This window comes from Streptomyces hamibioticus (genome assembly GCF_047946815.1).
In the GTDB taxonomy this organism is placed as follows: Bacteria; Actinomycetota; Actinomycetes; order Streptomycetales; family Streptomycetaceae; genus Streptomyces.
On the sequence record NZ_JBKKQY010000001.1, the window covers coordinates 5,900,349 to 5,955,559 of the forward strand.

Genomic DNA, 55,211 nt, shown 5'->3' on the forward strand with positions numbered 1-55,211 from the left:
CCTGGCTGTACTCCCGCCGGTTCGCCGACGCCCACCCCCGGCTGGTCGCGCTCCACACCGTGGAGCACGCCCCGCACGCGGCCATGTGGAACGCCGGTCCGGACACCTACGAGGAGTCGCTGCGCCGCTTCCTCACCCCGCTGATGTAGTCCGGTGCGGACCGGCGCCGGACCGGCCGTGGGGCAGGGCCCTCCGGCCGGGACCGGGGCTTCCGGCGGTTCCGGACGCTCGGACAGACCCGCACGGGGCAGCGCGCGGGTCTCTCCAGCTGCCGACACCGCCGTTCCGTTTATCGCCGTACCACTGGCCTGTTCGCGCCCCCCGCCGCTCTCCGGGCCCCTGCGTCGGCCATCCCCGTCGCCCCTCGTGACATTCCGTTTGGGTTTTCGGACCGTCAACCGGAAGACTGCCCCCGTGACGTCCCGTATCCCGCGCGACTCCAGGCTCCGACTCGTCCGCCCGCGACCCCTGGCCGCCGCCCCCAGAGCGATCGACCAGCGGCGCCCACGCCGCCATGCACCGCGCCCCCCGGAGGGCACACCGGCACGGTCGGAGCTGGCCAGAATGGCGCGCTCCGGCCTGGCCGGTGCCGTCCGCGTCGCCCGCTGGGCGGACGCCGTCCTCGGCCCCGGCAGCGAGGCCGGGACCTGTGACGGCAAGGCCACCCTGTCCGACGAAACGGCCGAACGGGCCGGGCGGGAGCTGGGACTGACCGCCGCTCAGGTGCGCGCCGACTGGGACACCGCGCGGCTCGCCGGACTGGTCGAGGTGCACGGCGACAGCGCCCGCCCCGGCTGGCGGCTGCGCGCCTGGGACCGCGACGACAGCGCCGTGCTGCGCGGCTGGGTCGCCCTCTTCGACGCCTGGTCGCTCGCCCACCCCGAGCCCGACGGCCACGAGCCCGCGGCCGTCGCCGAGGTCGTCTCGGCCATGCCCCAGGTGCTCTCCTTCCTCCAGCTCTCCGCCGGACCCGTCCCCGTGGCCCAGCTGCTCGACCTGCTCCAGCAGCGGGTCACCGAACTGCGCACCGAGCGCTGCGAGGTCCCCTACGGCGCCGGCGTCGATCCCCTCCCGGAGGCGCCCCGCGACGACGCGGCCCTCGCCCCGCTGCTCGACTGGGCGCTGCACGCCCTGGCCGCCGTCGGCGCCCTGACCTGCGGCGAGGGCCAGGCCACGCTCACCCCGCTGGGCAGCTGGGCGGTCTGGGTCAAACTGGAGCAGATCTGCGTCGCCGCGCAGAGCCCCGCCGGGAACATCGAGCGGTCGGCCGAGGACATGCTCCGCGGCTGCGCCCAGCTCCGCCCGAACGCGGCCCGCGCCGAATACCGCGCCTGGCTCGCCGCCCGCCCCGTCGGCAGCGCCGTCACCGAACTCCTCGCCGCCGCACGCGGCGAGGACGCCCTGCTGCGCGGCCTGGCCTTCGAGGCGCTGCGCGTCGTCGGCGCCCCCGCCGAGCCCGAGGTCCGGGCCGTGCTCGACGAACCGACGCTCAGGCCGTACGCGCTGCTGTGGCTGGCCGAGCACGACGGGGCCGACCCGGAGGACGCCCACGAGGCCCTCACCCGCCGGGAGGCCACCTGGCTGTGGGTCGACACCGCGGCCGCGGTCGCCGACCACGGTGAGGCCCCCATGCTCGTACGCCATCTGGAGTCCGCCGTGCAGCCGACCGTCCCGGCGCTGCTCGACGAGGTGCGCGCCGTCGGGCACCCGCGCACCGTGCAGGTCCTGGTGGCGCTCGCCGCCGCGCACCCGGACCCGGCCCTGGCCAAGGCCGTGCGCCGGGCCGCCTTCCAGGTGCACACCGGCGGCAGCTGAGCCGCCCGGCCCGGCACACGGGCCGATTCTGTGAACCGCCGGTCCGGCGCCGGACCGCCGGTCCGGCGCCGGACCCGGGCGGGATCGGCTCAGGCGCGGATCCGGCGCGGATCAGGCGCGGATCTCGGGGGCGTAGGTCCCGAAGCTCCAGATGTTCCCCTCCAGGTCCCGGGCCATGTAGTCCCGCGAGCCGTAGTCCTGGTCCGTCGGAGGCATCAGGATCTCCGCGCCGTGCTCCGCGGCCCGCCGGTGATGCGCGTCGACGTCGTCCACCACGACGTACGTCCCCGCCGGACCCGCGCCCTTCATCAGTTCGTCGAAGCGGCTGCCGGTGCCCTTCGAGCCGAGCATCACCGCGCCGTTGCCCAGCGACAGCTCCGCGTGGGCCACCTTGCCGTCCTCCCCCTCGTAGACGGCCAGCTCCGTGAAGCCGAAGGCCTCCGTGAGCTGCCGGATCGCCGCCTTCGCGTCCGTGTACAGCAGTGTCGGGTACATGCTCGGGCGGGTGCCGTCCGTGCCTGCCATGCCGATCACTCCCTCGTGAGTCGGTCCCGGAAAGTCTGGTATCCAGCGTCTCGCCAGTCTTGCACCCGCCACTGACAACGGCCCGCGAGGACGGAACCCGGAAAAAGCGCTTGCACGCCCCCGTTAGACTGGCTCCATGGCCATTCTCCTCGCGCATTAGACGGCGGGTACGCCCGCCCGTCGCCCGCCGCCACCCTTGCGACGGCGCGCTTCGCGCGGCATCTCTCTGACCGCCCATCCCGCCACCCACCCGCCCTGGAGTCTGTCCGTGATCTCCGCCTCCGGCATCGAGCTGCGCGCCGGTGCCCGCGTTCTCATCGAAAGCGCCACCTTCCGCGTCACCAAGGGTGACCGCATCGGCCTGGTCGGCCGCAACGGCGCCGGCAAGACCACCCTCACCAAGTGCCTCGCCGGTGAGGGCATCCCCGCCGCCGGCACCATCACCCGCTCCGGCGAGGTCGGCTACCTCCCGCAGGACCCCCGCACCGGCGACCTGGACATGCTCGCCCGCGACCGCATCCTCTCCGCGCGCGGCCTCGACGTCCTGATCCGCAAGATGCGCGACAACGAACAGCGCATCGCCAACGGCAAGGGCGGCACCCGCGAGAAGGCGCTCAAGCAGTACGAGCGCCAGGAGACGGAGTTCCTCACCAAGGGCGGGTACGCGGCCGAGGCCGAGGCCGCCACGATCGCCGCCGCGCTGAACCTGCCCGACCGGGTGCTCGGCCAGCCCCTGCACACCCTCTCCGGCGGTCAGCGCCGCCGTATCGAACTGGCCCGGATCCTGTTCTCCGACGCCGACACGCTGCTGCTCGACGAGCCGACCAACCACCTCGACGCCGACTCGATCATCTGGCTGCGCGACTACCTCAAGACCTACCGCGGCGGCTTCATCGTGATCTCCCACGACGTCGACCTGGTCGAGACGGTCGTCAACAAGGTGTTCTACCTGGACGCCAACCGCGCCCAGATCGACATCTACAACATGGGCTGGAAGCTCTACCAGCAGCAGCGCGAGGCCGACGAGAAGCGCCGCAAGCGGGAGCGCGCCAACGCCGAGAAGAAGGCCGCCGCGCTCCATTCGCAGGCCGACAAGATGCGTGCCAAGGCCACCAAGACGGTCGCCGCGCAGAACATGGCCCGGCGCGCGGACAAGCTGCTGTCCGGCCTGGAGGCGGTACGCCAGTCCGACAAGGTCGCCAAGCTGCGCTTCCCGGAGCCCGCGCCCTGCGGCAAGACCCCGCTGATGGCCGAGGGCCTGTCGAAGTCGTACGGCTCGCTGGAGATCTTCACCGACGTCGACCTGGCCATCGACAAGGGCTCCCGGGTCGTCATCCTCGGCCTCAACGGCGCGGGCAAGACCACCCTGCTGCGGCTCCTCGCGGGTGTCGAGCAGCCCGACACCGGCGCCGTGGTCCCCGGTCACGGCCTCAAGCTCGGCTACTACGCCCAGGAGCACGAGACCCTCGACCCCGACCGCACGGTGCTGGAGAACATGCGCTCCGCCGCGCCCGACATGGACCTGGTCGAGGTCCGCAAGGTGCTCGGCTCGTTCCTGTTCTCCGGTGACGACGTCGACAAGCCGGCCGGCGTGCTCTCCGGCGGCGAGAAGACCCGTCTGGCGCTGGCCACCCTGGTGGTGTCCGCGGCGAACGTGCTGCTGCTCGACGAGCCCACCAACAACCTCGACCCGGCCAGCCGCGAGGAGATCCTCGGCGCCCTGCGCACCTACAAGGGCGCGGTCGTCCTGGTCACCCACGACGAGGGCGCCGTGGACGCGCTCCAGCCGGAGCGGATCATCCTGCTTCCGGACGGGATCGAGGACCTGTGGGGCTCCGACTACGCGGATCTCGTCGCCCTGGCTTGATCGAATGGATGATCCACTGAGTATGGATCATTCGGCCGAGCCGTGATCCACCATCTGTGTGAGATCTCCTCGTACCGAGGTGTGTCCTACATCCATTTTCGCGGCCGAGCCCTCCCCGCCGGAGGCTCGGCCGCTCCGCCTTTCTGACCTGGAACTTCACGAAAGAACCCGTTCGGCGGTACGCACCCGATCCATCGGAATTCTGGCTTCCGCATGTGGGGACTCGCTCCTGTCGTCACATCCCTGTCTCATCGACCTTGCCGAATGGGTGGCCATGACGGCCCGGAGGGGTGATCATGAGGAGACCAGAGCGCACTTCCCATGAGGAGGCACGGGTGGCCGAGACTCTGAAGAAGGGCAGCCGGGTGACCGGCCCCGCGCGCGAAAAGCTCGCGGAAGACCTGAAGAAGAAGTACGACGCCGGTGCGAGCATCCGGGCGTTGGCCGAGGAGACCGGCCGCTCGTATGGCTTCGTGCACCGCATGCTCACCGAGTCGGGCGTCAATCTCCGCGGACGTGGCGGGGCGACCCGGGGCAAGAAGGCTCCAACGGCCTGATCCCCGGGTGGCCCCTCGGCTCCGATGGGTGGCCACCCGGTCGGCCGACCGGTCGGCCGGGTGGTTACTGTGCAGTCACTTAGGGATGCCGTACGGACGCCCGTACGGCACAGAGGACTGCCGCACCCCATCGGAGGCGCCCCATGGTTACGCCCGCCCAGGACCACGGTCTGGAAGGACCCGAAGGCTCCGTACTCGACAAGGACGGCGTGCGGCTCACCGTCGACGACGCGATCGCCACGGTGACGCTGACCAACCCGGCCAAGCGCAACGCGCAGAGCCCCGCCCTGTGGCGGGCGCTCACCGAGGCCGGGCGGCTGCTGCCGGGCTCCGTCCGGGTCGTCGTGCTGCGGGCCGAGGGGAGGTCCTTCTCGGCCGGGCTCGACCGGCAGGCGTTCACGCCCGAGGGCTTCGACGGCGAGCCGTCGTTCATCGACCTCGCGCGTGGCGGGGACGCCGAGCTGGACGCGACCATCGCCGAATACCAGGAGGCGTTCACCTGGTGGCGGCGCAGCGACATCCTGTCCATCGCCGCCGTGCAGGGGCACGCCATCGGGGCGGGCTTCCAGCTCGCTCTCGCCTGCGACCTGCGTGTCGTCGCCGACGACGCGCAGTTCGCCATGCGCGAGACCGGCCTCGGCCTCGTCCCGGACCTGACGGGCACCCATCCGCTCGTCGGCCTGGTCGGGTACGCCCGCGCGCTGGAGATCTGCGTGACCGGGCGGTTCGTCCAGGCCCAGGAGGCCGTCAGCACGGGCCTGGCCAACCTCGCCGTGTCCGCCGACCAGCTCGACGGCGCGGTACGCGACCTGGCCTCGGCGATCCTGGCGGCGCCGCGCGACGCCGTGATCGAGACCAAGGCACTGCTCCAGGGCGCGCGCGACAGGGACTACGAGTCCCAGCGCACCGCGGAACGCGCCGCCCAGGCCCGCCGCCTGCGCGACCTGGCCGGACTCGGCGAGTAGCACCCGCCCCGAAAGCCGGAGACCCGCCGCCGGCCCCTCCCGCGTCGAGGGAGCCGGCCGCGGGCGCCGCCGTCGTGCGCGGGGCCGCCTTCGCCCCGGTGACGGTGCAGGCGATGGGCCGGCGGGTGGGCGGGCCGCCGGGGCCTGCCGCACCGCCGGCGGGCCGTCCGGCCGGGTCAGTCGACGGCCGTCACCAGCACCGCCACCGACGGGTGGTCCGGAAGGGCGTCCCGCACCGCGGTACGGACCCGGCGGGCCACCTCCACGGCCCGGTGATCCCTGCCCACCGCGCACTCCAGCCGGACGTGCCGGTGCGGCAGGGCCGTGCCGTCGGACCGTTCCTCGATGGTGACCGCGCGGCCCAGCGCGCCCGTCAGCCGGGTCACGCCCGGTACCGCCAGCGCGGCGCCGGCCGCCCGGCCCGCGTCGCCCTCACCGTCGTGCCCCATGTCGTCGTGCCCCGTGTCGCCGTCGTGCCCCGTGCCGCGGTCGCCGCGTTCCGGCGCGTGCCCCGGCTCCGGGCGCCCGGCCGGCGTCGGCTCGGAGTCCAGCAGCGTCGTCACCCGCAGGTCCACGTCCGTGACCGTCAGCCCGAGCCGCGCCGACGCCGCGCCCGCCAGGGCGATGCGCAGGCGAGCGGTCGTGCTCGGCAGTGGCTCGGACATGGTCGCCGCGACCTCGGCCGTCATCCGCAGCGACCCGGGCGCCAGGGCGCTCGGAGGCGGCGGTACGACCGGGTCGTGCGCCTCCCGCGGGTCCGCGAGGGCGATGCGCAGCCCGTCCACCCGTACGCCCGCCACGTCGCGCACCGCGCCGAGCAGCACCTCCCGCGCCGCCCGCTCGGCGATCCACGCTCCGTCCCGCGGGCCGCCCAGCGGCAGGAATCGCCCGAGCCCCAACTGTTCCCGCACCGCTTGTGTCCACCGGTCAGCCGTCGTCATTCCTCCAGCCTGCCGCATCCCCGGCGCGCAACCGCGCAACCGCACTTACCGTGGTCGCAGGACGACGACCGAAAGGGACGTACGGCGATGAGTGAGACAACTGAGCGGGGCCGGTCCGGGCAGGACATGTCGGAGGGCTCGAGCCCTGGCAAGGGGCAGTCCGCCAGGCGCGGGGGAGGCGACCCCGGGACCCGGGGACGGACCACCATCGCGGACGGGGTGGTGGAGAAGATCACCGGAATGGCGGCACGCGATGTCGTCGGTGTGCACGCCATGGGCAGCGGGCTGTCCCGCACCTTCGGCGCGGTGCGCGACCGCGTCCCCGGCGGCACCAAGTCGGTGTCGCGCGGTGTGAAGGCCGAGGTCGGCGAGAAGCAGACCGCCCTCGACCTGGAGATCGTCGTCGAGTACGGCGTGTCGATCTCCGACGTCGCCCGGAACGTGCGGGAGAACGTGATCGCCGCGGTCGAGCGGATGACCGGGCTGGAAGTCGTCGAGGTCAACATCGCGGTGAGCGATGTGAAGCTGCCCGACGAAGAGGACGAGGAGGAACAGGAACCGCGGATCAAATGACCCGACGTAAGGAGAGCCCATCATGAACAAGGCCGTGGTCGGCTTGATCGCCGGAATGGCCCTGGGTTTCGCCGGGTACTTCGGCGGATTCGGCGCCTTCCTGCTGGTGGCGGCGCTGGGCGCCGTCGGTTTCGTCGTCGGCCGGTTCCTCGAGGGGGACCTGGAACTCGGCGACTTCTTCCGTAGTCGCGACAGCCGGCGGTGACCGGGGTGAGCAGCGCGGCCGGTGACCTCCACGCGCCGGCGGGAGTCGTGCCGCCGGGCGAGCGCGGAGCGACACGGATCGCCGACCGGGTCGTCGCGAAGGTGGCGGCCCAGGCGGCGCGCGAGGCGGTGGGCCGGCTCCCGCCGGACGCCGCACGCCCTCACGCGACCGTGGCCGTGCACCACGACACGGCCCGCGTCCATGTCCACCTCGACCTCGACTATCCCTGCGACATCGGCGCCCGCTGCGGCCAGGTGCGTCGCCAAGTCGTCCAGCGGGTACGCGCGTTGGTGGGCATGGCGGTGCCGGAGGTCGCCGTCCAGGTGGAGCGCCTGCACCTGGCGCCGGGGCACGGCGCCGGACAGGGGAGGACCGAATGAGCGAACCCCACGAGGACACCGGCAGCACGCGACGGCTGCCGGTGCTGGAGAAGGAGTCCGGAGCGCAGCCGCCGCCCCCGCCCCTGCTGGAGGGAGACGGCGACCGCGGCGGTGACGGCGGTGGCCACGGCAGCGGTGGCCGCGCCGGTCGCTTCTGGTCGGCCCGCCGGGTCCCCGCCGGCCTGGTCGCACTGCTGCTCCTGGCCGTCACCGGCGTCTTCCTCTACGACGTCGTCGCCGTGCGCGCCGGCCGGAGCGCCTTCGCCTGGCGCAAGGAACTGGCCCGGCAGCTGGCCGAGCGCCCGCTCGACGACACCTGGGTGCTGGTCGGCGCGGGCGTCGCCGCCGCCCTCGGCCTGTGGCTGCTCCTGCTGGCCGTCACACCCGGCCTGCGGGACCTGCTGCCGATGCGGCGCACCCATACGGACGTACGGGCCGGGCTGCACCGCGACGCCGCCGCCATCGTGCTGCGCGACCGGGCGATGGAGGTCGCCGGGGTGCAGTCGGCGCGGGTCCGGGTGCGCCGCAGGAAGGCCCGGGTCCGCGCGGTGTCGCACTTCCGGGAACTGGACGACGTACGCACCGAGCTGGACACCACCCTGGCCGACGCGGTGACGGGGCTGGGCCTGGCCCGGCCGCCCGCTCTGTCGGTACGGGTGACCCGGCCCGGACGGAAGGGATGAGGGCCGTGCTCGGAACCGTCAATCGTGTGCTGCTCGGGCTCGTGGGCCTGGTCCTGCTGGTCCTCGGCGGCTCCGTGCTCGCCGTCGGGCTGGGCGCCCCCGCGCCCTCCTGGTGGATCCACCAGGGACGCGACGACGTGCTGCTCAGCGACGCCGAGCGGACTCGGTGGCGGGACGCCGGCTGGTGGTGGCCGGTGGTGATCGCCGCGCTCGCCGTCCTGCTGCTGCTCGCCCTGTGGTGGCTGGCCGCGGTGCTGCGTCGCCGCCGGCTCGCCGAGGTGCTGGTCGACACCGGCGACGGCGAGAGCGCAGCGCTGCGCGGACGGGCGCTGGAGAGCGCGCTCGCCGAGGAGGCGGGCCGGCTCGACGGCGTCGATCGGGCCCGCGTCCGGCTGACCGGGCGGCGCCTGGCCCCGGAGAGCCGCGTGTGGCTCCGCCTCGAACCGCACGTCGACCCCGGCACCGCCCTGGACGGCCTCGCCACGCACGCCCTCGCCCACGCCCGCGGCGCCACCGGCCTCGCCGCCCTGCCGGCGGAGGTCCGGCTCAGCGGCGTCAGGCATCGGGCGGAGCGGGTCAGCTGAGGGTCCCCGGCCGCCGGGCCGGAAACGGAGCCGATCCCCTGTCCGGGGCCCGGCGCCCGGGGGCCCGGCCCGGTGGGCCTCGGACTCCGGTGACTCCGGGCGGGCCGTGTCCCCGGCCCGGCTCCGTGTCCCCGGCCCGGCTCCGTGTCCCCGGCCCGTGAGACCCATGGCGGGCCCCGGGGATCGAGCGGTCCCCGTACCCGGCCCGGTCTAGAACCCGTGCCGTACGCCGCCGTCCACCGGCAGCATGATGCCCGTCAGGTACGACGCCGCCGGGGACAGCAGGAACGCCGCCGCGCGGCCGAATTCGTCGGGCATCCCGTACCGGCGCAGCGGAATGCGCGACTCGGCCTCCGCCCGGGTCGCCTCCGGATCGGCCGACAGACCGTCCAGCTCCCGCACGCGGTCCGTGTCGATGCGGCCCGGCAGCAGGCCGACGACGCGGACGCCGCGCGGGCCCAGTTCGTCCGCGAGGGACTTGGCGAAGCCGGCCAGCCCGGGCCGCAGCCCGTTGGAGATGGTCAGCCCCGGAATCGGCTCGTACACCGAGCCCGACAGCACGAAACCGATGACGCCTCCCGCGTCCAGTTCGGCCGCCGCCGCCCGGGCGAGCCGCACCGCACCGAGGAAGACCGACTCGAACGCGGCCTGCCACTGCTCGTCGGTGTTGTCGGCGACGAACCCCGGCGGTGGCCCGCCGACGCTGACCAGGACGCCGTCGAAGCGGCCGAACCGCTCCCGCGCGGTGGCGATCAGCCGGTCGGCGGCCCGCGGGTCGGCGTTGTCGGCGGCCACGCCGACCGCGTCCGGGCCCAGCGCGGCGGCCGCGTCGGCGGCGCCCTTCTCGTCCCGGCCGGTCACGACCACCTTCGCGCCGTCGGCGACCAGCTCGCGCGCGGCGGCGTTGCCCAGCCCGCGGGTGGCCCCCGTGACGACGTACACCCGGTCCTTCAGTCCAAGATCCATGGCCCCTATCCTGCCCCCTCGTCCCCGTACAGGGCGAGGGCGGTGTGCACCAGGCCGATGTGGCTGAAGGCCTGCGGGAAGTTGCCCAACTGGCGGCTGGCCACCGGGTCGTACTCCTCGGACAGCAGCCCCACGTCGTTGGCGAGCCCCACCAGCCGCTCGAACAGCTCCCGGGCCTCCTTGGTCCGGCCCGCCATGTGCAGGGCGTCCGCGAGCCAGAAGGAGCACACCAGGAAGGTGCCCTCGTGGCCCGGCAGCCCGTCGACGCCGTCCAGGGTGCTGTAGCGGTGCACCAGGCCCCCGCTGGTCAGTTCCTGGGCGATCGCGTCGATGGTGCCGACCACCCGCGGGTCGTCCGGCGGCAGGAAGCCGACCCGGGGGATGAACAGCAGCGCGGCGTCCAGCTCCCGGGAGCCGTAGTACTGGGTGAAGGTGTTGCGCTCCGGGTCGTAGCCGTTCTCGCACACGTCGCGGTGGATCTCGTCGCGCAGGGCCCGCCAGCCCTCCAGGTCGCCGCCCAGCTCCGGGTGGTCCTCCAGGGTGCGCACGGCCCGGTCGGCGGCCACCCAGCACATCACCTTGGAGTGCACGAACTGGCGCCGCCCGCCGCGCACCTCCCACAGCCCCTCGTCCGGCTCCCGCCACGCGGTGCGCAGGAAGCCCATCAGGGCGCGCTGCAGCTCCCACATCTGCGGCTTGGGCGGCATGCCCGCCCTCCGGGCCAGCGAGACGGTGTCCATCACCTCGCCGTACACGTCCAGCTGGACCTGGTTGACGGCGTCGTTGCCGATCCGTACGGGGCGCGAGCCGGCGAACCCGGCCAGCCACGGCAGCTCGTACTCGGGCAGCCGGCGCTCGCCCGCCACGCCGTACATGATCTGCAGGTCCGCCGGGCTGCCCGCGACCGCGCGCAGCAGCCAGTCGCGCCAGGCCTCCGCCTCCTCCAGGTAGCCGGCCGCCAGCAGAGCGCTCAGGGTGAGCGTGGAGTCGCGCAGCCAGCAGTAGCGGTAGTCCCAGTTGCGCACGCCCCCCAGTTCCTCGGGAAGCGAGGTGGTGGCGGCGGCCACGATGCCGCCGGTCGGCTTGTAGGTGAGCGCCTTCAGGGTGATCAGGGAGCGGACGACGGCGTCCCGGTACGGGCCGTCGTAGCGGCAGTGCGCGGCCCAGGCCCGCCAGTCGGTGACGCTGTGGTCCAGGGCCTCGTACGGGTCGATCGGCGGGGGAGGCGGTTCGTGCGAGGGGTGCCAGGTCAGCACGAACGCGACCTTCTCGCCCGCGGCCACGGTGAACTCCGCGTGCGTTCCGAAGTCCTCGCCCCAGGTGCGTACCTCCGGCGTGCTGTACAGCCACGCCGAGTCCGGTCCGGCGACCGCCACCCGCATGCCGTCGGTCCGGCGCACCCAGGGCACGATCGAGCCGTAGTCGAAGCGCAGCCTGAGCACGCTGTGCACGGTCACCTCACCGCGCAGGCCCTCCACGACGCGGACGACGTCCGGGGCGCGGTCGCGCTGCGGCATGAAGTCGGTGACCCGGACCGCGCCGCCGTCGGTCTCCCACTCGGTGTCCAGGACGAGAGTGTCGCGGCGGTAGGCGCGGCGGGTACAGCGCTCGGCGCCCTTGGGGGCGATGCGCCAGTGGCCGTTGTCCGCGTCGCCCAGCAGCCTGGCGAAGCAGGCGGCGGAGTCGAAACGGGGCAGGCACAGCCAGTCCACGGAGCCGTCCGTGCCGACCAGGGCCGCGGTCTGCTCGTCGCCGATGATTGCGTAGTCCTCGATACGGGGATGCACGGGTTTCCGTCTTCCCGACCAGTGACGGCGCAATCTCCGCGGGGGGCGGTCACCCCGTCTGCTGCCCCGTCCGCACCGTCGTCGCCGTCTCCGCGGCCGAAGCCGGCGCCGCCCGGCTCTCGGTCTCCGTGGCCTCGGTCTCCCCGGCCTCGGTCTCCGTGCCCACGGTTTCCGTGCCCTCGGCCTCCTCCTGGGCCTTCTCCGCCCGCTCCCGGGCCTCGCGGCGGGCCAGGAAGAACCAGCCGACGGGGACGGCCGCCGCGAACAGCCACCACTGGACCGCGTACGCGTAGTTCAGCGCGGCGTCCTCGTCGCCGGGCCTGCCGATCGGCTCGGGGAGGGCGCCCTTCGGCTCGGGCGCCGTCAGCACGATGTAACCGCCGAGCACCTCGGCGTCCAGCCGCGCCGCCTCCTGCTCGCTGTTGATCAGCATGATCTGCCGCTCCGGCAGGCCCTCGAGGTCCTTGATACCGCTCGCGGCGGTCGTCTCGTCGGGCATCAGCCGCCCGGTGACGGTCAGCTCGCCGCCGGGCGGCGCGGGGATCTCGGGGAACGCGGTCTGGCCGGCGTCGCTCGCGGGAACCCAGCCCCGGTTGACCAGCAGGACCCTGCCGTCGTCGAGGACGAACGGGGTCAGGACGTGGTAGCCGACCTTGTCGTCGCCGTTGGTGCGGCGGCGGACGACGACCTCGTCGTCGGTGTCGAAGCGGCCCGTCGCGGTCACGCTGCGGTACCGCTCGTCACTGGTGACGGTGTGGCCGGGCGAGGTCAGCCGCTCCACGGGTACCGCCCGGGCGTCCAGCGCCTCGGCGACCAGCTCGTTCCGGGCGGTCCGCTGCTCGTAGCGGTCCATCTGCCAGAAGCCCAGCCTGATCATCGTGGGGATGAGGAGCAGGGCGACCAGTGTGAGGATCACCCACTGCCGGGACAACAGGAAGCGGTACACCCCACGACGGTACAACTCGGTCGCGGGGTGCTCGCACGGGGGTGCGGTCAGACGCGGTCGACGATTCCCGCCTTTCCCTCGGAGCGGGCGCAGTGGGCGCCGCAGTACCAGTGGCCCTCGACCTCGACGCCCTGCCCGATGATCTGCACCCGGCAGTGCTCGCAGATGGGGGCCATGCGGTGGATCGCGCAGGAGAAGCAGTCGAAGACGTGCACCGCGCCCTGCGCGTGCACCTCGAAGGTCATGCCGTAGCTGTTGCCGCAGACTTCACATGTCGCCATGCGCCACAGGGTGAGCCGTCGCCGCGGCGCGGGCGAGCGGGCGTCGGGCGAGTCGCCCGGTAATCACCCGTCCGTACGGGTTTCACCCCGTTCGGCCTCCCGGCTCACCCGTCCGCCGGCTCGACGTCTCCCAGCAGCTGCCCGAACGCCGCCTCGTCCACCACCGGCGTCCCGTACTGCCGTGCCTTGACCACCTTCGAGGTGCCCGAGTCCGGATCGTTGGTGACCAGCAGGCTGGTCAGCCGGGACAGGCTGGTCGCCACGTGCAGCCCGGCCTCCGTCGCGCGGTCCTCCAGCAGCTCCCGCTCGACCGACGTGTCACCCGAGAAGGCGACCCGCATGCCCTGCTTGAGGCGTTTGCCCTCTTCGTACCGGCCCGGGTTGGGATAGGGGCATGCGGGCCTCTTGCGGGAGGGGCGCCAACCGCCGGGCCGATAGCCGCCGTAGCCCGCCTGCCGGCCGATGAGCGGTGCGGGGCGGTCCGACCACTCGGTCAGCGGACGGCACTCGTGCAGCGGCAGTCTGAGCCCGCCCGCCGCCGCCGCGCGCAGACTCGGCCGGAACGCCTCGGCCAGCACGCGCGCGTCGTCCAGCGCGTGGTGCGCCCGCCGCTGGACGACGCCGAAGTGCGCGGCGAGCGACTCCAGCTTGTGGTTGGGCAGCGGCAGGGCCAGCTCCTTGGCGAGCGCGATGGTGCACAGCCGCTGGCGCACGGGAGCCTCGCGCTCCGCGCGTGCGTACTCGCGGGCGATCATCTGCCAGTCGAAGACGGCGTTGTGCGCGACCAGCACCCGCCCGTCGAGCCGGCCCGCGAACTCCTCGGCGACGTCCCGGAAGAGCGGCGCCCCTTCGAGCACGTCGCTCGTCAGACCGTGTATCCACACCGGGCCCGGGTCCCGCTCCGGATTGACCAGCGTGTACCAGTGGTCCTCGACCTCGCCGCGCGCGTCCAGCCGGTAGACGGCCGCCGAGATGATGCGGTCGTCGCGGGCCAGGCCGGTGGTCTCCACGTCAACGACCGCGTATCCCTGCGGATACGCGGCCGGCCACGCTGTGGGGGAGGACGCTGCGGTCGTCTGGTCTTCGAGCATGGTCACTGAGGATACGGGCCGCGACTGACAACCCCGTTCCGCAGGGGCCACGCCCGCATCGGTTCCGTCGGTCCTTCCGTCAAGTCCGGCCCGGCGCGCGGTCCTTGCCGCGGGCGCTCACGCCGTCACCAGCGGATCGGCAGCGGAAGGGCCGTCAGCAGGCCCGACACGGCGACCACCGCGCCCAGCACGGCCACCTCCGCGCGGGCGGGGGAGCAGGCGGCCAGCGGGTCCGCCCCGCGGCTCAGCCGGAGCCGCGCGCACAGGGCGAGGGCGGCGACGGCCGCCACGAGGAGCACCTTGGCGAGCAGTACGCGGCCGTAGGCGGTGGCCGTCAGCTGGTCCACGATGGTGCCGGGCGGCATCCGGCGCAGCGAACTGCACACGCCCGTCGCGGTGATGGCGGCGAGCAGCACGGCCGCCACGCGCGCGTAGAGCCCCAGCAGGGCCGGTCCCGCCTCGGCGCCGTGCCAGTGCCGCAGCGTCCGCAGTGCGTGGAGCAGACCGCCCACCCACAGCGAGGCACAGGTCAGATGGATGAGCGTCAGCCCGGAGCCGATCAGCGGGCTGTACCCCGTCGGCGGGTGGGCGCGCAGGGCCTCGGCGGCCACGACGGCGGCCAGCGGCCAGACTTGGGTGCCGGGCCGGCGGGAGACCGCGCACAGGCCGGCCACGAGGAACGCGTTGACCTCCAGCAGCGCGAGCTTGCCGTCGCGGGACGCGTACAGGCCACCCGCGTCGATCTCGGCGAGGCTGCCCGGCACCAGGTTGCCCGTCGCCACCACCGAGGCGAGGGCCAGCGCGGCGACGAATCCGGCGACCGCCGCATGCGGGGACCAGCTGCGGGGCCGGTTCCGGGGAGCTCCGGGCAGGGACCGGGCGAGCCGGTCGACGAACAGCTCGCCGGCCGGGACGGCCAGCGCCGCGAACAGCACCGTGCGCAGCAGGGCTATGCCACCGGTGCCGGGAGCGGCGGCCTCCCCGGTGCCGTGCAGCGCGGGGGACGGGCCGAACAGGGGTATGAGCGCCCCCAGTGCCACCAGCACCAGCACGGCCGCGGCCCGGCCGATGCCCGTACCGGAACGCGGCCGCGCGTGCCGGCCGGTGTCGGGCACCCGGGACGTGGGTCTTATCAAGGTCACCTCAAGATCTTCACCAGCTCCACCAGAACGGGGCAAGTTCAGGAAAACAACTGGCGGTACGGCATTCCGCCCATGGGTACGCCTTCGGCCGCCCCGGACCGCGGTACGGCCCTCACAGCCACCGCGCGGCGTCCGACCCCCAGACCCCCGGCGGCCGGGCCCAGTCGGCCGGACCGCCGGTGAAGGACACCGGCGGCAGGGCGTACCGCAACCGTCCGATGCCGGAGTCCCGCTCGGCGAGCCACTCCCCAGGTCCCGGGCGGTCCGTGCCGCCGGCGTCGTCCGGCCGGACCTCACCGGCCGGCCGCGGCGCCGCCAGCCACGCCGCCGTACGGGCCAGCGCCACCCCGACGTACCGGCTGCCGCCCTCGGCCGTCTGGTCGGTCAGCGCCCGCAGTACGCCCGCGGCCAGCAGATAGCCGCTGCCGTGGTCGAGGGCCTGTGCGGGCAGCGCCCCCGGCCGCTGCGGCGTCCCCTCGGCGACGGCGATCCCGGTGGCCGTCTGCACCAGGCTGTCGAACCCGCGCCGGCCCGCCCACGGCCCGGACGTCCCCCACGCCGACAGCTGCGCCACGACCAGGCCGGGCCGCCGCTCGGCCAGCGCCTCGGGAGACAGGCCGAACCGGTCGAGCGCGCCCGGCCGGTATCCGGTGACGACGACGTCCGCCGCCCCGAGCAGCTCCTCGAACACGGCCCGGTCGGCGGCGAGGTCCAGCCGTGCCGACCGCTTCCCGAAGCCGGTGTCGGCGTGCTGGCCGGGCAGTTCCGGCGACTGCGGGGCGTCGATGCGCAGGACGTCCGCGCCTTGCAGGGCGAGGGTTCGGGTGGCGACCGGGCCCGCGATGACCCGGGTCAGGTCCAGGACGCGTACGCCGGCGGCGGGCAGCAGGGGAGCGGTGGGGACCGGCGGGAAGGCACGCGCGCGTGCCGGGCCGAGCCGGCCGCGTTCCACCAGTGGCCGGGCCGCCACCGCCGCACCCTGCTCGTGGGCGGCCCACTCCTCGGGCGTGCGCAGCGCGACGGCCAGGCCCCCGGCCGCGTACACGGCCTCCTCGGTCCGCGTGGCGGACCGTTCGGCGAGGGCCGACTCCACCGCGCAGACGTCCCCTGGCACCCCCAGTGCGGCGAGCAGCCGCTCCCGGTGGTGCGGATAGTTCGCGTGCGTCCGCACCCACCCGTCCGCCGTCCGCCAGAACCGCGACAACGGCGCGAACGTCTCCGCCGCCTGCCCGTCCACCAGCAGATGCCGCTCACTGGTGAACGCCGTCGCGACGGCGGCGTCGTCCACCTGTACGGCGGGTGTGTCCCCGTCCCCGGACCGTCGTGCCGCCAGCTCGGCGCCCGCCAGCGCGCAGGCACCCACCGAGGCCCGCGCCGCCTCGCGCACCGGAAGGCGTGCCGAAAGCGCGTTCTCCCGGGCCACCGTGGTGACCCGGGAGAGCAGGGCGGGGTCGCCGCCCAGAGCGGACCAAGCGGACTCGATGCCAGTCATGACTGCACTATGCAGTATTGACCGAGTCAATGTCCGAGGTGTCCGACCTCAATAGGCGGTGTCCGGCCTCAACAGGCGGTGCCCCGCCTGGTGTCCTGTCTCAACAGGGCAGGACGGACGGTCGGTGCTTATCGCGTGACGGCGTCCAGCGCGTCCGCCATGCCCCAGCCGTAGAAACCGTTGCGGTTCTTCGGGCCCTCGCACACCGCGTCCACCTTGCCGTCGCCGTCGATGTCGTACGGGTCGGTGCACGCCGTGGCGTCGGCCTCGGCGTACAGCAGTGCCTTCACCATGGCCGGCGGAGCGTACGGATGCGTCGACTTGATGAGCGCGGCGACGCCCGCGACATGCGGCGACGCCATCGACGTACCGGCCATGTAGCCCCACCTGCCGCCGGGCAGCGTGCCCAGGATCAGCCCGCTGGTCGCGGGCGGCTCCGGCCTCTGGTACGCCGTCGAGTCGCCGCCGGGGGCCGCGATGTCGACGACGCCCCGGCCGTAGTTGGAGAACGACGACTTCAGGCCCTTGGCGCCGGTCGCCGCGACCGTGACGACACCCGGCAGCTGGGTCGGGATGTCCAGGCACTCGGAGGGGTCGATCACCCGGTCCGAGGGCGTGGAGTCGTTCGGGGAGACCGGGTCGGTGATCTCGTCGGCCGCGAGGTCGTAGTTCTCGTTGCCGGCCGCCGCGACGTTGACCGCGCCCTTCTTCTCCGCGTACCGCGAAGCCCGCGTGACCGCCTCGACCAGGGCCTTCTGGTCGGGGTCGTTCTTGCAGTTGAAGTACCACGGGTCGGTGTAATAGCTGTTGTTGGTCACGTCGACGCCGTGCTCGGCCGCCCACATGAACCCGCACACCACGGCCTCGGTGTAGAAGTAGCCGTCCGGGTTGGACACCTTGATGCCGGAGACCTTCACACCGGGCGCGACACCCGTCATGCCGATGCCGTTCTTCGCGGCGGCGATCTCACCGGCCACGTGCGTGCCGTGCGGGCTCTCCCCGGCCCCGGGCCGCCAGGCGCCGTCGCTGGTGTCCGGCTTGCCCGAGACGCAGTTGACGGAGGCCTCGCGGTCGAAGTTCGGCGCGATGTCCGGGTGGGTGTCGTCGACGCCGGTGTCGATGACCGCGACGGTCACCTCGCTGCTGCCGAGCGACTTCTCGTGAGCCCGGTCCGCCTTGATGGCGGGCAGGCCCCACTGGAGGGGCTGCAGCGGGTCCTGGCCCTCCACGGCCTCGGCGGCGGCGATCTCCTCCGCGCCGAGCACCTTCGGCGTGCCCATGTCCGTCGTGGCGGCCGACGGCAGCGGTGCCGTGCGGGTGGCGCCGGCCGATGCCACGCCCGGCACCTTGCGGACCGTCTTGGCGAAGTCCGGGTTCGGCGAGTGGACGACCACCACGCCGATCCGGTCGTACGACGTCACGATCGTGCCGCCGGCCTCGGCGATCGCCCGCTTCACGCGGTCCGAGGGGCCGTGCCCGGCGCGGACGTTGACGACATGGCTGAACGAGGTGTCCGCCGCCGTGCCGGACGGGGCCGGTGCGGCGGCGGCCGGGGTGCCCGGCAGGAGCGCGAAGGCCGTCACCGCGGCCAGTCCGGCCGGAAGCACCAGGGCGCGGCGGTGCCGCGGGCGGAACGCTGTCACGTGCGAGGTCTCCCGTTCGTCCGAGGTGCGGGGATTGCGGGCCATGGCGGTCACTTCACCGCCTTGAGGGCGTTGACGATGCCGGCGCCGTAGAAGCCGTTGCGGTACTTGCCGCCCTCGCACACCGCGTCCTGGGTGCCGTCGCCGTCCTGGTCGTAGGAGGCCGGGCAGGCCTGCTCGTCCGCCTGCACCTTCAGCAGCGCCTGCAGTGCGGCCGGGCGCAGCCACGGGTACCGGGACTTCAGCAGCGCGGCGACGCCGGCGGCGTGCGGCGAGGCCATCGAGGTGCCCTGGAGGAAGGCGTACTCGTTGTTGGGCATGGTGGACAGGATCCGGCCGTTCTTCGACGGCGTGTCCGGGATCTGGTACTTGCGGTCGCCGCCCGGCGCCGCCACGTCGACGACGCCCCTGCCGTACGTGGAGTAGTACGACTTGATGTTCTGCACGCCGGTCGCGCTGACCGTCACGACGCCGGGCAGCTGGGTCGGCAGGTCGAGGCACTCGCTCGGGTCGATGGTCCGCGTCACCGGCGTGGAGTCGTCCGGGCTGGAGTCGTCGACGATCGCGTCGGAGGCCAGGTCGTGGTTGGAGTTGCCCGCCGAGGCCAGGTGGAGGGTGCCCTTGCGCTGGGCGTACAGCTGGGCACGGTTGACGGCGTCGACGATCGCCCGCTGGTCGGGGTCGTCCATGCAGTTGTACAGCCACGGATCAATGTAGTAGCTGTTGTTCGTGATCTCGACGCCGTGGTCGGCGGCGAACACGAACGCGCAGACGACGTTCTCCGGGTAGAAGAGCCCGTTGTGCGGGTCGCTCACCTTGATGCTGGACACCTTCACGCCCGGCGCGACACCGGCCACGCCGACGCCGTTGCGGGCGGCGGCTATCTCGCCGGCCACATGGGTGCCGTGGTAGTCGTCGTCGGTGTACGGCCGCCAGGCGCCCTCGCTGGTGTCCGCCTTGCCGCCGACGCAGTTCGCCGACTGGGCGGCGGAGAAGTTCGGGGCGAGGTCCGGGTGGGTGTCGTCGACGCCGGTGTCGATCACGGCGACCGTGACCTTGTCGCTGCCGGGGTTGATCTTCGCGGCCTTGTCGGCGCCTATCGCGCGCAGGTCCCACTGGTCCGCCTCGAGCGGCTCCATGTCCGGCGCGGACGCCTCGGCGGCCCGCGCGGCCTGCTCGTCGGTCAGGAACTCCGCCGCGCCCGCGTCCGTCGTCCCGGCGGCGACCAGCGGCGCGGTGCGCGTCGCACCCGCCGACTGCACCCCGCGGACCGCGCGTATCTCCTTGCCGAAGTCCGGGTTGGACGAGTGGACGACGATCACGCCGATCCGGTCGTACGTGATCACGACACTGCCGCCGGCCGCGGCTATCGCCTTCTTCACCGACGCGAGTGTGCGGCGGTCCGTCTTGGTGTTGACGACGTACGCCAGCTCCGGCGCGTCGGAGGCCTCGGCCACCGGCTGGGTGCGCGGCACGGCCGACGCGGACGCCGGCAGGGAGCCGAGTGCGCCGAGCGACACGGTCAGCGACAGCGCGAGCGGCACCGTGAGGGCGAGCCGGCGTCTGGAAGGCAGATGAGCCATGGGGTCTCCACATCATCCGGAAAACGGGACCGGCCCGAGACACAGGTGGTGCTCGGGCAGGTACATGACGGGTGGTGCAGGGTGAAGCTATCCCCCGCGGTCCCTGGCCAGCAATGACTTCCCGAAGGTGACTTGGGAAAGTGGGCCGGATGTTGAACCGGTGCCCGCGGACCGCCGTGTCGTTGGGCAGGGAGCCCGAGCACGACCGGCCCCCTGCGAGAAAGACCGAGGTAACCGCCGTCATGTCCGTCGTACGAGGAGACTCCGTGGCCGCCGACGCACCGCCCCCCTCGAAAGAGCAACACCGGCTCCCCTCCACCGAGGAGTTCACCGAGGTGCAGCAGAGCGCTGAGTTCGGTGAACTGCGCCGCTCCTTCCGCTCCTTCGCCTTCCCCCTGACGATCGCCTTCGTCGCCTGGTACCTGCTCTACGTCCTGCTGTCCAACTACGCGGGCGGCTTCATGGGCACGAAGCTGTTCGGCAACATCAACGTCGCCTTCGTCTTCGGCATCGCCCAGTTCGTCACCACGTTCCTCATCGCCTGGTGGTACTCGCGGCACGCCGCCGCGAAGCTCGACCCCAAGGCCGAGGCCATCAAGTCCCGGATGGAGGGCGGCGCATGAGCCCCGCACAGCACACCGTTCTCGCCGTCGACCTCGCCGCCAACGAGGCCAGCGAGCACCGGCCGCTCATCATCACCCTGTTCGCGCTGTTCGTCGTCGCGACCCTCTTCATCACCGTCTGGGCCGGCCGCCAGACCAAGGACGCCGCCGACTTCTACGCGGGCGGCCGGCAGTTCAGCGCGTTCCAGAACGGGCTCGCGGTCTCCGGCGACTACATGTCGGCGGCGTCCTTCCTGGGCATCGCCGGCGCCATCGCCCTCTTCGGCTACGACGGCTTCCTCTACTCCATCGGCTTCCTGGTCGCCTGGCTGGTCGCGCTGCTCCTGGTCGCCGAGCCGCTGCGCAACTCCGGCCGCTACACCATGGGCGACGTCCTCGCCTACCGGATGCGCCAGCGCCCGGTCCGCACCGCCGCCGGCACCTCCACGATCGTCGTCTCGATCTTCTACCTGCTGGCCCAGATGGCGGGCGCCGGTGTCCTGGTCTCGCTGCTGCTCGGCATCACCTCGGACGCCGGCAAGATCCTCATCGTCGCCCTGGTCGGCCTCCTGATGGTCGTCTACGTCTCCATCGGCGGCATGAAGGGCACCACCTGGGTGCAGATGGTCAAGGCCGTACTGCTCATCGGCGGCACCATCCTGATCACCTTCCTGGTGCTGCTGAAGTTCAACTTCAACATCTCCGACCTGCTGGGCACCGCCGCCGAGAACAGCGGCAAGGGCGCCGCCTTCCTGGAACCCGGCCTCCAGTACGGCGGCAGCGGCACCTCCAAGCTGGACTTCATCTCCCTCGGCATCGCCCTGGTGCTCGGCACCGCGGGCCTGCCGCACATCCTGATCCGCTTCTACACCGTGCCCAACGCCAAGGCCGCCCGTAAGTCCGTGAACTGGGCGATCGGCATCATCGGCGCCTTCTACCTGATGACCATCGCGCTCGGCTTCGGCGCCGCGGCGCTCATCTCGCAGGACGAGATCATCGCGTCCAACCCGTCCGGCAACACGGCCGCGCCGCTGCTCGCCCTGCATCTGGGCGGTGTCGACTCGGCCTGGGGCGCGATCCTGCTCGCCACGATCTCGGCGGTGGCCTTCGCGACCATCCTCGCCGTGGTCGCCGGCCTCACCCTGGCCTCGTCGTCCTCCTTCGCGCACGACATCTACGCCAACGTCATCCGCAAGGGCAAGGCCACCGGCGCCGAGGAGGTCCGCGCCGCACGCTGGGCGACCGTCTTCATCGGCGTCGTCTCCATCGCCCTGGGCGCCCTCGCCCGCGACCTCAACGTGGCCGGCCTGGTCGCCCTGGCCTTCGCGGTCGCCGCCTCGGCCAACCTGCCGACCATCCTCTACAGCCTGTTCTGGAAGCGGTTCACCACCCAGGGCGCGCTGTGGTCGATCTACGGCGGCCTGATCGTGGCGGTCGGCCTGGTGCTGTTCTCGCCCGTGGTCTCCGGCGACCCGAAGGCGATGTTCCCCGACGTCGACTTCGCCTGGTTCCCGCTGAAGAACCCCGGCATCATCTCCATCCCGTTCGGCTTCCTCATGGGCTGGCTCGGCACGGTCCTGTCCAAGGAGAAGCCCGACACCGGCAAGTACGCCGAGCTGGAGGTCCGCTCCCTGACCGGCACCGGCGCGCACTGAGCCGTCCGGAAAAGCGGCCTCGTCGTAGCTCCCCGGCGTAGCTCGGTGTAGTGGTTCCGTGTCGTAGTTCCCTACGAAGCGGCCCCGTCGTAGGTCCCTACGACCGGGCCGCTTCGTACGTCGTGGGATCGGGCCGCTGTCGATGTCGGTGGGGTCGCGTAGGCTCGCAGGTGTCGGGGGACAGAAACGCTCCGCCGATCCGCGTCGAGGGAGGGGGCCCAGTGCTCATCGACACCTACGGCCGCGTGGCGACCGACCTGAGGGTCTCGCTGACCGACCGCTGCAATCTGCGCTGCACCTACTGCATGCCCGAGGAAGGCCTGCAGTGGCTGGCCAAGCCTGATCTCCTGACCGACGACGAGATCGTCCGCCTCATCGACATCGCGGTCACCTCGCTCGGTATCGAGGAGGTCCGCTTCACCGGCGGTGAGCCCCTGCTGCGGCCCGGCCTGGTCGGCATCGTCGAGCGTGTCGCCGCCCTGGAGCCGCGTCCCCAGATGTCCCTCACCACCAACGGCATCGGCCTGAAGCGCACGGCGACCGCCCTGAAGCAGGCCGGTCTGGACCGGGTCAACGTCTCGCTGGACACGCTCCGCCCGGACGTCTTCAAGACCCTCACCCGCCGTGACCGCCACAAGGACGTCCTGGAGGGCCTGCACGCCGCCCGGGAGGCCGGACTGACCCCGGTCAAGGTCAACTCCGTCCTGATGCCGGGGCTCAACGACGACGAGGCCCCCGACCTGCTGGCCTGGGCGGTCGAGCACGACTACGAGCTGCGCTTCATCGAGCAGATGCCCCTGGACGCCCAGCATGGCTGGAAGCGCGAGGGCATGATCACCGCCGGTGACATCCTGACCTCGCTGCGCACCCGCTTCGACCTGACCGCCGAAGGCTCGGAAAAGCGCGGCTCCGCCCCGGCGGAGCGCTGGCTGGTCGACGGCGGCCCGCACGTGGTCGGCGTCATCGCCTCCGTCACCCGCCCCTTCTGCTCGGCCTGCGACCGCACCCGTCTGACGGCCGACGGCCAGGTACGCACCTGCCTGTTCGCCACCGAGGAGACCGACCTGCGCGCCGCCCTGCGCTCCGGCGCCCCGGACGAGGAGGTCGCCCGCATCTGGAAGCTGGCCATGTGGGGCAAGAAGGCGGGCGCGGGCCTCGACGACCCGGCGTTCGTGCAGCCGGACCGGCCGATGTCCGCCATCGGGGGCTGACGACGACGGTCAGGGGTGCGAGACCGCACGGACGCGGCCCTCAGCCCTGCCGCTCCGGCCAGTCCTCGAACTTCACGACGTCCTTCAAGAACCCCCGCACCCCCAGGAACTGCGACAGGTGCTCCCGATGCTCCTCGCAGGCGAGCCACGTCTTGCGCCGCTCGGGAGTGTGCAGCTTCGGGTTGTTCCACGCCAGCACCCACACGGCGGCCTCACGGCAGCCCTTGGCGGAACAGATCGGCGTATCGGGATCAGGGACCATCACAGGGCGACCCTAACCCGTTCGGCCCACCAAAAGGGCGACGCCGAGCAGCCACGGGGGGAGCTGCCCGGCGTCGGTCCGTCGCTCCGACGGGGGATGCGGAGCGCGTACGAAGTATGTCACGGGTAACCGCTCGCCCGGCACCGGAACTACATGATTGATCTGAGCTTTTCCTGAGCTTGGCGCGTACGTGACCTTCGTCCGGCCAGTGCCGCCCCGCTCAGGGCCCCTCGCGCGGCTCGCCGCCCGTAGCCGCGCCTGGCCGGGACGCGGCGTCCTCCGGCGCGGGGTCCGTGAAGCCGTCCCGCGGCTGCGACGCCCCCAGCATCGGAGGGGGCGGCGCGGTCACGAACGTGTTCGGCAGCGACGGCGCGTTCTCCCGCCCGGCGTTGGCGATCACCACCGCGATGTAGGGGAGTACCGCGCCGAGCACCAGTGCCACGATCGCGACGTGCCGTTCCACGTTCCACAGCGAGGCCGCGAGGATCACCGACACCGTACGGACCGACATCGAGATCACATAGCGGCGCTGCCGTCCGCGCACGTCCTCCTGGAGGCCCGCCCGGGCTCCGGTGATCCGGAACACCTGGGCGTTGCCGCCGCCGCTCTGCTTCCGCATCACATCTCACCATCCGCCCGCATCGGACCTTCCCCGCCCCGTCCTTCGTCCGCGGCCGCTCGGGGACGGCGGTCCGGGACCCCTCCCACGTTACGCCGCGTCCGCGCCCGCCACGAGACCGGGTCGGGCCCCGCCCGCACGGGTCCCGTGCGCCGGACCGAGCGGCGCGGTCCCCCGGCCGGGCGTACCCGGCATGCGCCATTCGCGGTACGGCCCGAGACTGGCGGAAATGCTCACGTAGACCCGTACGAGGAGGCAGCCATGGGCTGGTTGTGGGCGATCATCGTCGGATTCGTACTCGGTCTGATCGCCAAGGCGATCATTCCGGGAAAGCAGCACAGTCCGCTGTGGCTGACCACCATCTTCGGCATGCTCGGAGCGATCGCGGGCAACGCGATCGCCCGTGCGGCCGGCGTCGGGGCGACCTCCGGCATCGACTGGTGGCGCCACATCTTCCAGCTCGCCGCCGCGATCGTCATCGTCGCCATCGGTGACGTGCTCTACATGAAGGTTCGCGGCGACAGGCGCAGAGCCTGATCCCGGCCTGGACGGCCGGACCGGCGCACGAGCCGGGGGCGGTCCCGTGACCGGGTACCGCCCCCTGGCGCGTCCGCTCAGCCGGTGACCTCGACCGCGGCCAGGTTCTTCTTGCCCCGGCGCAGCACCAGCCAGCGCCCGTGCAGCAGGTCCTCCTTGGCGGGGACCGCGTCCTCGCCGGCGACCTTGACGTTGTTCACGTAGGCGCCGCCCTCCTTCACCGTGCGGCGGGCGGCCGACTTGCTGGCGACCAGACCGACCTCGGCGAACAAGTCCACGACCGGTCCCGGCTCGGCGACCCGGATGTGCGGCACCTCGGAGAGCGCCGCGGCGAGCGTCCGCTCGTCCAGCTCCGCCAGGTCGCCCTGGCCGAACAGGGCCCTGGACGCGGCCATCACGGCGGCCGTCTGGTCGGCGCCGTGCACCAGCGTCGTCAGCTCCTCGGCCAGCGCCCGCTGCGCGGCCCGGGCCTGCGGGCGCTCCTCGGTCTGCTTCTCCAGCTCCTCCAGCTCCTCGCGGGACCTGAAGGACAGGATGCGCAGGTACGTCGAGATGTCCCGGTCGTCCACGTTCAGCCAGAACTGGTAGAACGCGTACGGCGTGGTCATCTCCGGGTCGAGCCAGACGGCGCCGCCCTCGGTCTTGCCGAACTTGGTGCCGTCCGCCTTGGTCATCAGCGGCGTCGCGAAGGCGTGGACGGCGGCCTCCGGCTCCAGCCGGTGGATCAGGTCCAGTCCGGCCGTGAGGTTGCCCCACTGGTCGCTGCCGCCCTGCTGCAGCACGCAGCCGTAGCGGCGGTAGAGCTGGAGGAAGTCCATGGCCTGCAGCAGCTGGTAGCTGAACTCCGTGTAACTGATGCCCTCGGAGGACTCCAGGCGCCGGGCGACGGAGTCCTTGGTCAGCATCTTGTTGACGCGGAAGTGCTTGCCGATGTCCCGCAGGAACTCGATCGCCGACAGGCCCTGCGTCCAGTCGAGGTTGTTGACCATCAAGGCCGCGTTCTCGCCCTCGAAGGACAGGAAGGGCTCGATCTGGCCGCGCAGCTTATCGACCCAGCCCGCGACGGTCTCCGGCGAGTTCAGCGTGCGCTCCGCGGTCGGGCGCGGGTCGCCGATCAGGCCCGTGGCCCCGCCGACCAGCGCCAGCGGCCGGTGGCCGGCCTGCTGGAGCCGGCGCACGGTGAGCACCTGCACCAGGTGCCCCACGTGCAACGACGGGGCGGTCGGGTCGAAGCCGCAATAGAACGTGACGGGACCGTCCGCGAGCGCCTTGCGCAAAGCGTCCTCGTCAGTGGACTGGGCGAACAGCCCACGCCACTTCAGCTCGTCGACGATGTCCGTCACGGTTCTCGTGTCTCCTAGATGAGCTACAGCGGAAGATGTTCGATGGACTCGAAACGATCTTCGGGCAGTCGGGTGACAGCCGACTACGAGGTTATACGCCCCGGCTGACAGAGCTCATGTGGAAATCCGGGATGCGCAGCGCCGGCATCGCGGCCCTGGTGAACCAGTCGCTCCACTCCCGGGGCAGCGTCCGCTCCGTCCGGCCCGCCTCGGCCGCCCGGCCCAGCAGGGACACCGGCGACTCGTTGAACCGGAAGTTGTTCACCTCACCCGTCACCTCGCCGTTCTCCACGAGGTACACGCCGTCCCGGGTCAGGCCGGTGAGCAGCAGCGTCGCCGGGTCGACCTCGCGGATGTACCACAGGCAGGTCAGCAGCAGCCCGCGCTCGGTGGCGGCGACCATCTCCTCCAGGGAACGGCCGTCGCCGCCGTCCAGGATCAGGTTGCCGATCGCCGGGGCCACCGGCAGCCCGGTCAGCGCCGCGCTGTGCCGGGTGGTGGTCAGGTGCGCCAGCTCGCCCGACCGGATCCAGTCGGTGGCCCGCACCGGCAGCCCGTTGTCGAAGACCGACTCGTCGTCCCCCGACGAGTGCGCCACCACGAAGGGCGCCGTCTCCAGGCCCGGCTCGTCCGGGTCGCTGCGCAGGCTCAGCGGCAGCTCGCTCAGCCGCTCGCCCACGCGGGTGCCGCCGCCCGGCCTGGAGAACACCGTCCGCCCCTCGGCGGCGTCCCGGCCCGAGGACGACCACAGCTGGTAGATCAGCAGGTCCGCGACCGCGGTCGGCGGCAGCAGCGTCTCGTACCGGCCGGCGGGCAGCTCCACCCGCCGCTCGGCCCAGCCCAGGCGTACGGCCAGCTCCGCGTCGAGCGCCGCCGGGTCGACGTCCTCGAAGTCCCGTGTGGAGCGTCCGGCCCAGGCCGACCGGGTGCGGTCCGGTGACTTGGCGTTCAGCTCCAGCGTCCCGGTGGGCAGGTCGCAGCGCAGCCGCAGCCCCGCCGACGTGCCCAGGTAGGTCGACACCATCTCGTGGTTGGCGAAGCCGTACAGCTCACGGCCGCCCGCACGCGCGCGTGCGAAGGCCTCGCCGAGCGCCGGCGCGAAGTCGGCGAACACGGCGGACGACGTCTCGGCCGGCGCGTCGGTGAAGTCGGGGGACTCGGGCACCCCCGTGACCAGCGGCTGGGCGTCCTCGGCGGGCCCGGAGCCGTGTGCCGCGGCCTCGGCGGCCCGCACCAGCGGCTCCAGCTCGTCCACGGTCACGGCGGACCGCGACACCACCCCCGAGGCCGTGCCCTCCTTGCCGTCCACGGTGGCGACGACGGTGAGCGTGCGCCCGCGCGTGACGCCGTTGGTGGTCAGCGCGTTGCCCGCCCAGCGCAGGTTGGCGGTGGAGTGCTCGTCGGCGATCACGACGCAGCCGTCCGCCCGGGACAGCTCCAGCGCCCGCTCGACGATCTCGTGCGGCTTGTGCGCCTTGTGTGCCTTGTCGGGGTGGGCGCTCATCGACCGGCCTCCTGGGTGGTGTTGAGGATGTTGACTCCCTTGAACAGGGCGGACGGGCAGCCGTGCGAGACGGCCGCGACCTGGCCGGGCTGGGCCTTGCCGCAGTTGAAGGCACCGCCCAGGACATACGTCTGCGGGCCGCCGACGGCCGCCATGGACCCCCAGAAGTCGGTGGTCGTCGCCTGGTAGGCGACGTCGCGCAGCTGGCCGGCGAGCCGTCCGTTCTCGATCCGGAAGAACCGCTGCCCGGTGAACTGGAAGTTGTACCGCTGCATGTCGATCGACCAGGACCGGTCGCCGACGACGTAGATCCCGCGGTCCACGCCCCCGATCAGGTCCTCGGTCGACAACCCGCCCGGGTCGGGCCGCAGCGACACGTTGGCCATGCGCTGCACCGGTACGTGGGCGGGGGAGTCGGCGTACGCGCACCCGTTGGACCGCTCGAAGCCGGTCAGCCGGGCGATGCGCCGGTCGAGCTGGTAGCCGACCAGCGTGCCGTCCTTCACCAGGTCCCAGGACTGCCCCGCGACGCCCTCGTCGTCGTACCCGATGGTGGCCAGCCCGTGCTCGGCGGTGCGGTCGCCGGTGACGTTCATCAGCTCCGAGCCGTAACGCAGCTTGCCGAGCTGGTCGAAGGTGGCGAAGGAGGTGCCGGCGTAGGCGGCCTCGTAGCCGAGTGCCCGGTCCAGCTCGGTGGCGTGCCCGATGGACTCGTGGATGGTCAGCCACAGGTTGGACGGGTCGACGACCAGGTCGTACAGCCCCGGCTCGACGCTCGGCGCCCGCATCTTCTCGGCGAGCAGCCCGGGGAGCTCGGCCAGCTCGCGGTCCCAGTCCCAGCCGGTGCCGGTCAGGTACTCCCAGCCGCGGCCGACGGGCGGCGCCAGCGTCCGCATGGAGTCGAACTCGCCGCTGGAGTCGTCCACCGAGACGGCGGTCAGCACCGGATGCAGCCGCACCCGCTGCTGCGTGGTCACGGTCCCGGCGGTGTCCGCGTAGAACTTGTTCTCGTGCACGGTGAGCAGCGACGCGTCGACGTGGTCGACCCCATCGGCCGCGAGCAGCCGCGCGCTCCACTCGGCCAGCAGCGCCGACTTCTCCTCGTCGGGCACCGTGAACGGATCGGTCTCGTACGACGAGATCCACGTCCTGTCGGCGTGCACGGGCTCGTCGGCGAGTTCGACACGCTCCTTCGATCCGGCCGCCCTGATCACCTGCGCGGACAGCTTCGCCATCGCCACCGCCTGCCCGGCGACCCTGGCGGCGGCGTCCAGGGTGAGGTCCACGCCGGAGGCGAAGCCCCACGTACCGCCGTGCACGACGCGCACCGCGTACCCGAGGTCGGTGGTGTCGGAGGACCCGGCGGGCCTGGCGTCCCGCAGCCGCCAGGAGGCGTTGCGCACCCGCTCCAGCCGGAAGTCCGCATGCTCGGCCCCGAGCGCACGCGCGCGTGCGAGGGCGGCGTCGGCGAGGGCGCGTAGAGGCAGGGCGGTGAAGGTTTCGTCGATGCTATGAGACACCGGCATCTCTTTCTGTCGACGGGGACGGGGTGTGGCCCGTGGTCGCTCCGATCATGGCGCCCATCCCGCTCGCGGACCACAGGTTTCCGTCCGGGGGCGCGCTTCCTTCTGTAGGGACCCGACAGTCAGCCCCGTAAGCCACTGTGGGTGCCCGAATGTCCCCGGCCGGTCCGCGACCGATAGGTTTTCGGGGAAGCCGCCTGCTCTCCACGGGTCCGGGCGGGTGTGTCAGACCCCTATCGAAAGGGTGATCCGTTGAGCCGCTCGGTTCTCGTCACCGGAGGCAACCGGGGCATCGGCCTCGCCGTCGCCCGCGCCTTCGCCGACGCCGGCGACAAGGTTGCGATCACGTACCGCTCGGGTGAGCCGCCGGCTGGCTTCCTCGCCGTCAAGTGCGACATCACCGACGCCGAGCAGGTGGAGCAGGCCTACAAGGAGATCGAGGAGGCGCACGGTCCCGTCGAGGTCCTCGTCGCCAACGCCGGCGTGACCAAGGACCAGCTCCTGATGCGGATGTCCGAGGAGGACTTCACCTCCGTCGTCGACACCAACCTCACCGGCACCTTCCGGGTCGTCAAGCGCGCCAACCGGGGCATGCTGCGGGCCAAGAAGGGCCGCGTCGTGCTCATCTCGTCCGTCGTGGGACTGCTCGGCAGCGCGGGGCAGGCGAACTACGCCGCCTCCAAGGCCGGCCTGGTCGGCTTCGCGCGCTCCCTCGCCCGTGAGCTGGGCTCGCGCAACATCACCTTCAACGTCGTCGCGCCCGGCTTCGTCGACACCGACATGACCAAGGCGCTCACCGACGAGCAGCGGTCGAACATCGTGTCGCAGGTGCCGCTGGGCCGGTACGCGCAGCCGGAGGAGATCGCCGCGACGGTGCGGTTCCTCGCCTCGGACGACGCCTCGTACATCACTGGAGCCGTCATCCCCGTTGACGGCGGACTGGGAATGGGTCACTGATCACCATGAGCGGAATTCTCGAGGGCAAGCGCGTCCTGATCACGGGCGTGCTGACGGAGGCCTCCATCGCCTTCCACGCCGCCAAGCTGGCCCAGGAGCAGGGCGCCGAGGTCATCCTCACCGCGTTCCCGCGGCCCACGCTGACCGAGCGCATCGCCAAGAAGCTGCCCAAGCCCACCAAGGTCATCGAGCTGGACGTCACCAACGACGAGCACCTCGGGCGGCTGGCCGACGTCGTCGGCGAGGAGCTGGGCGGCCTCGACGGTGTCGTGCACTCCATCGGCTTCGCCCCGCAGGACGCGCTCGGCGGCAACTTCCTGAACACGCCGTTCGAGTCCGTCGCCACGGCCATGCACGTCTCGGCGTTCTCCCTGAAGTCGCTCACCATGGCCTGCCTGCCGCTGATGCAGAACGGCGGCTCGGTCGTCGGCCTCACCTTCGACGCCCAGTTCGCCTGGCCGCAGTACGACTGGATGGGCCCCGCCAAGGCCGCCCTGGAGGCCACCAACCGGTACATGGCCCGCGACCTGGGCAAGCAGAACATCCGCTGCAACCTGATCTCGGCGGGCCCGCTCGGTTCCATGGCCGCCAAGTCCATCCCGGGCTTCGGCGAGCTGGCCTCCGTGTGGGACACCCGCTCCCCGCTGGAGTGGGACCTGAAGGACCCGGAGCCGGCCGGTCGCGGCATCGTCGCCCTGCTGAGCGACTGGTTCCCGAAGACCACGGGCGAGATCGTCCACGTCGACGGCGGGCTGCACGCCATCGGCGCCTGACCCGGACCTCCCAGGGGCCCGCGTCCTCCTGGGCGCGGGCCCGCTCCATGTCACCCGTTCGGCGCAACCGGCCGGGCGGGCGGGGCGCCAACGCCGCACTGTGGAGTACGGGTTCCCCACGCGCTTCCCTCCCCAGCCGGCCGAGGAGGTCCCCTTGTGCGCTCCCACCGCCGCCTGGCCTCCGCGACCGTCGCCGTCGTCTGCGTGCTCGCCCTGCCCTACCAGGCGATGTCCCAGGCGCGCGTGCCTGCCGAGGGTCCCGCGCGCGTGCCTGCCGGGGAACCCTCGCCCACGCCGTCGTACGTGGCCGAATGCCGCGTTCGCGTCGAGGGCTCGCGCGTGACCGCGTACTGCCACAACCCCTATCCCGCGACCGACCGCGTGAGCCTGCACGTCGAGTGCGCCCGATGGTGGGACGTGGACAGCGACAGCGCCCCGGTGGCGGCGGCCCCCGCGCTCACGGTGCGGCTGGACGGACGCTGCTGGAAAGAGGTGGACCGGGCGTGGGTCAGCCACCGGCCGGAGAGCTGAACCGCCCCGGCCGGCACAGGAAGGGGTAGCTCGCCGCCTCCGTCTGCGCCGTCGCGGCGTCGCCCGCGCGGATCGCGTCGACCAGCCGGGTGTGGTCCATGCGCGTCTCCGGCTTCAGCTCCTCGCCGACGTCCTCGCGCAGCCAGTCCCGCATCACCTCGCCCAGGTCCGCGTAGAGCGCGGTCAGCACGTCGTTGTGGGAGGCGGCCACCACCGCCAGGTGGAAGGTCGCGTCCGCCGCCACGAACGCCTCCGCGTCACCGGACTCCCAGGCCTCCTCGCGGCGCACCAGCAGCGCGTCGAGCTGCTTGAGGTCCTTCTCGGTGCGCCGCTCCGCCGCCAGCCGGGCGGCGGCCGACTCCAGCGTGGAGCGCAGCTCGGCGATGTGCCGGGGGTCGGCGTCGGCGAAACGGCGGTGCATCACGCCGGCCAGTTCACTGGTCGCCACGACGTAGGTGCCGGAGCCCTGGCGGATGTCCAGCAGGCCGTTGTGGGCCAGGGCGCGGACCGCCTCGCGGACCGTGTTGCGGGCGACGCCGAGCTGCTCGACCAGTTCCGGCTCGGTCGGGATCCGGGAGCCGACCGGCCACTCGCCCGAGGCGATCTGCTGGCGCAGGGCGGCGATGACCTGCTCGGACAGTGCCGAGCGGCGGGGATGGCTCAGGGGCATGGCTCACCTTCGACCAACTGGACCAACTGGACAACCAATCATCCCATGATTCTATGATGGTTCCCATGGCTAGTGACGAGACCCGGACGGAGAAGCCCACGACCGTCAGCGGTTCGGCCGCGCCCGAGGCCCGGGAAGGGGCGGGCGCGGAGGGCTCCGCGGTGTCCGGCGCGTCCGGCACACCGGGGCTGCCCGGCACGCGCGCATGGCCGACGTGGCGGGTGCGGATGCTCGTCCTCGGCATCGTCCTGGCCGCCCTGAACCTCCGCCCCGCCATCACCAGCCTCGGCGCGCTCCTCGAAGAGGTCCGCGACGGGCTCGGTATGAGCGGCAGCGTGGCCGGACTGCTCACCTCGGTGCCCCCGCTCTGCTTCGCCGTCTTCGGTGTCACCGCCCCCAGGCTCGCCCGGCGCTTCGGGCTCGGCGCGGTGGTGTGCGCGGGCATGGCCGCCATCACGGCCGGCCTGCTGATACGCCCGTACGCCGGGAACACGCCGGTCTTCCTGGCCGCCAGCGCCCTCGCCCTCATGGGCATCGCCGTCAGCAACGTCCTGATGCCGGTCATCGTCAAGCGCTGGTTCCCCGACCGGGTCGGGTCCATGACCGGCCTGTACTCGATGGCCCTCGCCTTCGGCACCTCGACCGCCGCAGCGGCGACCGTGCCCGTGACCAACGCGCTGGGCGGCGACTGGCAGCCCGGCCTCGCCGTGTGGGCCGCGCTGGCGGCGGCGGCCGTCCTGCCGTGGCTGCCCTTCGTACGGGAACGGAGGCCGGCTTCGGCCCGGGAGGAGGACCCGGCGTCCACGCGGGACGGCCGGGGTGCGGCGTCCGGCGGCGGCGACCGGGGCACCGCGGCCGACGGTCCGGACGCGGCGGCCGACGGGGACGACCGGGGCGCGGTGTCCGAGCGGGACGCTGCCGCGCCCGACGCCGGGCCGGGGGAGGGGCCGTCCACGGAGCAGCCCGTGCTGCGGATCACCCGCAGCCCCATCGCCTGGGCGCTCGCCGTCTTCTTCGGTCTCCAGGCCACCGCGGCCTACATCACGATGGGCTGGATGGCGCAGATCTTCCGTGACGCGGGCGTGCCCGCCGGCACCGCCGGACTGCTGCTGGCCGTCACCATGGTGATGGGCGTGCCGCTGGCTTTCGTCATCCCGCGCGTGGCCACGCGGCTGCCCCACCAGGGCCCCATCGTCCTCGTCCTCGGCGCCTGCGGCCTCGCCGGGTACGCCGGCCTGTACTTCGCGCCGGCTGGCGGCGCCTGGGCCTGGGCCCTGCTGCTGGGCGTCTCCAACTGCGCCTTCCCGCTCGCGCTCACCATGGTCGGGATGCGGGCCCGGACCGGCGCCGGCGTCGCACAGCTGTCCGCCTTCGCACAGAGTACCGGCTACCTGATCTCCATCCCCGGCCCGCTCCTGGTGGGCGTGCTCTATGAGCACAGTGGCGGCTGGGGCCTGCCGATCGCCCTGATGAGCGCCCTGATGGTGCCGCAGATGCTCGTCGGTCTCCTCGCCGGACGCGACCGCACGGTGGAGGACGAGGCGGTCCGCTGAGCCGCGGGCGGGCACCCTGCTCCCCGCCGCCCCGGCGCGGGGTGCGAGACTTGCGGTATGCCAGTTCTCGACCCGAACCCTCAGCACGGCCAGAAGAAGATGCTGCTCGTCTTCGGCTCCTTCCTGGCGATCTTCGTGATCATCGGCATCGTCGCCACCCTCGTCTCGCCCTGACCACGCGTCTCCCGCGGCGCCCCGAGCGACGGGGGAGGGTGGGGCTGTCCCCCCGTCCCCTAGGGGGTGAGGGTCAGGGTGGAGTGGGTGGATCTCCGGATGGGCTGGCGCCCCAAGATTCCGTAGCTTCGAGATGTGGCCGCCGACGGCGGCCACGGACGCGGATCACGCACCAGGGACGCCCGAAGACCAGCGGAGGCACTCATGTCGGCCCCTACGCACACCCGGCCCCGCCCGGCTGCCCGTGGCGGCGCCGGCACCCGGCTCCCCTGGTGGGCCCTCGCGCTGCCGGCACTCGCCTTCGCCGCGCTGCTGGTCCTGATACTGAACCCGTCGGAGGCTCACGCGGCCGGCGACGACCCGGCGGTCGCCCAGCTCCTGGAGCGGCTGTGGCAGCTGATCACCCGCTGATCCACTCGCTCGGTGACCCGCTGAAGCGCGCGTCCGTGCCGGCTGGCGCCTCCCCGCCTCCCCGGGGCGCACGGCCGCGACGGACGCCCCGGCCGTGCCTCACGGCGGAGAATCCGCATGTCAACTCCCTGCGCCCCGTGGCCTGTTTCATGCGAAGCTGGAGTGCATGAGCGTCGCAGAACCCCGCAGGATTGTCCTCTTCCGGCATGCGAAAGCCGACTGGCCACAGGTGACCGATCACGAGCGCCCGCTCGCTGAGCGGGGCCGCAAGGACGCCGCAGAGGCCGGACGCCGGCTGGCCGACACCGGCATCCCCTTCGATCAGGCCCTGTGCTCCACCGCGACCCGGACCCGGGAGACCTGGAAGCTCGCCGTCCATGAGTTCCCGGAGCGGCCGAAAACGGTCTACGAGGAGCGGATCTACGAGGCATCGCCCGGCGAGCTGATCGCCCTGCTCAACGAAGTCCCCGACGACCTGCACAACGTTCTGCTGATCGGCCACAACCCCGGAGTGCACGGACTCGCCGAGATCCTGTCCGGCTCGGCCGAGGGCGACGCGCGCGAACGGATGGAGCGCCGTGGCTTCCCGGCCGCCGCCTTCGCCGTCCTGTCCTTCACCGGCTCCTGGAAGACCGTGGAGCCGGGTGTCGCCACCCTGTCCGACTACTGGGCGCCGACCGACTGAGCGCGACCGACTAGCGCGACTGGTTGAGCACGCCCGGGCGGGCCCCGCCCGGCCCCGCCCCGGCGGGCGCCGGGCGGGGCCAGGCCGGGGGCGGACCGCTCAGACGCCTTCGGCGAGCTGATGGTCGAGCGTGTCCGCCGCCTCGACCTCTTCGCGGGTGACGCCCAGCAGATACAGCACCGTGTCCAGGAACGGTACGTTCACCGCGGTGTGCGCCGCCTGGCGGACCACCGGCTTGGCGTTGAAGGCGACCCCGAGGCCGGCCGAGTTGAGCATGTCCAGATCGTTCGCGCCGTCCCCGATCGCCACGGTCTGCGACAGCGGCACGCCCGCCTCGGCGGCGAACCGGCGCAGCAGCCGCGCCTTGCCCGCCCGGTCCACGATCTCGCCGGTGACCCGGCCGGTCAGCCTCCCGTCGATGATCTCCAACGTGTTGGCCTGGGCGAAGTCCAGCCCCAGCCGCTCCTTCAGATCGTCGGTGACCTGTGTGAATCCGCCGGAGACGACGCCCACCTGGTAGCCGAGCCGCTTCAGCGTACGGATCAGGGTGCGCGCGCCCGGTGTCAGCCGCACCTCGCTGCGCACCTTGTCCACCACGGAGACGTCCAGCCCCTTGAGCAGCGCGACGCGCGCGTGCAGCGACTGCTCGAAGTCCAGTTCCCCGCGCATCGCCGCCGCCGTCACCTCGGCGACCTTGTCCTCGCAGCCCGCGTGCGCGGCGAAGAGCTCGATCACCTCGTCCTGGATGAGCGTGGAGTCCACGTCCATGACGACCAGGCGCTGAGCCCTGCGGTGCAGTCCGGCGGCCACGACGGCGATGTCGACGCCGAGCGCCGCCGCGTCCGTCACCAGCGCGGTGCGCAGGGGCTCGGTCTCCACGCCGGACACCGCGAACTCGACGGCCGTCACCGGATACTTGGCCAGCCGGAAGATCCGGTCGATGTTGCCGCCGGCCTTGGTGATCCGGGCGGCGATGGCGGCCGTCGCCTCCGAGGTGAGCGGGTGGCCGAGCACGGTGACCAGGGACCGGCCGAGGCCGCGCGGCCGGTTGTCGCCGATGCCGGAGATGATCTCGGCCTGGAGCTTCATCGACTCGGCCCAGCTGTGGACGGTGGAACGCAGAGCGCCCTCCAGTCCCCGGGGCGGCTCGGTCACGAGCGCGCACAGCACGATCCGGCCACGGGTGACGACCTGCTCGATGTCGACCACGTCGACGGAGTAGGCGGCGAGGGTGTCGAAAAGCCCCGCCGTGATACCCGGCCGGTCCTTGCCGAAGATCTTGACGAGCAGGGTGGGGACATCGGTGGGGACGTCAGGGGTCTGCGAAGCGCTCATGGTGTCTCTTACGGTATCCGGCACCCGGTGCCTCGCGCCCCCGAGGTCCGCCTGCCGGACACGGACACACGGCGTCGTGACGCTCGGTGTCGCCCCGGTGGCGCGGGACGTACGCGCCCTTGGCCGCGGCCTGTTGCGTCGCGGAGGCCGCACGGCCCGGGGCGGATACAGGGTGCGGATCAGTGCCCGCCCAGCAGCCTCGCCCGTCAGCCCGCCGCCCGTCAGTGCCCGCCCCGGGCCCGCCTCGCGGGCGCGGATCACCGCCCGCCCTTCGGCCGCCGCGGCGGCACCGGGGGCGGTGGCGGAGGAGGCGGTGGTCCCTCGCCCCACCGGACCGGCCCCCGCCTCCCGGAATCGGTGCCGGGACCGTCGCCGGAGCCGGGAGGCCGGGGCCCGCGCGGCGGCGCTCCGCCGGAACCGGAAGGCCACCCGGGCCCGCGGGGCGGCACCAGCGGCCCGGCGACCGTGGGGGCGCCGTACACGTCACCGCCGGGCGGGCCCTGCGGCCCCCGCACCTCCTCCGGCACCCGCAGGTAGGGATTGGTGCCGGGGTTGGGCGGCCGGTACGGCGTGCCCGGCGTGTACGGGCCTGAGGAACCGGCGTACGACATGCCTCCCGCGCCCGCGTCCCCGGCGGGCGTCCCCGACGCCCCGGCACCCCGTGCCAGCGGCGCCGCCCACCGTCCCGCAGCCCCGGCCGCCCGGGCGAACAGCGCACCGGCGGCACCCGCCCCGGCCCCCCATGCGGCGCCCAGCACCAGCGCCGTGCCGAGATCCCCGTGCAGGTCGATCCCGGCCCCGAACGCGTCGAACCCGAGAACGGACAGCGAGGCGCCCACGGACACCTGCGTCAGCCAGGCCAACAGGGGCAGGGCCAGCGCGGTCACGACTCCGAGCCGCACGGCACAGCGCCCCGCGAAGCCGAGAAGACCCACCTCGACGGCCGGCCCCACAGAACCGGCCGCCCCGGTCGTCCCGCCGCCGACTGCCCCGCCCGGCCCGGCCGCCCCGTCACCGGCCGCTCCGACCACTCCGCCGCCGGCCGTCCCGCCGGCCGTCCCGCCCGCCCCGCCACCGACCGTCCCGACCACTCCGCCGCCGGCCGCCCCGTGCGCGCCGTCCCGGATCGCAGCCGTTCCCGCCTCCCACCCCTGCCCACCGGGCGCCCCCGACACCGGCCGCCGGGAAACCCGTACACCGGGCGCCCCGGGCACTTGCTCCCCACCCGGCGGACCGGGCGTTCCGCTCCCACTGCGCGCCCCAGGCCCGCCAGCGTCTGAGTCGTATGCCCCAGACACCCCAGAAACCTCAGACATCCCAGAACCCTCAAGTACCCCGGACACCTCAGGCGTCCCAGGCACTCCGGTCGCCCCCGGCATGCCGAAGCCGCCACCCGACCGACGCGCCCCCGGCGTCCGTACCGCCGTCAGAACGCCGGCCAGCAGCATCGTCAGTGCCGCCGCCGCGCCGAGCAGCCACAGCCGGCCGTCCAGCTCCGCCAGTCGCGCCAGCGTGACCGGTTCGTCCGGCCGCACGCTCAGCAGCTCGTCCAGCGGATCGGGCAGGAGCCTGGCCGGCTCGCCGGTCGCCCGTCCCTCCCACGGCACGGACAGACCGACCGGTACGCCGAGCCACACCCCGTTCGGCGCACCCAGCAGTGCCGCGCCCGCGATACGGCGGGGACGGTCGTCGCCGATCGCCGCGCAGGCAGCCGCCGCGAGCCCGGCCGCCACCGCCACCATCAGCACCGTCACCACGGCGGACACGGCCGGCCGCACCACCCGGTGCACCGCGTCCCAGCCGCGCGGCAGGGGAGTGCGGCGCGAGGCCAGCAGGGCGATCAGCAGCACGCCCGCCGACCAGCCGAGCCCGCCGAGCAGCGTCGGACCGGTGTCCACCGTGAAACCCACCGCCGCCTCGGCCTCGACGAGGTCACCGAGCCGGTCGGGCAGCAGCCCGCCGATGTCCCCGACGTCCCCGAGCCCCGGAATCTCGACGCCGCCGCCCCCGCCCGGCAGCTCCTCCAGCCCCAGCGAGCCGCCGTCGATCGCGATGACGTCGTGACCCACCCGGGCCAGCCCGCCCAGCATCGCCACGAACAGCGCGACCACCGCACCCGCGCGCGCGAGGAGTTCGGCGAGGGAGACCACGACTCCCGCCGCGCGCAACGACCGCAGGAAGAAGAAGGACAGCAGCAGCGCCCCGGCCAGGCTGACGCCCAGTGGCGTGATCTCGATGGCGGTGTGCGCCTCCGCACCGTCGAACCCGAGCGCGGACACATCGCCGGACGGCGTGACCGAACCACCCGCCCCGAGCGCCACCACCGCCGCGGTCATCGGCCCCAACGAGCCCGCCACGTCCGCCCGGAGCAGATGCAGACCGAGCGCCGCCGTCCCCGCCATCCCGATCAACGCCCAGCTCACGGCGGCCACCGCGGACAGCAGCACGTCCGCCCACGGCACCTTCCCGCCGTACCGCGCGGTCTCGACGCTCCTGGACGCGTTCCCGGGCACGCTCATGGCAGACCCCCCGATCCGCTGTGCGGCGGGACCGCCGCACTTGTCCCCCTCGCGTGGAATACCACTCTCCGGCCAGGTTTCAACCCCGTCAACGGAAGCCGGCGAGGAGCCCGTTGCAGTCTTCACAAGGCCCGACTTTCGGTCAGGGGGCCGAGCCTGAAATAGTTCCCCCCGATGTTCGACATCCCTAGACTCCCCGCGACGGGGGTAATTCGGGGGACAACTCAGTGGGGCATGGAGTGCCGGAACTCGTACTGGAATCGAATGGGCGGACCTGGACGCTGGATCCGTCCAGGTCTTACACCCTTGGACGCGATCCGCAGGGGGACATCGTGTTCGACGACGCCAGGGTTTCCTGGCGTCACGCCACGGTCAGTCACAACGGCCGCAGTTGGGTCATCGAGGACCACGGCAGCACCAACGGCACGTTCGTGCAGGGCCAGCGGATTCATCAGGTGGAACTCGGTGCCGGCTCGGCCGTGCACCTGGGCAACGCGACCGACGGGCCGCGCCTGAACCTGTCCGGCGCCGCGGCCGCCGTCGGCACGCCGCAGGCACAGCCCCAGCAGCAGCCGTACGCAGGGCAGAACGCGAGCGCGGGCTGGGCTCAGCAGGCCCCGCACCAGCAGGCCCCGCAGGCCGGCTGGCAGCAGCCGCAGCAGGGCATGCCGCAGCAGGGGGTGCCGCAGCAGGGGATGCCGCAGCAGGGCGCCCCGCACATCCCGCACCAGCAGGGCCCCGGTGGCGCGGCGGGGGCGCCGCCGGTGTACGGCGACCGCAGCCCGACCACGTTCCACCAGTTCTCGCTGGGCCGCGTGATGCGCATCGGTCGTGCCCTGGAGAACGACCTGGTCGTCTCCGATCTCCAGGTCTCCCGCAACCACGCGGAATTCCACGCGACGCCCGACGGCCGCATGGAGATCCGCGACCTCGGCTCGCACAACGGCACTTACGTCAACGGCCAGCCGATCCCCAAGGGCGGCGCGCAACTGCTCGGCCCGACCGACATCGTCGGCGTCGGCCACTCGACGTTCCGGATCGTCGGCGACCGGCTGGAGGAGTTCGTCGACACCGGTGAGGTGTCCTTCTCCGCCCGCCACCTCACCGTCACGGTCGACGGCGGCAAGCAGATCCTCAAGGACGTCTCCTTCGGCGTCCCGGAGAAGTCGCTGATCGCGGTCATCGGTCCGTCCGGTTCCGGCAAGTCGACCCTCCTGAAGGCGCTGACCGGCTACCGGCCCGCCAACCAGGGCGAGGTCCTGTACGACAACCGCGACCTGTACAAGCAGTTCGCCGAGCTGCGCCAGCGCATCGGTCTGGTCCCGCAGGACGACATCCTGCACAAGGAGCTGACCGTCAAGAAGGCCCTCACGTACGCGGCCAAGCTGCGCTTCCCCGCCGACACCACGGCCGCAGAGCGCGAGTCCCGCATCGACGAGGTGCTGCGCGAGCTGAAGCTCGACATCCACAAGGACAAGAAGGTCACCTCCCTGTCCGGCGGCCAGCGCAAGCGCGTGTCCGTCGCCCTGGAGCTGCTGACCAAGCCGTCGCTGATCTTCCTGGACGAGCCGACCTCCGGTCTCGACCCGGGCATGGACCGCGACGTCATGCAGCTGCTGCGCGGCCTGGCCGACGACGGCCGCACGGTCCTCGTCGTCACCCACTCGGTGGCCGAGCTGGCCCTGTGCGACAAGCTCCTGGTGATGGCGCCGGGCGGTTCGGTCGCCTACTTCGGCCCGCCCGAGGAGGCGCTGAACTTCTTCGGCTACGACACCTGGGCCGATGTCTTCTCCGCCTTCGAGAACTACCGCGACTACGACTGGGCGGGCCGCTGGAAGGGCTCGCAGCACTACCAGATGTACGCCGCGGACATCGACGCCGTGGCCCCCCAGGCCGTACAGACGCCGATGCAGGCGATGCGGCCGCCGAAGCCCCAGGGCTGGATGTCGCAGTGGGTCACCCTGGTGCGCCGCTACATCTCCGTGATCGCCTCGGACAAGGGCTTCCTCGCCCTGATGGTGATCCTGCCGGCCGTTCTCGGCGCGGTGAGCCTGCTCATCGACCCGGACCGGGGCCTGCTGCCGAACCAGGCCCACCCGCAGACCGGCCGGATCATCCCGAACGGCACGGCCACCACGGTCCTGCTGATCCTCGCGGTGGGTGCCTGCTTCGCCGGCGCCGCCAACTCCGTCCGCGAGCTGATCAAGGAACGGGTGATCTACGAGCGGGAGCGCGCGACCGGCCTGTCGCGCTCGGCGTACCTGATGTCCAAGGTGTTCGTGCTCGGCATGATCACCGTGCTGCAGGGCCTGCTGGTCGGCGTCATCGGTTTCTCCAGCCGGGAGCTCCCCGAGGAGGGCCTGATCCTCGGCGGCATGACGCTCCTGGAGCTGTCGTTGCCGATCATGGCGCTGGGCTTCACCTCGATGATGTTCGGCCTGATCATCTCGTCGCTGGTGAAGACCGCCGAGAAGACCATGCCGCTGCTGGTGATGTTCGCGATCATCCAGGTCGTCTTCACCGGCTGCCTCTTCGCCCTGAACGGCACGGTCGGCGTCAACCAGTTCTCGTACCTGATGCCGTCCCGCTGGGCGGTCGCCGCGGCCGGCGCCACGCTGGACTTCAACAGGATCAGCCCGCCGGAGGAGGGCGCCGAGGCCGACCCGCTGTGGGAGCACACGGTCGGCGCCTGGGGCATGGACATGGCCGCCCTGATCGCGCTCGGCGTGGTCTGCGGCTTCTTCGTGGCCCGCTTCCTGCGCCGCCACGAGCCCGAGGTCATGCGCAAGTGATCGCGGGCCCGCGATCGCGGACCCGTGAACGCCCCGAAGGGCGGCACCCCGTCAGGAGGGTGCCGCCCTTCGGCGTCCGTGCGGCTTCGCGTCGCGCGAGAAGAGGTCCGCGCCGACCTCAGTACGCGCTGTCGACGTTGTCCATCGAGCCGTAGCGGTCCGCCGCGTAGTTGCAGGCGGCGGTGATGTTGGCGACCGGGTCCCAGATGTTCTTCGGGGTGCCCGGGACGTGGTAGGCCTCGAACGTCGGCGGGATCACCTGCAGCAGGCCCTTGGACGGGATGCCGTTCCGGGCGTTGATGTCCCACAGGTTGATGGCCTTCGGGTTGCCCGAGGACTCACGCATGATGTTGCGGTGGATGCCCTCGTAGGAGCCCGGGATGCCGTGCTTCTTCATGATGGCGAGGGACTCGCGGATCCAGCCGTCGAGGTTGTCGGGGTAGGTCTTGGCGGCGGCCTTCTTCACCGAGGTGCGGTCGGCGGCGCGGCTCGCGCTCTCCTTGGCCGCCCGCTCCTGCGCGGCCTTCTTGGCGGCGGCCTTCTTCGCGGCGGCCTTCTTGGCCGCGGCCTGCTTCTTGGCCTCGGCGGCGGCCTTCGCCTCCGCGGCGGCCTGCTTCTTCGCCTCGATGGCCTTGACCTTCTCGCTGGCACCGGCGAGCTGGTCGGTGACGCTGGCGTGCACGTCCTTGATCTGCTTCTCGCTGTACGCCACCTTCGCCGCGGGAGCCGCCTCGGCCGTCGTGGTCGTCTGGGCACCGGCGGGGATCGCGGAGAGCGCGACGGCGGCCGCACCGAGCGTGCCGACACCGGCGATGGCCATCTTGTGGGTGCGGTTCAGGGGGCGACTATGGCGACGGGTGAAGATGTTCTTGGGCATGCGAAAGGGACCTCTTCGAATAGCGCGGAGGTCGCTCACGTCCGGTGGGGGACAGGGATGCTTCCGGCAAAACGCCGCGGGGGGAAACCCGCGGCGCCGAGCGACGAGAGCAATTCTTAGCGGCCGCAAAATCGCGTGGCAAAGGTGTGACGTACGATCCCGGGTAGTGGATCAGGAACTGACAAAACGGGGCAGACAGGACTGTATGCCCCGCTCAAAAGGGGCGAGTCGTTCTCCTACTCCCCTTCGTACGTGATCTGTGCCCTATGCGCGGGCTCACACGGCCCGCCGGTCGGTCTCACCCGCAGTTGCCGGAGCAATGCGTGCGGTGAGGGGTCTCCGCCGGGAGGATGAGGTGCACGTCCCCGAACTCGTGCCACAGGTAGGAACCGCGCAGCGCCGCCTCGTACCCCCGGTCGACCGCCGCGCGCCCCGCGACGGCCTCCAGCATCAGCAGATGCGAGGCCTCCGGCTCGTGCAGCCCCGTGAGCAGCCCGTCCACCACGCGCACCCCGAACTCCGGGGTGACCACCAGATCCGTCCAGCCCTCCCGGGCCCGTACGACACCGTCGGCGCCGGCCGCCGACTCCACCGCCCGCACGGACGTCGTCCCCACGGCGATCACCCGCCCGTCGCCCGCTCCGACCGCGTTGATCAGCCGAGCCGACATCTCCGGCACGCGGAACCGCTCCGGGTACGGCGGCTCGTGCGCCTCCGCCGACGCCACCCCGGTGTGCAGCGCGACCGGCGCGAACTGCACCCCCCGGCTCACCAGCTCCGCCACCGTCCGCGCCGTGAAGGGCCGCGCCGCACTCGGCATCTCCGCGCTGCCGGACCCGTCGGCGCGGGGCAGCGCGAACACCGTCTGGTAGGCGGACAGCGGCTGGTCCCGCTCCGTGTACGCGTACCGGATCGGCCGCCCGTGCGCCCGCAGCAGCCCGGGCACGTCCGCCCCCGCCACCCGTGCCCACCACAACCGCTCACCCCGCGCGCTCAGCGGCTCCTGAAGCACCAGCCGCCCGCCCCCGGGCAGCCGCACCTCTGTGTCCGCGCGCCCCGCACGCGCGCGCGTAGTGCCCCGCCCGTCCGGGTCCCTCAACTCCACCGCCCACCGCCCGTCGTCCCCGCGCGTGGAGAAGTGCACCACCACGCGCGCGTGCCCGATCCGTCCGTCGACGGCGGCGGCCAGCGTCGGCGAGGTGTTGACCACGAGCAGGTCCCCGGCCCGCAGCAGCCGCGGCAGCTCCGCGAACGTGTGATGGGCCACCTCCTCGCCACGCGACACCAGCAGCCGTACGGCGTCCCGGTCCAGCCCGGGCGCCCGCTGCTCGACCGGCACCCGCGCCGACAGCTCCTCCGGTACCGCACCCCACGCCCGGACGGGCTCGCGCGGCGGAACCCCCGTCGTGACCGTCATCGCCGCCCCTCCAGCAGGGCCGGAGCCCCGTAGCGCCCGCTGGCCGGCCGCTCGTCCAGCAGCCGCAGGAACGCCGGGACGACGCCGTCCGGGTCCGGCCGGGGATCGTCGTCGTCCGGCACGGCCGCCGCGTACAGGTCCGTGGCCATGTCCCCGGGGTCGACCGCCCAGACCCGCAGCCCCGGCTCCTCCACCGCCAGCACCGCCGCCAGACGGCCCAGGGCCGCCTTCGAGGCTCCGTAACCGCCCCACGTCTCGTACGCCTCGGCCGCCGCGTCCGAACTCACCACGACCACCGCCCCGGACCCGGCCTGGCGCAGCAGCGGCAGCGCCTCCTGCACCAGGCCCAGCGCCGCCACCGTGTTCACCTCCAGCGCTCGCCGCAGCCCGTCCAGGGACAGCTCCTCCAGCCGCACCAGCGGCTCGGCGCCGAGCGCGCTCGCATTGCTCACCAGCAGATCGACGCCGCCCAGCCGCCACGCCGCCGCCACCAGCTCCGACCGGTGCCGGGCGTCCGTGACGTCCCCCGGCAGCGCCGTCACGCGCGTGCCGTGGGCCTCCAGCGCCGCGGCCGTCTCCTTCAGCACCTCCGGCGTCCTGGCGTCGAGCACCAGGTCCCAGCCGCGTCCGGCCAGTGCCTCGGCCAGCGCCCGGCCCAGCCCCTTCGAAGCCCCCGTGATGATCGCTACCGGCATGGCCATCTCCTCGTCGTGAGCGCCGCGTGATCGGCGTGTCCTCACCGTAGGAACGGGGCCTTCCCGGCAGCCTCGGGCACGGGCAGCAATCCGGCGGGCCCTTCGGCCTAGGCCCAGCGGCCCAGGCGACGGCCGCCACCGGGCCGATCCGCGCTGTCACACCCCGCCGGTACCGTGAGGACATGAGTCACGGCCCCCGGTCCGGCATCGCAGCGGTGAGTTCCGCGCTGCTGGCCATGAGCAGGCATCTGGAGGTGCGCGACGTCCTCAAGACGATCGTCGCCTCCGCCCGCGAGCTGCTCGACGCGCAGTACGCCGCGCTCGGCGTCCCCGACGACCACGGCGGCTTCGCCCAGTTCGTCGTCGACGGCGTCAGCGAGGAGCAGTGGAAGGCCATCGGCCCGCTGCCGCGCCAGCACGGCATCCTCGCCTCGATGCTGCACGAGGCCAAGGCGGAGCGGCTGGCCGACGTCCGCATGGACCCCCGGTTCGGGGGCTGGCCGTCCGCCCACCCGGACCTCGCCGATTTCCTGGGCCTGCCCATCCGGGACGGCGACGAGGTCATCGGCGCCCTCTTCCTGGCGAACAAGCTGCGCCCTGCGGGGGAACAAGCGTGTCCGGAGCCCGAGGGCGGTTGCGGCTTCACCGAGGACGACGAGGAGCTGCTCGGCATCCTCGCCCAGCACGCCGCGATCGCCCTGACCAACGCCCGCCTGTACGAGCGCAGCCGCGAACTGACCATCGCCGAGGAGCGCTCCCGTCTCGCCCACGAGCTGCACGACGCGGTCAGCCAGAAGCTCTTCTCCCTCCGCCTCACCGCCCAGGCCGCCGCCCGTCTCGTCGACCGCGACCCCTCCCGCGCCAAGGGCGAACTCCAGCAGGTGGCCGCCCTCGCCGCCGAGGCCGCCGACGAACTGCGCGCCGCCGTGGTGGAGCTGCGCCCCGCCGCACTCGACGAGGACGGCCTCGTCGCCACCCTCCGTACCCAGATACAGGTCCTCGACCGCGCCCACTCCGCGCGCGTGACCTTCACCGGCCACGGCGTGCGGGCCCTGCCCGCCGCCCAGGAGGAGGCCGTGCTGCGCGTCGCCCAGGAGGCCCTGCACAACGCGCTGCGCCACTCCGCGGCCGAGCACGTCGAGGTGACCCTGGACCGGCGCGGCTCCGGAGCGGTCCTGCGGGTCACCGACGACGGCAGTGGCTTCGACCCGCGTGCGATCCGGCGGGCCGGACGCCACCTCGGGCTGGTCTCGATGCGGGACCGGGCGAGCGGGGTCGGCGGCAGGCTGACCGTGGAGTCGGCGCCCGGCAAGGGCACCACGATCGAGATGGAGGTCCCCGGTGGGTGACGTAATCAAGGTCCTGCTCGTCGACGACCACCAGGTGGTCCGCCGGGGGCTGCGCACCTTCCTGGAGGTGCAGGACGACATCGAGGTCGTGGGCGAGGCCTCCGACGGCGCCGAGGGAGTGGCCCGCGCGGAGGAGCTGCGGCCCGACGTGATCCTGATGGACGTCAAGATGCCGGGCATGGACGGCGTCGACGCCCTGCGCCGGCTCCGCGAGCTGGACAACCCCGCGCGGGTCCTGGTCGTCACCAGCTTCACCGAACAGCGCACGGTGGTCCCGGCCCTGCGCGCGGGCGCCGCCGGGTACGTGTACAAGGACGTCGACCCCGACGCGCTGGCCGGCGCCATCCGCTCGGTGCACGCCGGGCACATCCTCCTCCAGCCCGAGGTCGCGGGCGCCCTGCTCGCCGAGGAGCAGGGAAACCCCGGCCCCGGCAGAGCCGGTTCGCTCACGGAACGGGAGCGCGAGGTGCTGGGCCTGATCGCGGACGGCCGCTCCAACCGGGAGATCGCCCGTGCCCTGGTGCTGTCCGAGAAGACGGTGAAGACCCACGTCTCCAACATCCTCATGAAGCTCGACCTCGCGGACCGCACCCAGGCCGCCCTGTGGGCCGTACGCCACGGGGTGACCGGCTGACCCCGCCCGGGAGCTAAGCGGAGGCGGCAATTCGGAAGGTTCCCTTCCGGGCTGAGATTCATACCGTCGTGGGAATGTCCCTCACATGGCGTATCCATCCCGGGGCCCGGCCGTTCTCCAGTGCGTGCTGCGGCGACTGCCGCGGCAATCGCAAGGAGGGCTTGTAAGTGAAGAACCTGAAGAAGGCAGCGGCCGTGACGATGATGGCCGGCGGCCTGATCGCCGCCGGTGCCGGGATGGCCTCCGCCACCGACGGCTCCGCCGCGCACGGCGAGGCCGTGGGCTCCCCGGGCGTCGGCTCCGGCAACGTCGTCCAGGCGCCGGTGCACATCCCGGTCAACGCCGTGGGCAACAGCGTGAACGTCATCGGCGTCCTGAACCCGGCCTTCGGCAACCTCGGCCTCAACCGCTGACGCCAGTCCCCGTGCGCATCCCGACGCCGGTCGGTGTCCTCAGCCCGGCCGGCGCCTGAGGACCAGGCCGGTCAGGCCGGTGGGGTCCGGGGCAGAGCCCCCGGACCCCGCGTCGGCGCCGGCCGGCACAGCACGTCACCTCACCGCCGCTCCCGCTCCTCCACAACGGAGTTGTACGCCGCCACCTGCGCCCGCCGGGCCGTCCGCTCCACCGGCCGCAGGGCATGAGAGCGCGCGGCCATCTCGGAGGCGCTCACCGCGCCCCCGTGCCCGTTCTCGTACGCCAGCGAGATCAGCGCACCCACCCGCTGCGCCAGCTCCAGCACCCGTACCGCCCGCGGCGGATACCCCGGGGCCAGCACCTCGCGCCCCGCCTCCGCCCGCGCCCGGTAGGCGTCGATCGCCGCCTGCGCCACTGGTCCCGACGCGGCCACGTCCAGCCGGGTCAGCACCTCCGTGGCCTCCCTCAGCGCCTCCGCCAGCTCCCGCTCGGCCTCACCGAGCGACGGCACGTCCGCGGGCGGCGCCTCCCGCACCGGCAGGCAGTGCCAGACCACCTCGACATGCACATCGCCCTCGGGCCCTGCCTCGTGGACCTCCGGCACCAGCCCGAGCGCAGCGCCGTGACAGACCACAGCCTCCTCGGCCTCCAGCGCACGCTTGTTGAACTCCGGCGGTCCGCTCAGCCCCAGCGGGTGCCCCGGCGCGGGCAGGGCCACCCGCAGCCCGGTCGCCCCGAGCGTCCGCAGCCGCCCCAGCGCCAGCGTGAGACCGACCGGCGACGGCTCGCCCGGCAGCCCCTCCACCCGGTGCACAGCGTCCTCGTCGACGATCGCGAGCGCGGCGTCATCCGGAGCGACAAGTCCGGCAAGAAGGGCATTTCCCCAGGCGGCCATGCGCCCTGCACGTGGTTCCGAGAGCATGCCCCCACCCTAAGGACCGGACCGAGGGAATGGATGAGCCGACCGGTGGCGTAGATTTCTAGAGGGCTGCGCCCACCGGCGCGGCGACCCGAGCCCACAGGCGTACGCGACAGCCGGAACCGGCCACACTGCAAGGGGAGACAACGCGCTCATGAGCGATGTTCTGGAGCTTCAGGACGTATCCGTGGTCCGGGAGGGCCGGGCTCTGGTGGACCAGGTCTCCTGGTCGGTCAAGGAGGGCGAGCGCTGGGTCATCCTCGGCCCCAACGGAGCCGGCAAGACCACCCTCCTCAACATCGCGTCCAGCTACCTCTACCCCACCAAGGGCACCGCCACCATCCTCGGCGAGACCCTCGGCAGGCCCGGCACCGACGTCTTCGAGCTGCGCCCGCGCATCGGCATGGCCGGCATCGCCATGGCCGACAAGCTCCCCAAGCGCCAGACCGTCCTGCAGACCGTGCTCACCGCCGCGTACGGTATGACGGCCGGCTGGCAGGAGGAGTACGAGGACATCGACGAGCAGCGCGCCCGGGCTTTCCTCGACCGCCTCGGCATGTCCGAGTTCCTCGACCGCAGGTTCGGCACCCTCTCCGAGGGCGAGCGCAAGCGCACCCTCATCGCCCGCGCCCTGATGAGCGACCCCGAGCTGCTGCTGCTGGACGAGCCCGCAGCCGGCCTCGACCTCGGCGGCCGTGAGGACCTGGTCCGCCGCCTCGGCCGGCTCGCCCGCGACCCCATCGCCCCCTCCATGATCACGGTCACCCACCATGTCGAGGAGATCGCCCCGGGCTTCACCCACGTCCTGATGATCCGCCAGGGCAAGGTGCTCGCCGCCGGACCGCTGGAGCTCGAACTCACCTCCCGCAACCTCTCCCTCTGCTTCGGCCTCCCGCTCGTCGTCGAGCAGATCGGCGACCGCTGGACCGCCCAGGGACTCCCGCTCTCCTGACCCGCCCCCTTCGCGCCCTGTCCCCGCGACGGCCCGCGGACCTACCATGACCATGTGAACGACATCGACGCATGGGTGTGGTGGCTCGTCGCCGCGGCGGCACTCGGAATCCCGCTCGTCATGACCGCGATGCCGGAGTTCGGCATGTTCGCCGTGGGGGCCGTGGCCGCCGCGGTCGCCTCCGGACTGGGCGCCGGCCTCGTCGTCCAGGTCCTCGTCTTCGTCGTCGTCTCGGTCGCCCTCATCGCCGTCGTACGGCCCATCGCCGCCCGACATCGCAACCAACGGCCCCAACACGCCTCCGGTGTGGACGCGCTGAAGGGCAAACAGGCCGTCGTGCTGGAACGCGTCGACGGCTCCGGCGGCCGGATCAAGCTCGCCGGTGAGATCTGGTCGGCACGCGCCCTCGACGCCGGCCGCGCCTACGACCCGGGTGCGGAGGTCGACGTGGTCGACATCGAGGGAGCCACCGCGATCGTCATGTGACGGCACCTCAACAACCGTAGGATCTCTAGCCATTAGGATCTGCCGAGAGCGCCGACGGCGGAGCAGCGGGAGAAGGGGTACGGGGAAGCGACGATGCAACCTGTCATCATCGTCTTGATCATCCTGGTGGTGTTGGTCTTCATCGCCCTGATCAAGACCATCCAGGTCATCCCGCAGGCCAGCGCCGCCATCGTCGAGCGCTTCGGCCGCTACACGCGGACACTCAACGCGGGCCTGAACATCGTCGTCCCGTTCATCGACACCATCCGCAACCGCATCGACCTGCGCGAACAGGTCGTCCCGTTCCCGCCGCAGCCGGTCATCACCCAGGACAACCTGGTCGTCAACATCGACACCGTCATCTACTACCAGGTGACCGACGCACGGGCCGCGACGTACGAGGTGGCCAGCTACATCCAGGCCATCGAGCAGCTCACCGTCACCACCCTCCGCAACATCATCGGCGGCATGGACCTGGAGCGCACCCTGACCTCCCGCGAGGAGATCAACGCGGCCCTGCGCGGCGTCCTCGACGAGGCCACCGGCAAGTGGGGCATCCGCGTCAACCGCGTCGAGCTGAAGGCCATCGAACCGCCCACCTCCATCCAGGACTCGATGGAGAAGCAGATGCGCGCCGACCGCGACAAGCGCGCCGCCATCCTCCAGGCCGAAGGCGTCCGGCAGTCCGAGATCCTGCGCGCCGAGGGCGAGAAGCAGTCCCAGATCCTGCGCGCCGAGGGTGAGGCCAAGGCCGCGGCCCTGCGCGCCGAGGGCGAGGCCCAGGCCATCCGTACGGTCTTCGAGTCCATCCACGCCGGCGACCCCGACCAGAAGCTGCTCTCCTACCAGTACCTCCAGATGCTCCCGAAGATCGCCGAGGGCGACGCCAACAAGCTCTGGATCGTCCCCAGCGAAATCGGCGACGCCCTCAAGGGCCTCTCCGGAGCCATCGGCAACTTCGGCCCGATGGGCGGCGGTTCGGGCAACGGCGGAGCGACGACGGGCGGCACGGTCCCGGCCCAGGAGCGCCGGGAGAAGCCGTCCATCGACTAGGACGACCCCGGCAGCGGCTCTTCAGAACGCCGGGCGGCCCCACGCCCCAAGGGGCGTGGGGCCGCATCATGTGCGGCTCCGCCGCGCGGTGCGACCAGCCACGACGAAACCGGACCCGGCGATGCACATCAAGCATCAAGCTCTTACCGGGAAACTTTCACGCCGCGTCCAGGGACACCCACTCCGGCAGCGCGGCAAAGTCCTCCCGGCCCAGCGCCAGCAACATCGCGTCGGCCGGCGTGGGCTCGAACGGCTCGCGCAGCAACGGCATCCCCGCCTGCTCCGGCGTCCGATTCGCCTTGCGGTGATTGTCCTCCGCGCACGAGGCCACCGTGTTCAGCCAGCTGTCCTGCCCGCCCTGCGACCGCGGCACCACATGGTCCACGGTCGTCGCCCGCCTGCCGCAGTACGCGCACCGGTGCCGGTCCCGGACCAGCACACCCCGCCGCGACCACGGCGCTTGTCTTCGGAACGGCACCCTTACGTACCTGCACAGCCTGATCACCCGCGGCGCGGGTATGTCCACCTCGGCTCCGCGCATGCGCAGTTCGGGGTGGGCCTGCTCGACGACGGCCTTGTCCTGCAGCACCAGAACGACGGCCCGATTCAGCGTCACCGTCGACAGCGGCTCGAAGCTCGCGTTCAGTACCAGCGTGTCCCGCATCCAGCCCACCTCCCATGCGCACCGGCCCGCCCCCTGGCGGGCTTGGATCAACTCTGGCCGGGCACGCCGGGATGGACAACGCAATAAAAATGCCCGCCCCTGATCACTTCCAAGACCAGGAGCGGGCAAACGTTCCATGAACGCTCGGAGCTACTCCGCATTACTCCGAACTGCGCGGAAGTACTCTCGAACTGCTCGGAACTACTCGAACCACTGGGAACTACTCGGAATCGGCAGGCACCTCGTACTCGCCGATCAGCTGGGCCCGCGCGATGGTGTGGAACCGCAGATTGAAGCCGACGAACGCCGGAGTCGCCTCGGCGTCCGGCCCCAGCTTCTCCTGGTCCACGGCGTACACCGTGAACACGTACCGGTGCGGCCCGTCCCCGGCGGGGGGAGCGGCACCGCCGAAGTCCTTCGAGCCGAAGTCGTTGCGCACCTGGACGGCACCCTCCGGAAGCCCCTCGAACTTGCCGCTGCCCGCACCCGCCGGCAGCTCGGTCACCGAGGCCGGGATGTCGAACACCACCCAGTGCCAGAACCCGCTGCCCGTCGGGGCGTCCGGGTCGAAACAGGTCACGGCGAAGCTCTTGGTCTCGGACGGGAAGCTCTCCCACCGCAGGTGCGGCGAAGTGTTGCCGGCCGCGTAGACCTGAGCGTCCTTGAGCGTCGCCCCCTCCTGGACGTCCTCGCTCGTCACCGTGAACGACGGCACGGGCGGATGGAAGTCGTGGGGGAGCGGCCGCCGCTTGAGCTCGGTCACCTCGGTACCTCCTGATCGGGTTCGTTCAGTCGATCCCGAGCCTAGAGCCCTCAGAACCAGTTGCGCTTGCTGCCGACCTCGGACAGCCACTGGTTGAGGTACGCGGCCCAGTCGGTGCCCTGGTAGTCGTTCAGCCCGATCTTGAAGGAGCGGAAGGTGTCGCTGCCCTCGCTGAACAGGCCCGGCCTCTTGTCCATCTCCAGGACGACGTCCATCTCCCGCTCGTCGGCCACGAAGCTCAGTTCGACCTGGTTCAGCCCGCGGTACTGCTGCGGCGGGAAGAACTCGATCTCCTGGTAGAAGGGCAGCTTCTGCCGCGTACCCCGGATGTGGCCGCGCTCCATGTCCGCGTTCTTGAAGCGGAAGCCGAGCTGGATGAACGCGTCGAGGATCGCCTTCTGAGCCGGCAGCGGGTGCACATTGATCGGGTCCAGGTCACCGGAGTCCACGGCCCGCGCGATCTCCAGCTCCGTGGTGACCCCGATGTGCATCGCGCGCAGCGCCTGCCCGTCGATCATCGTGATCGGCGTCTCCCACGGGATCTCCAGCCCGAACGGCACCGCGTGCACGGCGTTCGCCTTCAGCTCGAAGGCACCGCCCAACCGCGACTTGGTGAACTCGATGTCCTGCTTGTACTCCTGGTCGCCGCTCTCCACCTCGACCTTGGCCTGCAGCCCGACCGACAGCGCCTCGATCTGCTGGTCGACGGACCCGCCCTGGATCCGCACCTCACCCTGGACGACGCCGCCCGGAACGACGTTGACCTCGTTCAGCACCGTGTCGACCGAAGCCCCGCCGGCCCCCAGGCTCGCGAGCAGCTTCTTGAACGCCATGTCTTTTCCTCTCCAGGCTTACGTCTGGTCCCTTGATCCCTACAAACGCATTCCGACCGTGACCGGTTCCGCGTTACGCTCGGACGGCATGATCGCGACTGCCGACCGTACGCCCCTGCCCAGGAAGTTCTTCGACCGGCCCATCCTCGAGGTGGCGCCCGACCTCCTGGGCCGCATCCTCGTCCGCAGCACACCGGACGGTCCGATCGCCCTCCGCCTGACCGAGGTGGAGGCGTACGACGGCCAGAACGACCCGGGCTCCCACGCCTACCGCGGGCGCACGCCCCGCAACGACGTGATGTTCGGTCCTCCCGGACACGTGTACGTCTACTTCACCTACGGCATGTGGTTCTGCATGAACCTGGTGTGCGGTCCCGAGGGCAGGGCGAGCGCCGTACTGCTGCGCGCCGGGGAGATCGTCGAGGGCGCCGAACTGGCCCGCAGCCGTCGACTCTCGGCCCGGAACGACAAGGAACTGGCCAAAGGTCCGGCCCGCCTGGCCACCGCCCTCGGCGTGGACCGGACACTCAACGGCACGGACGCATGCGCCTCCGAGGACACCCCTCTGCGCGTCCTGACGGGCACGGCCGTCCCCCGTGACCAGGTACGCAACGGTCCGCGCACCGGTGTGGCCGGCGAAGGGGGCGTTCACCCCTGGCGGTTCTGGGTCGCCGACGACCCGACCGTGAGCCCGTACCGGGCCCATGTCCCCAGGCGCCGCCAAAGTTGACGCGGCCTTGCGAGGCGCGTAACGTAGCCCGAGCCGCTGAACCGGGTACGGCGATCGCCTGCAGCCGGAGCGGCCAACCCACTACCTACGGTTTCCCCTCAGCGGGGGCGGATTCGGTATGCCTGCATGCCTGAATTCGAGTCCGTGGAGTTCGATTATGAGTCTCCGGGGGGAATCGGCTAACGTAGTGAATGCCGAAAGGCCGCCGGGCGGAAGTCCGAGGCCCAAGGCAATCCCCCCGACTGGGAATCGGATCGGAAAAGGATCTGATAGAGTCGGAAACACCGAAGGGAAGCGCCCGGAGGAAAGCCGCGAGAGAGTCTCTCGGGTGAGTACAAAGGAAGCGTCCGTTTCTTGAGAACTCAACAGCGTGCCAAAAGTCAACGCCAGATATGTTGATACCCCGTCTACCGGACCATTTTGGTCTGGTGGCGAGGTTCCTTTGAAAAAATACAGCGAGGACGCTGTGAACGGCCGGGGATATTCCTCCTGGCTGTTCCGCTCCCGTGAAAAGCATTCACGGAGAGTTTGATCCTGGCTCAGGACGAACGCTGGCGGCGTGCTTAACACATGCAAGTCGAACGATGAACCTCCTTCGGGAGGGGATTAGTGGCGAACGGGTGAGTAACACGTGGGCAATCTGCCCTGCACTCTGGGACAAGCCCTGGAAACGGGGTCTAATACCGGATACAACCACTGGGGGCATCCTCTGGTGGTGGAAAGCTCCGGCGGTGCAGGATGAGCCCGCGGCCTATCAGCTAGTTGGTGAGGTAATGGCTCACCAAGGCGACGACGGGTAGCCGGCCTGAGAGGGCGACCGGCCACACTGGGACTGAGACACGGCCCAGACTCCTACGGGAGGCAGCAGTGGGGAATATTGCACAATGGGCGAAAGCCTGATGCAGCGACGCCGCGTGAGGGATGACGGCCTTCGGGTTGTAAACCTCTTTCAGCAGGGAAGAAGCGAAAGTGACGGTACCTGCAGAAGAAGCGCCGCTAACTACGTGCCAGCAGCCGCGGTAATACGTAGGGCGCAAGCGTTGTCCGGAATTATTGGGCGTAAAGAGCTCGTAGGCGGCTTGTCACGTCGGTTGTGAAAGCCCGGGGCTTAACCCCGGGTCTGCAGTCGATACGGGCAGGCTAGAGTTCGGTAGGGGAGATCGGAATTCCTGGTGTAGCGGTGAAATGCGCAGATATCAGGAGGAACACCGGTGGCGAAGGCGGATCTCTGGGCCGATACTGACGCTGAGGAGCGAAAGCGTGGGGAGCGAACAGGATTAGATACCCTGGTAGTCCACGCCGTAAACGGTGGGCACTAGGTGTGGGCAACATTCCACGTTGTCCGTGCCGCAGCTAACGCATTAAGTGCCCCGCCTGGGGAGTACGGCCGCAAGGCTAAAACTCAAAGGAATTGACGGGGGCCCGCACAAGCGGCGGAGCATGTGGCTTAATTCGACGCAACGCGAAGAACCTTACCAAGGCTTGACATACACCGGAAACATCCAGAGATGGGTGCCCCCTTGTGGTCGGTGTACAGGTGGTGCATGGCTGTCGTCAGCTCGTGTCGTGAGATGTTGGGTTAAGTCCCGCAACGAGCGCAACCCTTGTCCCGTGTTGCCAGCAGGCCCTTGTGGTGCTGGGGACTCACGGGAGACCGCCGGGGTCAACTCGGAGGAAGGTGGGGACGACGTCAAGTCATCATGCCCCTTATGTCTTGGGCTGCACACGTGCTACAATGGCCGG

55 protein-coding genes and 1 rRNA gene (2 of these 56 cut by a window edge) are annotated in these 55,211 nt (G+C 71.9%); 30 read left to right on the forward strand and 26 right to left on the reverse strand.

The genetic code is table 11. From position 1 onward, the window contains the following. Together ACLGIH_RS26740 and ACLGIH_RS26745 are read left to right on the forward strand one after the other, a co-directional pair. Positions 1-149, forward strand: partial view of an alpha/beta hydrolase family protein gene (locus ACLGIH_RS26740; RefSeq protein WP_416527834.1) — the 3' end only. It extends 979 nt beyond the left edge of the window; 149 of the gene's 1,128 nt are visible here — the last part of the coding sequence; the start codon falls outside the window, past its left edge; the stop codon is at positions 147-149. 415 nt (positions 150-564) lie between these two features. Next, the gene (locus ACLGIH_RS26745; RefSeq protein WP_416527835.1) at positions 565-1,815 is read left to right on the forward strand and encodes a hypothetical protein; all 1,251 of its coding nucleotides are present in this window, start codon (positions 565-567) and stop codon (positions 1,813-1,815) included. A gap of 111 nt (positions 1,816-1,926) precedes the next feature. On the opposite strand, the gene ACLGIH_RS26750 is transcribed toward ACLGIH_RS26745, so the two are convergent. Continuing rightward, positions 1,927-2,340, reverse strand: a complete 414-nt coding sequence (locus tag ACLGIH_RS26750) for a VOC family protein (protein WP_416527836.1) — start codon at positions 2,338-2,340, stop codon at positions 1,927-1,929. A gap of 268 nt (positions 2,341-2,608) precedes the next feature. Between ACLGIH_RS26750 and ACLGIH_RS26755 the strand changes: the two genes are divergently transcribed. The 3 genes from ACLGIH_RS26755 to ACLGIH_RS26765 all read left to right on the forward strand — a co-directional run bounded on the left by ACLGIH_RS26755 (position 2,609) and on the right by ACLGIH_RS26765 (position 5,729). Then, positions 2,609-4,207, forward strand: a complete 1,599-nt coding sequence (locus tag ACLGIH_RS26755) for an ABC-F family ATP-binding cassette domain-containing protein (protein ID WP_416527837.1) — start codon at positions 2,609-2,611, stop codon at positions 4,205-4,207. 335 nt (positions 4,208-4,542) lie between these two features. After that, positions 4,543-4,764: a helix-turn-helix domain-containing protein gene (locus ACLGIH_RS26760; RefSeq protein ID WP_416527838.1), complete on the forward strand. Its 222-nt coding sequence runs from the start codon at positions 4,543-4,545 to the stop codon at positions 4,762-4,764. 143 nt (positions 4,765-4,907) lie between these two features. After that, positions 4,908-5,729, forward strand: a complete 822-nt coding sequence (locus tag ACLGIH_RS26765; protein ID WP_416527839.1) for an enoyl-CoA hydratase/isomerase family protein — start codon at positions 4,908-4,910, stop codon at positions 5,727-5,729. Between the two features lie 176 nt (positions 5,730-5,905). Here the strand turns inward: ACLGIH_RS26765 and ACLGIH_RS26770 are convergent, their stop codons facing one another. Next, positions 5,906-6,670 carry a nucleopolyhedrovirus P10 family protein gene (locus ACLGIH_RS26770; RefSeq protein ID WP_416527840.1) on the reverse strand — a complete coding sequence of 255 codons (765 nt, stop codon included), beginning with the start codon at positions 6,668-6,670 and terminating at the stop codon, positions 5,906-5,908. Positions 6,671-6,757: 87 nt separating this feature from the next. Between ACLGIH_RS26770 and ACLGIH_RS26775 the strand changes: the two genes are divergently transcribed. The 5 genes from ACLGIH_RS26775 to amaP are packed head-to-tail and all read left to right on the forward strand — an operon-like array spanning position 6,758 to position 9,095. Continuing rightward, entirely contained in the window at positions 6,758-7,243 is a 486-nt protein-coding gene (locus tag ACLGIH_RS26775; RefSeq protein WP_416527841.1) for an Asp23/Gls24 family envelope stress response protein, read from the forward strand. Positions 7,244-7,265: 22 nt separating this feature from the next. Beyond that, positions 7,266-7,448 (forward strand): hypothetical protein, encoded by a 183-nt coding sequence (locus ACLGIH_RS26780; protein ID WP_416527842.1) that lies wholly within the window; start codon positions 7,266-7,268, stop codon positions 7,446-7,448. Next, a complete protein-coding gene (locus tag ACLGIH_RS26785) occupies positions 7,445-7,828 on the forward strand; it encodes a hypothetical protein (protein WP_416527843.1) in 384 nt (127 codons plus the stop codon). The genes ACLGIH_RS26780 and ACLGIH_RS26785 overlap by 4 nt, the downstream gene beginning before the upstream one ends. Beyond that, positions 7,825-8,511 (forward strand): DUF6286 domain-containing protein, encoded by a 687-nt coding sequence (locus ACLGIH_RS26790; RefSeq protein ID WP_416527844.1) that lies wholly within the window; start codon positions 7,825-7,827, stop codon positions 8,509-8,511. Before ACLGIH_RS26785 ends, ACLGIH_RS26790 begins: the two co-directional genes overlap by 4 nt. Then, the gene (gene amaP, locus ACLGIH_RS26795; protein ID WP_416527845.1) at positions 8,508-9,095 is read left to right on the forward strand and encodes an alkaline shock response membrane anchor protein AmaP; all 588 of its coding nucleotides are present in this window, start codon (positions 8,508-8,510) and stop codon (positions 9,093-9,095) included. The genes ACLGIH_RS26790 and amaP overlap by 4 nt, the downstream gene beginning before the upstream one ends. Before the next feature lie 210 nt (positions 9,096-9,305). On the opposite strand, the gene ACLGIH_RS26800 is transcribed toward amaP, so the two are convergent. The 9 genes from ACLGIH_RS26800 to ACLGIH_RS26840 all read right to left on the reverse strand — a co-directional run bounded on the left by ACLGIH_RS26800 (position 9,306) and on the right by ACLGIH_RS26840 (position 20,026). Further along, the gene (locus ACLGIH_RS26800; RefSeq protein WP_416527846.1) at positions 9,306-10,061 is read right to left on the reverse strand and encodes an SDR family oxidoreductase; all 756 of its coding nucleotides are present in this window, start codon (positions 10,059-10,061) and stop codon (positions 9,306-9,308) included. 5 nt (positions 10,062-10,066) lie between these two features. After that, positions 10,067-11,881: a glycoside hydrolase family 15 protein gene (locus ACLGIH_RS26805; protein ID WP_416527847.1), complete on the reverse strand. Its 1,815-nt coding sequence runs from the start codon at positions 11,879-11,881 to the stop codon at positions 10,067-10,069. 16 nt (positions 11,882-11,897) lie between these two features. Then, complete coding sequence (locus tag ACLGIH_RS26810) at positions 11,898-12,794, reverse strand: SURF1 family cytochrome oxidase biogenesis protein (RefSeq protein ID WP_416527848.1); 897 nt, start codon at positions 12,792-12,794, stop codon at positions 11,898-11,900. A gap of 47 nt (positions 12,795-12,841) precedes the next feature. Next, positions 12,842-13,075, reverse strand: coding sequence for a hypothetical protein (locus tag ACLGIH_RS26815; protein ID WP_416527849.1), 234 nt, complete (start codon positions 13,073-13,075; stop codon positions 12,842-12,844). Positions 13,076-13,179: 104 nt separating this feature from the next. Beyond that, positions 13,180-14,166, reverse strand: coding sequence for a DEDDh family exonuclease (locus ACLGIH_RS26820; RefSeq protein ID WP_416527850.1), 987 nt, complete (start codon positions 14,164-14,166; stop codon positions 13,180-13,182). Positions 14,167-14,291: 125 nt separating this feature from the next. Continuing rightward, the gene (locus ACLGIH_RS26825) at positions 14,292-15,308 is read right to left on the reverse strand and encodes a CopD family protein (protein ID WP_416527851.1); all 1,017 of its coding nucleotides are present in this window, start codon (positions 15,306-15,308) and stop codon (positions 14,292-14,294) included. Positions 15,309-15,420: 112 nt separating this feature from the next. Next, entirely contained in the window at positions 15,421-16,800 is a 1,380-nt protein-coding gene (locus ACLGIH_RS26830) for a CoA transferase (protein ID WP_416527852.1), read from the reverse strand. 128 nt (positions 16,801-16,928) lie between these two features. Then, positions 16,929-18,443: a S8 family serine peptidase gene (locus ACLGIH_RS26835; RefSeq protein WP_416529483.1), complete on the reverse strand. Its 1,515-nt coding sequence runs from the start codon at positions 18,441-18,443 to the stop codon at positions 16,929-16,931. A gap of 50 nt (positions 18,444-18,493) precedes the next feature. Next, positions 18,494-20,026, reverse strand: a complete 1,533-nt coding sequence (locus tag ACLGIH_RS26840; RefSeq protein ID WP_416527853.1) for a S8 family peptidase — start codon at positions 20,024-20,026, stop codon at positions 18,494-18,496. Between the two features lie 266 nt (positions 20,027-20,292). Between ACLGIH_RS26840 and ACLGIH_RS26845 the strand changes: the two genes are divergently transcribed. The 3 genes from ACLGIH_RS26845 to moaA all read left to right on the forward strand — a co-directional run bounded on the left by ACLGIH_RS26845 (position 20,293) and on the right by moaA (position 23,494). Then, the gene (locus ACLGIH_RS26845; protein ID WP_416527854.1) at positions 20,293-20,649 is read left to right on the forward strand and encodes a DUF485 domain-containing protein; all 357 of its coding nucleotides are present in this window, start codon (positions 20,293-20,295) and stop codon (positions 20,647-20,649) included. Next, positions 20,646-22,283 carry a solute symporter family protein gene (locus tag ACLGIH_RS26850; RefSeq protein WP_416527855.1) on the forward strand — a complete coding sequence of 546 codons (1,638 nt, stop codon included), beginning with the start codon at positions 20,646-20,648 and terminating at the stop codon, positions 22,281-22,283. Before ACLGIH_RS26845 ends, ACLGIH_RS26850 begins: the two co-directional genes overlap by 4 nt. A 221-nt stretch (positions 22,284-22,504) precedes the next feature. Continuing rightward, on the forward strand, positions 22,505-23,494 hold the full coding sequence (gene moaA, locus ACLGIH_RS26855) for a GTP 3',8-cyclase MoaA (RefSeq protein ID WP_416527856.1): 990 nt from the start codon (positions 22,505-22,507) through the stop codon (positions 23,492-23,494). Between the two features lie 40 nt (positions 23,495-23,534). Here moaA and ACLGIH_RS26860 read toward each other — a convergent pair whose 3' ends face one another. After that, positions 23,535-23,756, reverse strand: a complete 222-nt coding sequence (locus ACLGIH_RS26860) for a hypothetical protein (RefSeq protein ID WP_416529484.1) — start codon at positions 23,754-23,756, stop codon at positions 23,535-23,537. 220 nt (positions 23,757-23,976) lie between these two features. Continuing rightward, the gene (locus tag ACLGIH_RS26865; protein WP_416527857.1) at positions 23,977-24,375 is read right to left on the reverse strand and encodes a DUF3099 domain-containing protein; all 399 of its coding nucleotides are present in this window, start codon (positions 24,373-24,375) and stop codon (positions 23,977-23,979) included. A 261-nt stretch (positions 24,376-24,636) separates the two neighbouring features. Between ACLGIH_RS26865 and ACLGIH_RS26870 the strand changes: the two genes are divergently transcribed. Next, positions 24,637-24,912 (forward strand): GlsB/YeaQ/YmgE family stress response membrane protein, encoded by a 276-nt coding sequence (locus tag ACLGIH_RS26870; RefSeq protein WP_416527858.1) that lies wholly within the window; start codon positions 24,637-24,639, stop codon positions 24,910-24,912. 77 nt (positions 24,913-24,989) lie between these two features. On the opposite strand, the gene tyrS is transcribed toward ACLGIH_RS26870, so the two are convergent. From tyrS to ACLGIH_RS26885, 3 genes are all read right to left on the reverse strand, one after another. After that, positions 24,990-26,255: a tyrosine--tRNA ligase gene (tyrS, locus tag ACLGIH_RS26875; RefSeq protein ID WP_416527859.1), complete on the reverse strand. Its 1,266-nt coding sequence runs from the start codon at positions 26,253-26,255 to the stop codon at positions 24,990-24,992. Between the two features lie 91 nt (positions 26,256-26,346). Beyond that, positions 26,347-27,759, reverse strand: a complete 1,413-nt coding sequence (locus tag ACLGIH_RS26880; protein ID WP_416527860.1) for a metallopeptidase TldD-related protein — start codon at positions 27,757-27,759, stop codon at positions 26,347-26,349. Then, positions 27,756-29,279, reverse strand: coding sequence for a TldD/PmbA family protein (locus ACLGIH_RS26885; protein WP_416527861.1), 1,524 nt, complete (start codon positions 29,277-29,279; stop codon positions 27,756-27,758). Before ACLGIH_RS26885 ends, ACLGIH_RS26880 begins: the two co-directional genes overlap by 4 nt. Positions 29,280-29,534: 255 nt before the next feature. Between ACLGIH_RS26885 and fabG the strand changes: the two genes are divergently transcribed. From fabG to ACLGIH_RS26900, 3 genes are all read left to right on the forward strand, one after another. Continuing rightward, complete coding sequence (gene fabG / locus ACLGIH_RS26890) at positions 29,535-30,239, forward strand: 3-oxoacyl-[acyl-carrier-protein] reductase (protein ID WP_416527862.1); 705 nt, start codon at positions 29,535-29,537, stop codon at positions 30,237-30,239. Between the two features lie 5 nt (positions 30,240-30,244). Next, positions 30,245-31,012, forward strand: coding sequence for an enoyl-ACP reductase FabI (gene fabI / locus ACLGIH_RS26895; protein WP_416527863.1), 768 nt, complete (start codon positions 30,245-30,247; stop codon positions 31,010-31,012). A 156-nt stretch (positions 31,013-31,168) separates the two neighbouring features. Then, entirely contained in the window at positions 31,169-31,543 is a 375-nt protein-coding gene (locus ACLGIH_RS26900) for a hypothetical protein (protein WP_416527864.1), read from the forward strand. On the opposite strand, the gene ACLGIH_RS26905 is transcribed toward ACLGIH_RS26900, so the two are convergent. Then, positions 31,521-32,213 (reverse strand): FadR/GntR family transcriptional regulator, encoded by a 693-nt coding sequence (locus ACLGIH_RS26905; protein WP_416527865.1) that lies wholly within the window; start codon positions 32,211-32,213, stop codon positions 31,521-31,523. The genes ACLGIH_RS26900 and ACLGIH_RS26905 overlap by 23 nt on opposite strands. 53 nt (positions 32,214-32,266) lie before the next feature. On the opposite strand from ACLGIH_RS26905, the gene ACLGIH_RS26910 reads away from it, so the two are divergent. The 4 genes from ACLGIH_RS26910 (at position 32,267) to ACLGIH_RS26925 (ending at position 35,036) form a co-directional block, all read left to right on the forward strand. Then, complete coding sequence (locus ACLGIH_RS26910; protein ID WP_416527866.1) at positions 32,267-33,766, forward strand: CynX/NimT family MFS transporter; 1,500 nt, start codon at positions 32,267-32,269, stop codon at positions 33,764-33,766. Positions 33,767-33,823: 57 nt separating this feature from the next. Then, positions 33,824-33,940: an SGM_5486 family transporter-associated protein gene (locus tag ACLGIH_RS26915; RefSeq protein ID WP_416527867.1), complete on the forward strand. Its 117-nt coding sequence runs from the start codon at positions 33,824-33,826 to the stop codon at positions 33,938-33,940. A gap of 204 nt (positions 33,941-34,144) precedes the next feature. Then, complete coding sequence (locus tag ACLGIH_RS26920) at positions 34,145-34,351, forward strand: hypothetical protein (RefSeq protein ID WP_416527868.1); 207 nt, start codon at positions 34,145-34,147, stop codon at positions 34,349-34,351. Positions 34,352-34,517: 166 nt separating this feature from the next. Then, positions 34,518-35,036 carry a SixA phosphatase family protein gene (locus ACLGIH_RS26925; RefSeq protein WP_416527869.1) on the forward strand — a complete coding sequence of 173 codons (519 nt, stop codon included), beginning with the start codon at positions 34,518-34,520 and terminating at the stop codon, positions 35,034-35,036. Between the two features lie 99 nt (positions 35,037-35,135). On the opposite strand, the gene serB is transcribed toward ACLGIH_RS26925, so the two are convergent. Further along, positions 35,136-36,371, reverse strand: coding sequence for a phosphoserine phosphatase SerB (gene serB / locus ACLGIH_RS26930; RefSeq protein WP_416527870.1), 1,236 nt, complete (start codon positions 36,369-36,371; stop codon positions 35,136-35,138). A gap of 257 nt (positions 36,372-36,628) precedes the next feature. Then, on the reverse strand, positions 36,629-38,890 hold the full coding sequence (locus ACLGIH_RS26935) for a streptophobe family protein (protein ID WP_416527871.1): 2,262 nt from the start codon (positions 38,888-38,890) through the stop codon (positions 36,629-36,631). Between the two features lie 239 nt (positions 38,891-39,129). On the opposite strand from ACLGIH_RS26935, the gene ACLGIH_RS26940 reads away from it, so the two are divergent. Further along, positions 39,130-41,682: an ABC transporter ATP-binding protein/permease gene (locus ACLGIH_RS26940; RefSeq protein ID WP_416527872.1), complete on the forward strand. Its 2,553-nt coding sequence runs from the start codon at positions 39,130-39,132 to the stop codon at positions 41,680-41,682. 118 nt (positions 41,683-41,800) lie between these two features. Here the strand turns inward: ACLGIH_RS26940 and ACLGIH_RS26945 are convergent, their stop codons facing one another. The 3 genes from ACLGIH_RS26945 to ACLGIH_RS26955 form a co-directional block, all read right to left on the reverse strand. After that, on the reverse strand, positions 41,801-42,559 hold the full coding sequence (locus ACLGIH_RS26945; RefSeq protein WP_416527873.1) for a transglycosylase SLT domain-containing protein: 759 nt from the start codon (positions 42,557-42,559) through the stop codon (positions 41,801-41,803). A gap of 298 nt (positions 42,560-42,857) precedes the next feature. Then, positions 42,858-43,976 carry an S-adenosylmethionine:tRNA ribosyltransferase-isomerase gene (locus tag ACLGIH_RS26950; RefSeq protein ID WP_416527874.1) on the reverse strand — a complete coding sequence of 373 codons (1,119 nt, stop codon included), beginning with the start codon at positions 43,974-43,976 and terminating at the stop codon, positions 42,858-42,860. Beyond that, on the reverse strand, positions 43,973-44,671 hold the full coding sequence (locus ACLGIH_RS26955) for an SDR family NAD(P)-dependent oxidoreductase (RefSeq protein ID WP_416527875.1): 699 nt from the start codon (positions 44,669-44,671) through the stop codon (positions 43,973-43,975). Before ACLGIH_RS26955 ends, ACLGIH_RS26950 begins: the two co-directional genes overlap by 4 nt. Positions 44,672-44,853: 182 nt before the next feature. Here ACLGIH_RS26955 and ACLGIH_RS26960 point away from each other — a divergent pair, with 182 nt between their 5' ends. The 3 genes from ACLGIH_RS26960 (at position 44,854) to chpE (ending at position 47,067) form a co-directional block, all read left to right on the forward strand. Beyond that, positions 44,854-46,020 carry a GAF domain-containing sensor histidine kinase gene (locus ACLGIH_RS26960; protein ID WP_416527876.1) on the forward strand — a complete coding sequence of 389 codons (1,167 nt, stop codon included), beginning with the start codon at positions 44,854-44,856 and terminating at the stop codon, positions 46,018-46,020. Next, the gene (locus tag ACLGIH_RS26965) at positions 46,013-46,654 is read left to right on the forward strand and encodes a response regulator (RefSeq protein WP_416527877.1); all 642 of its coding nucleotides are present in this window, start codon (positions 46,013-46,015) and stop codon (positions 46,652-46,654) included. The genes ACLGIH_RS26960 and ACLGIH_RS26965 overlap by 8 nt, the downstream gene beginning before the upstream one ends. A gap of 167 nt (positions 46,655-46,821) precedes the next feature. Beyond that, positions 46,822-47,067, forward strand: coding sequence for a chaplin ChpE (gene chpE, locus ACLGIH_RS26970; protein ID WP_416527878.1), 246 nt, complete (start codon positions 46,822-46,824; stop codon positions 47,065-47,067). Positions 47,068-47,207: 140 nt separating this feature from the next. Here chpE and ACLGIH_RS26975 read toward each other — a convergent pair whose 3' ends face one another. Then, a complete protein-coding gene (locus ACLGIH_RS26975) occupies positions 47,208-47,990 on the reverse strand; it encodes a hypothetical protein (RefSeq protein WP_416527879.1) in 783 nt (260 codons plus the stop codon). Between the two features lie 151 nt (positions 47,991-48,141). Here ACLGIH_RS26975 and ACLGIH_RS26980 point away from each other — a divergent pair, with 151 nt between their 5' ends. The 3 genes from ACLGIH_RS26980 (at position 48,142) to ACLGIH_RS26990 (ending at position 50,478) form a co-directional block, all read left to right on the forward strand. After that, positions 48,142-48,939: an ABC transporter ATP-binding protein gene (locus ACLGIH_RS26980; RefSeq protein ID WP_416527880.1), complete on the forward strand. Its 798-nt coding sequence runs from the start codon at positions 48,142-48,144 to the stop codon at positions 48,937-48,939. A 54-nt stretch (positions 48,940-48,993) separates the two neighbouring features. Beyond that, complete coding sequence (locus ACLGIH_RS26985; protein WP_416527881.1) at positions 48,994-49,425, forward strand: NfeD family protein; 432 nt, start codon at positions 48,994-48,996, stop codon at positions 49,423-49,425. A 93-nt stretch (positions 49,426-49,518) separates the two neighbouring features. Continuing rightward, on the forward strand, positions 49,519-50,478 hold the full coding sequence (locus ACLGIH_RS26990; protein WP_416527882.1) for an SPFH domain-containing protein: 960 nt from the start codon (positions 49,519-49,521) through the stop codon (positions 50,476-50,478). 157 nt (positions 50,479-50,635) lie between these two features. On the opposite strand, the gene ACLGIH_RS26995 is transcribed toward ACLGIH_RS26990, so the two are convergent. From ACLGIH_RS26995 to ACLGIH_RS27005, 3 genes are all read right to left on the reverse strand, one after another. Next, the gene (locus tag ACLGIH_RS26995; protein WP_416527883.1) at positions 50,636-51,142 is read right to left on the reverse strand and encodes an HNH endonuclease; all 507 of its coding nucleotides are present in this window, start codon (positions 51,140-51,142) and stop codon (positions 50,636-50,638) included. Positions 51,143-51,362: 220 nt separating this feature from the next. Continuing rightward, positions 51,363-51,905, reverse strand: a complete 543-nt coding sequence (locus ACLGIH_RS27000) for a YbhB/YbcL family Raf kinase inhibitor-like protein (protein WP_416527884.1) — start codon at positions 51,903-51,905, stop codon at positions 51,363-51,365. Between the two features lie 50 nt (positions 51,906-51,955). Continuing rightward, entirely contained in the window at positions 51,956-52,738 is a 783-nt protein-coding gene (locus ACLGIH_RS27005) for a sporulation protein (protein WP_416527885.1), read from the reverse strand. Between the two features lie 88 nt (positions 52,739-52,826). Between ACLGIH_RS27005 and ACLGIH_RS27010 the strand changes: the two genes are divergently transcribed. Continuing rightward, a complete protein-coding gene (locus tag ACLGIH_RS27010; RefSeq protein ID WP_416527886.1) occupies positions 52,827-53,468 on the forward strand; it encodes a DNA-3-methyladenine glycosylase in 642 nt (213 codons plus the stop codon). Between the two features lie 516 nt (positions 53,469-53,984). Next, positions 53,985-55,211, forward strand: a 16S ribosomal RNA gene (locus tag ACLGIH_RS27015) (it continues 302 nt past the right edge of the window).

Bases quoted from the DNA above. Each gene is read 5' to 3' on its own strand.
- ACLGIH_RS26745 (WP_416527835.1), top strand. From the start codon at position 565: ATGGCGCGCTCCGGCCTGGCCGGTGCCGTCCGCGTCGCCCGCTGGGCG.
- ACLGIH_RS26750 (WP_416527836.1), bottom strand. From the start codon at position 2,340: ATGGCAGGCACGGACGGCACCCGCCCGAGCATGTACCCGACACTGCTG.
- ACLGIH_RS26765 (WP_416527839.1), top strand. From the start codon at position 4,908: ATGGTTACGCCCGCCCAGGACCACGGTCTGGAAGGACCCGAAGGCTCC.
- ACLGIH_RS26770 (WP_416527840.1), bottom strand. From the start codon at position 6,670: ATGACGACGGCTGACCGGTGGACACAAGCGGTGCGGGAACAGTTGGGG.
- ACLGIH_RS26775 (WP_416527841.1), top strand. From the start codon at position 6,758: ATGAGTGAGACAACTGAGCGGGGCCGGTCCGGGCAGGACATGTCGGAG.
- ACLGIH_RS26780 (WP_416527842.1), top strand. From the start codon at position 7,266: ATGAACAAGGCCGTGGTCGGCTTGATCGCCGGAATGGCCCTGGGTTTC.
- ACLGIH_RS26790 (WP_416527844.1), top strand. From the start codon at position 7,825: ATGAGCGAACCCCACGAGGACACCGGCAGCACGCGACGGCTGCCGGTG.
- amaP (WP_416527845.1), top strand. From the start codon at position 8,508: ATGAGGGCCGTGCTCGGAACCGTCAATCGTGTGCTGCTCGGGCTCGTG.
- ACLGIH_RS26800 (WP_416527846.1), bottom strand. From the start codon at position 10,061: ATGGATCTTGGACTGAAGGACCGGGTGTACGTCGTCACGGGGGCCACC.
- ACLGIH_RS26815 (WP_416527849.1), bottom strand. From the start codon at position 13,075: ATGGCGACATGTGAAGTCTGCGGCAACAGCTACGGCATGACCTTCGAG.
- ACLGIH_RS26820 (WP_416527850.1), bottom strand. From the start codon at position 14,166: ATGCTCGAAGACCAGACGACCGCAGCGTCCTCCCCCACAGCGTGGCCG.
- ACLGIH_RS26830 (WP_416527852.1), bottom strand. From the start codon at position 16,800: ATGACTGGCATCGAGTCCGCTTGGTCCGCTCTGGGCGGCGACCCCGCC.
- ACLGIH_RS26840 (WP_416527853.1), bottom strand. From the start codon at position 20,026: ATGGCTCATCTGCCTTCCAGACGCCGGCTCGCCCTCACGGTGCCGCTC.
- ACLGIH_RS26850 (WP_416527855.1), top strand. From the start codon at position 20,646: ATGAGCCCCGCACAGCACACCGTTCTCGCCGTCGACCTCGCCGCCAAC.
- ACLGIH_RS26860 (WP_416529484.1), bottom strand. From the start codon at position 23,756: ATGGTCCCTGATCCCGATACGCCGATCTGTTCCGCCAAGGGCTGCCGT.
- ACLGIH_RS26865 (WP_416527857.1), bottom strand. From the start codon at position 24,375: ATGCGGAAGCAGAGCGGCGGCGGCAACGCCCAGGTGTTCCGGATCACC.
- ACLGIH_RS26870 (WP_416527858.1), top strand. From the start codon at position 24,637: ATGGGCTGGTTGTGGGCGATCATCGTCGGATTCGTACTCGGTCTGATC.
- ACLGIH_RS26880 (WP_416527860.1), bottom strand. From the start codon at position 27,759: ATGAGCGCCCACCCCGACAAGGCACACAAGGCGCACAAGCCGCACGAG.
- fabI (WP_416527863.1), top strand. From the start codon at position 30,245: ATGAGCGGAATTCTCGAGGGCAAGCGCGTCCTGATCACGGGCGTGCTG.
- ACLGIH_RS26905 (WP_416527865.1), bottom strand. From the start codon at position 32,213: ATGCCCCTGAGCCATCCCCGCCGCTCGGCACTGTCCGAGCAGGTCATC.
- ACLGIH_RS26910 (WP_416527866.1), top strand. From the start codon at position 32,267: ATGATGGTTCCCATGGCTAGTGACGAGACCCGGACGGAGAAGCCCACG.
- ACLGIH_RS26915 (WP_416527867.1), top strand. From the start codon at position 33,824: ATGCCAGTTCTCGACCCGAACCCTCAGCACGGCCAGAAGAAGATGCTG.
- ACLGIH_RS26920 (WP_416527868.1), top strand. From the start codon at position 34,145: ATGTCGGCCCCTACGCACACCCGGCCCCGCCCGGCTGCCCGTGGCGGC.
- ACLGIH_RS26925 (WP_416527869.1), top strand. From the start codon at position 34,518: ATGAGCGTCGCAGAACCCCGCAGGATTGTCCTCTTCCGGCATGCGAAA.
- serB (WP_416527870.1), bottom strand. From the start codon at position 36,371: ATGAGCGCTTCGCAGACCCCTGACGTCCCCACCGATGTCCCCACCCTG.
- ACLGIH_RS26935 (WP_416527871.1), bottom strand. From the start codon at position 38,890: ATGAGCGTGCCCGGGAACGCGTCCAGGAGCGTCGAGACCGCGCGGTAC.
- ACLGIH_RS26945 (WP_416527873.1), bottom strand. From the start codon at position 42,559: ATGCCCAAGAACATCTTCACCCGTCGCCATAGTCGCCCCCTGAACCGC.
- ACLGIH_RS26950 (WP_416527874.1), bottom strand. From the start codon at position 43,976: ATGACGGTCACGACGGGGGTTCCGCCGCGCGAGCCCGTCCGGGCGTGG.
- ACLGIH_RS26955 (WP_416527875.1), bottom strand. From the start codon at position 44,671: ATGCCGGTAGCGATCATCACGGGGGCTTCGAAGGGGCTGGGCCGGGCG.
- ACLGIH_RS26960 (WP_416527876.1), top strand. From the start codon at position 44,854: ATGAGTCACGGCCCCCGGTCCGGCATCGCAGCGGTGAGTTCCGCGCTG.
- ACLGIH_RS26975 (WP_416527879.1), bottom strand. From the start codon at position 47,990: ATGCTCTCGGAACCACGTGCAGGGCGCATGGCCGCCTGGGGAAATGCC.
- ACLGIH_RS26980 (WP_416527880.1), top strand. From the start codon at position 48,142: ATGAGCGATGTTCTGGAGCTTCAGGACGTATCCGTGGTCCGGGAGGGC.
- ACLGIH_RS26990 (WP_416527882.1), top strand. From the start codon at position 49,519: ATGCAACCTGTCATCATCGTCTTGATCATCCTGGTGGTGTTGGTCTTC.
- ACLGIH_RS26995 (WP_416527883.1), bottom strand. From the start codon at position 51,142: ATGCGGGACACGCTGGTACTGAACGCGAGCTTCGAGCCGCTGTCGACG.
- ACLGIH_RS27005 (WP_416527885.1), bottom strand. From the start codon at position 52,738: ATGGCGTTCAAGAAGCTGCTCGCGAGCCTGGGGGCCGGCGGGGCTTCG.
- ACLGIH_RS27010 (WP_416527886.1), top strand. From the start codon at position 52,827: ATGATCGCGACTGCCGACCGTACGCCCCTGCCCAGGAAGTTCTTCGAC.